General features: G+C 34.2%; 57 protein-coding genes (1 of these 57 running past the window's edge). 28 read left to right on the forward strand and 29 right to left on the reverse strand.

Translation table 11 applies throughout. The annotated features are described in order from the left end of the window. Positions 1-130 precede the first annotated feature (130 nt). The 4 genes from AC3Y25_RS21475 to AC3Y25_RS21490 all read right to left on the reverse strand — a co-directional run bounded on the left by AC3Y25_RS21475 (position 131) and on the right by AC3Y25_RS21490 (position 3,370). Positions 131-256, reverse strand: coding sequence for a FeoB-associated Cys-rich membrane protein (locus tag AC3Y25_RS21475; protein WP_379795125.1), 126 nt, complete (start codon positions 254-256; stop codon positions 131-133). Positions 257-262: 6 nt separating this feature from the next. After that, the gene (gene feoB, locus AC3Y25_RS21480; RefSeq protein ID WP_489904158.1) at positions 263-2,362 is read right to left on the reverse strand and encodes a ferrous iron transport protein B; all 2,100 of its coding nucleotides are present in this window, start codon (positions 2,360-2,362) and stop codon (positions 263-265) included. Next, positions 2,362-2,601 carry a FeoA family protein gene (locus AC3Y25_RS21485; protein ID WP_008465698.1) on the reverse strand — a complete coding sequence of 80 codons (240 nt, stop codon included), beginning with the start codon at positions 2,599-2,601 and terminating at the stop codon, positions 2,362-2,364. Before AC3Y25_RS21485 ends, feoB begins: the two co-directional genes overlap by 1 nt. A gap of 103 nt (positions 2,602-2,704) precedes the next feature. After that, positions 2,705-3,370: an SCO family protein gene (locus tag AC3Y25_RS21490; RefSeq protein WP_489904159.1), complete on the reverse strand. Its 666-nt coding sequence runs from the start codon at positions 3,368-3,370 to the stop codon at positions 2,705-2,707. A gap of 226 nt (positions 3,371-3,596) precedes the next feature. On the opposite strand from AC3Y25_RS21490, the gene AC3Y25_RS21495 reads away from it, so the two are divergent. Further along, positions 3,597-5,654 carry a M13 family metallopeptidase gene (locus AC3Y25_RS21495; RefSeq protein ID WP_489904160.1) on the forward strand — a complete coding sequence of 686 codons (2,058 nt, stop codon included), beginning with the start codon at positions 3,597-3,599 and terminating at the stop codon, positions 5,652-5,654. 275 nt (positions 5,655-5,929) lie between these two features. Here AC3Y25_RS21495 and AC3Y25_RS21500 read toward each other — a convergent pair whose 3' ends face one another. Together AC3Y25_RS21500 and hemB are read right to left on the reverse strand one after the other, a co-directional pair. Further along, on the reverse strand, positions 5,930-6,328 hold the full coding sequence (locus AC3Y25_RS21500; protein WP_489904161.1) for a c-type cytochrome: 399 nt from the start codon (positions 6,326-6,328) through the stop codon (positions 5,930-5,932). A gap of 1 nt (position 6,329) precedes the next feature. Then, positions 6,330-7,325 carry a porphobilinogen synthase gene (hemB, locus tag AC3Y25_RS21505; RefSeq protein ID WP_489904162.1) on the reverse strand — a complete coding sequence of 332 codons (996 nt, stop codon included), beginning with the start codon at positions 7,323-7,325 and terminating at the stop codon, positions 6,330-6,332. Between the two features lie 296 nt (positions 7,326-7,621). Between hemB and AC3Y25_RS21510 the strand changes: the two genes are divergently transcribed. The 6 genes from AC3Y25_RS21510 to AC3Y25_RS21535 all read left to right on the forward strand — a co-directional run bounded on the left by AC3Y25_RS21510 (position 7,622) and on the right by AC3Y25_RS21535 (position 12,639). Next, complete coding sequence (locus tag AC3Y25_RS21510) at positions 7,622-8,209, forward strand: hypothetical protein (RefSeq protein WP_489904163.1); 588 nt, start codon at positions 7,622-7,624, stop codon at positions 8,207-8,209. Between the two features lie 131 nt (positions 8,210-8,340). Then, entirely contained in the window at positions 8,341-9,003 is a 663-nt protein-coding gene (locus AC3Y25_RS21515; RefSeq protein WP_489904164.1) for a hypothetical protein, read from the forward strand. Between the two features lie 106 nt (positions 9,004-9,109). Then, positions 9,110-9,412, forward strand: a complete 303-nt coding sequence (locus AC3Y25_RS21520; protein WP_489904165.1) for a hypothetical protein — start codon at positions 9,110-9,112, stop codon at positions 9,410-9,412. Positions 9,413-9,552: 140 nt separating this feature from the next. Beyond that, positions 9,553-10,080 carry a hypothetical protein gene (locus tag AC3Y25_RS21525; protein WP_489904166.1) on the forward strand — a complete coding sequence of 176 codons (528 nt, stop codon included), beginning with the start codon at positions 9,553-9,555 and terminating at the stop codon, positions 10,078-10,080. Between the two features lie 89 nt (positions 10,081-10,169). Then, complete coding sequence (locus AC3Y25_RS21530) at positions 10,170-10,802, forward strand: hypothetical protein (protein ID WP_489904167.1); 633 nt, start codon at positions 10,170-10,172, stop codon at positions 10,800-10,802. A gap of 4 nt (positions 10,803-10,806) precedes the next feature. Then, positions 10,807-12,639: a hypothetical protein gene (locus AC3Y25_RS21535; RefSeq protein ID WP_489904168.1), complete on the forward strand. Its 1,833-nt coding sequence runs from the start codon at positions 10,807-10,809 to the stop codon at positions 12,637-12,639. 47 nt (positions 12,640-12,686) lie between these two features. On the opposite strand, the gene AC3Y25_RS21540 is transcribed toward AC3Y25_RS21535, so the two are convergent. The 11 genes from AC3Y25_RS21540 to hemA all read right to left on the reverse strand — a co-directional run bounded on the left by AC3Y25_RS21540 (position 12,687) and on the right by hemA (position 21,986). Further along, positions 12,687-13,574, reverse strand: a complete 888-nt coding sequence (locus AC3Y25_RS21540; RefSeq protein ID WP_489904214.1) for a fructose bisphosphate aldolase — start codon at positions 13,572-13,574, stop codon at positions 12,687-12,689. Positions 13,575-13,664: 90 nt separating this feature from the next. Further along, positions 13,665-14,600 carry a DUF4421 family protein gene (locus tag AC3Y25_RS21545; RefSeq protein ID WP_489904169.1) on the reverse strand — a complete coding sequence of 312 codons (936 nt, stop codon included), beginning with the start codon at positions 14,598-14,600 and terminating at the stop codon, positions 13,665-13,667. A gap of 88 nt (positions 14,601-14,688) precedes the next feature. Next, entirely contained in the window at positions 14,689-15,147 is a 459-nt protein-coding gene (gene tnpA, locus AC3Y25_RS21550) for an IS200/IS605 family transposase (RefSeq protein WP_489904170.1), read from the reverse strand. 421 nt (positions 15,148-15,568) lie between these two features. After that, positions 15,569-16,471 carry an oxygen-dependent coproporphyrinogen oxidase gene (gene hemF / locus AC3Y25_RS21555; RefSeq protein WP_489904171.1) on the reverse strand — a complete coding sequence of 301 codons (903 nt, stop codon included), beginning with the start codon at positions 16,469-16,471 and terminating at the stop codon, positions 15,569-15,571. 3 nt (positions 16,472-16,474) lie between these two features. Next, positions 16,475-16,900, reverse strand: coding sequence for a hypothetical protein (locus AC3Y25_RS21560; RefSeq protein WP_250834706.1), 426 nt, complete (start codon positions 16,898-16,900; stop codon positions 16,475-16,477). Then, the gene (locus tag AC3Y25_RS21565) at positions 16,897-17,274 is read right to left on the reverse strand and encodes a hypothetical protein (RefSeq protein ID WP_489904172.1); all 378 of its coding nucleotides are present in this window, start codon (positions 17,272-17,274) and stop codon (positions 16,897-16,899) included. The genes AC3Y25_RS21560 and AC3Y25_RS21565 overlap by 4 nt, the downstream gene beginning before the upstream one ends. A gap of 68 nt (positions 17,275-17,342) precedes the next feature. Next, positions 17,343-18,368, reverse strand: a complete 1,026-nt coding sequence (gene hemE / locus AC3Y25_RS21570; RefSeq protein ID WP_111377708.1) for a uroporphyrinogen decarboxylase — start codon at positions 18,366-18,368, stop codon at positions 17,343-17,345. 97 nt (positions 18,369-18,465) lie between these two features. Beyond that, positions 18,466-19,131 carry a uroporphyrinogen-III synthase gene (locus AC3Y25_RS21575; protein ID WP_489904173.1) on the reverse strand — a complete coding sequence of 222 codons (666 nt, stop codon included), beginning with the start codon at positions 19,129-19,131 and terminating at the stop codon, positions 18,466-18,468. Beyond that, positions 19,131-20,054: a hydroxymethylbilane synthase gene (gene hemC / locus AC3Y25_RS21580; RefSeq protein ID WP_427875629.1), complete on the reverse strand. Its 924-nt coding sequence runs from the start codon at positions 20,052-20,054 to the stop codon at positions 19,131-19,133. Before hemC ends, AC3Y25_RS21575 begins: the two co-directional genes overlap by 1 nt. Before the next feature lie 94 nt (positions 20,055-20,148). After that, the gene (locus AC3Y25_RS21585) at positions 20,149-20,553 is read right to left on the reverse strand and encodes a GxxExxY protein (protein WP_489904174.1); all 405 of its coding nucleotides are present in this window, start codon (positions 20,551-20,553) and stop codon (positions 20,149-20,151) included. Between the two features lie 182 nt (positions 20,554-20,735). Beyond that, positions 20,736-21,986 (reverse strand): glutamyl-tRNA reductase, encoded by a 1,251-nt coding sequence (gene hemA, locus AC3Y25_RS21590; protein ID WP_489904175.1) that lies wholly within the window; start codon positions 21,984-21,986, stop codon positions 20,736-20,738. A 227-nt stretch (positions 21,987-22,213) separates the two neighbouring features. On the opposite strand from hemA, the gene AC3Y25_RS21595 reads away from it, so the two are divergent. The 6 genes from AC3Y25_RS21595 (at position 22,214) to AC3Y25_RS21620 (ending at position 27,943) form a co-directional block, all read left to right on the forward strand. Beyond that, positions 22,214-23,089 carry a helix-turn-helix domain-containing protein gene (locus AC3Y25_RS21595; RefSeq protein ID WP_095930219.1) on the forward strand — a complete coding sequence of 292 codons (876 nt, stop codon included), beginning with the start codon at positions 22,214-22,216 and terminating at the stop codon, positions 23,087-23,089. 216 nt (positions 23,090-23,305) lie between these two features. Further along, positions 23,306-24,319 (forward strand): ferrochelatase, encoded by a 1,014-nt coding sequence (hemH, locus tag AC3Y25_RS21600; RefSeq protein ID WP_489904176.1) that lies wholly within the window; start codon positions 23,306-23,308, stop codon positions 24,317-24,319. Between the two features lie 84 nt (positions 24,320-24,403). Further along, positions 24,404-24,952: a CopD family protein gene (locus tag AC3Y25_RS21605; RefSeq protein WP_095930221.1), complete on the forward strand. Its 549-nt coding sequence runs from the start codon at positions 24,404-24,406 to the stop codon at positions 24,950-24,952. 215 nt (positions 24,953-25,167) lie between these two features. Then, positions 25,168-26,583 carry a sensor histidine kinase gene (locus AC3Y25_RS21610; RefSeq protein ID WP_095930222.1) on the forward strand — a complete coding sequence of 472 codons (1,416 nt, stop codon included), beginning with the start codon at positions 25,168-25,170 and terminating at the stop codon, positions 26,581-26,583. Between the two features lie 11 nt (positions 26,584-26,594). Further along, positions 26,595-27,377, forward strand: coding sequence for an enoyl-CoA hydratase/isomerase family protein (locus AC3Y25_RS21615; protein ID WP_427875627.1), 783 nt, complete (start codon positions 26,595-26,597; stop codon positions 27,375-27,377). 167 nt (positions 27,378-27,544) lie between these two features. Next, positions 27,545-27,943, forward strand: a complete 399-nt coding sequence (locus AC3Y25_RS21620) for a hypothetical protein (RefSeq protein ID WP_489904177.1) — start codon at positions 27,545-27,547, stop codon at positions 27,941-27,943. A 156-nt stretch (positions 27,944-28,099) separates the two neighbouring features. Here the strand turns inward: AC3Y25_RS21620 and AC3Y25_RS21625 are convergent, their stop codons facing one another. From AC3Y25_RS21625 to AC3Y25_RS21635, 3 genes are all read right to left on the reverse strand, one after another. Next, positions 28,100-28,753 (reverse strand): metal-dependent transcriptional regulator, encoded by a 654-nt coding sequence (locus tag AC3Y25_RS21625; protein ID WP_489904178.1) that lies wholly within the window; start codon positions 28,751-28,753, stop codon positions 28,100-28,102. A 103-nt stretch (positions 28,754-28,856) separates the two neighbouring features. Further along, positions 28,857-30,725, reverse strand: a complete 1,869-nt coding sequence (locus AC3Y25_RS21630; RefSeq protein WP_489904179.1) for an Nramp family divalent metal transporter — start codon at positions 30,723-30,725, stop codon at positions 28,857-28,859. Positions 30,726-30,799: 74 nt separating this feature from the next. Further along, positions 30,800-31,192, reverse strand: a complete 393-nt coding sequence (locus AC3Y25_RS21635; RefSeq protein ID WP_489904180.1) for a Fur family transcriptional regulator — start codon at positions 31,190-31,192, stop codon at positions 30,800-30,802. A 93-nt stretch (positions 31,193-31,285) separates the two neighbouring features. Between AC3Y25_RS21635 and AC3Y25_RS21640 the strand changes: the two genes are divergently transcribed. From AC3Y25_RS21640 to AC3Y25_RS21680, 9 genes are all read left to right on the forward strand, one after another. Continuing rightward, on the forward strand, positions 31,286-31,639 hold the full coding sequence (locus tag AC3Y25_RS21640; protein ID WP_095930228.1) for a MerC domain-containing protein: 354 nt from the start codon (positions 31,286-31,288) through the stop codon (positions 31,637-31,639). Between the two features lie 10 nt (positions 31,640-31,649). Further along, positions 31,650-32,555 carry an NAD(P)/FAD-dependent oxidoreductase gene (locus AC3Y25_RS21645; RefSeq protein WP_489904181.1) on the forward strand — a complete coding sequence of 302 codons (906 nt, stop codon included), beginning with the start codon at positions 31,650-31,652 and terminating at the stop codon, positions 32,553-32,555. Positions 32,556-32,769: 214 nt separating this feature from the next. Then, positions 32,770-35,022 carry a TonB-dependent receptor gene (locus AC3Y25_RS21650; protein WP_489904182.1) on the forward strand — a complete coding sequence of 751 codons (2,253 nt, stop codon included), beginning with the start codon at positions 32,770-32,772 and terminating at the stop codon, positions 35,020-35,022. Positions 35,023-35,352: 330 nt separating this feature from the next. After that, positions 35,353-35,817 (forward strand): thioredoxin family protein, encoded by a 465-nt coding sequence (locus AC3Y25_RS21655; RefSeq protein WP_489904183.1) that lies wholly within the window; start codon positions 35,353-35,355, stop codon positions 35,815-35,817. A gap of 18 nt (positions 35,818-35,835) precedes the next feature. After that, a complete protein-coding gene (locus AC3Y25_RS21660; RefSeq protein ID WP_489904184.1) occupies positions 35,836-37,011 on the forward strand; it encodes a lycopene cyclase family protein in 1,176 nt (391 codons plus the stop codon). Positions 37,012-37,023: 12 nt separating this feature from the next. Beyond that, positions 37,024-37,821, forward strand: coding sequence for a tetratricopeptide repeat protein (locus AC3Y25_RS21665; protein WP_489904185.1), 798 nt, complete (start codon positions 37,024-37,026; stop codon positions 37,819-37,821). A gap of 220 nt (positions 37,822-38,041) precedes the next feature. Beyond that, positions 38,042-38,464 carry an ArsR/SmtB family transcription factor gene (locus AC3Y25_RS21670; RefSeq protein WP_489904186.1) on the forward strand — a complete coding sequence of 141 codons (423 nt, stop codon included), beginning with the start codon at positions 38,042-38,044 and terminating at the stop codon, positions 38,462-38,464. Positions 38,465-38,485: 21 nt separating this feature from the next. Next, the gene (locus tag AC3Y25_RS21675) at positions 38,486-39,202 is read left to right on the forward strand and encodes a PoNi-like cognate immunity protein (protein ID WP_489904187.1); all 717 of its coding nucleotides are present in this window, start codon (positions 38,486-38,488) and stop codon (positions 39,200-39,202) included. Positions 39,203-39,320: 118 nt separating this feature from the next. After that, a complete protein-coding gene (locus AC3Y25_RS21680) occupies positions 39,321-39,731 on the forward strand; it encodes a BrxA/BrxB family bacilliredoxin (protein ID WP_111284876.1) in 411 nt (136 codons plus the stop codon). 143 nt (positions 39,732-39,874) lie between these two features. Here the strand turns inward: AC3Y25_RS21680 and AC3Y25_RS21685 are convergent, their stop codons facing one another. From AC3Y25_RS21685 to AC3Y25_RS21695, 3 genes are read right to left on the reverse strand one after another with little or no spacing between them, the layout of a single operon-like run. Continuing rightward, a complete protein-coding gene (locus tag AC3Y25_RS21685; RefSeq protein WP_489904188.1) occupies positions 39,875-41,242 on the reverse strand; it encodes an efflux transporter outer membrane subunit in 1,368 nt (455 codons plus the stop codon). Further along, positions 41,235-44,408 (reverse strand): efflux RND transporter permease subunit, encoded by a 3,174-nt coding sequence (locus tag AC3Y25_RS21690; protein ID WP_489904189.1) that lies wholly within the window; start codon positions 44,406-44,408, stop codon positions 41,235-41,237. The genes AC3Y25_RS21685 and AC3Y25_RS21690 overlap by 8 nt, the downstream gene beginning before the upstream one ends. 18 nt (positions 44,409-44,426) lie before the next feature. Then, positions 44,427-45,572 carry an efflux RND transporter periplasmic adaptor subunit gene (locus AC3Y25_RS21695; protein WP_489904190.1) on the reverse strand — a complete coding sequence of 382 codons (1,146 nt, stop codon included), beginning with the start codon at positions 45,570-45,572 and terminating at the stop codon, positions 44,427-44,429. Between the two features lie 259 nt (positions 45,573-45,831). Here AC3Y25_RS21695 and AC3Y25_RS21700 point away from each other — a divergent pair, with 259 nt between their 5' ends. The 5 genes from AC3Y25_RS21700 (at position 45,832) to AC3Y25_RS21720 (ending at position 50,738) form a co-directional block, all read left to right on the forward strand. Then, positions 45,832-46,782 carry a polyphosphate kinase 2 family protein gene (locus AC3Y25_RS21700; protein ID WP_489904191.1) on the forward strand — a complete coding sequence of 317 codons (951 nt, stop codon included), beginning with the start codon at positions 45,832-45,834 and terminating at the stop codon, positions 46,780-46,782. Between the two features lie 176 nt (positions 46,783-46,958). Next, on the forward strand, positions 46,959-48,317 hold the full coding sequence (gene trhO / locus AC3Y25_RS21705) for an oxygen-dependent tRNA uridine(34) hydroxylase TrhO (RefSeq protein ID WP_489904192.1): 1,359 nt from the start codon (positions 46,959-46,961) through the stop codon (positions 48,315-48,317). A gap of 54 nt (positions 48,318-48,371) precedes the next feature. Beyond that, positions 48,372-48,779, forward strand: a complete 408-nt coding sequence (tnpA, locus tag AC3Y25_RS21710) for an IS200/IS605 family transposase (RefSeq protein ID WP_489904215.1) — start codon at positions 48,372-48,374, stop codon at positions 48,777-48,779. Positions 48,780-49,266: 487 nt separating this feature from the next. Further along, the gene (locus tag AC3Y25_RS21715) at positions 49,267-50,508 is read left to right on the forward strand and encodes a peptidase U32 family protein (protein WP_489904193.1); all 1,242 of its coding nucleotides are present in this window, start codon (positions 49,267-49,269) and stop codon (positions 50,506-50,508) included. Then, complete coding sequence (locus tag AC3Y25_RS21720; protein ID WP_264552959.1) at positions 50,508-50,738, forward strand: ferredoxin; 231 nt, start codon at positions 50,508-50,510, stop codon at positions 50,736-50,738. Before AC3Y25_RS21715 ends, AC3Y25_RS21720 begins: the two co-directional genes overlap by 1 nt. 54 nt (positions 50,739-50,792) lie before the next feature. Here the strand turns inward: AC3Y25_RS21720 and AC3Y25_RS21725 are convergent, their stop codons facing one another. From AC3Y25_RS21725 to AC3Y25_RS21750, 6 genes are read right to left on the reverse strand one after another with little or no spacing between them, the layout of a single operon-like run. Next, entirely contained in the window at positions 50,793-51,836 is a 1,044-nt protein-coding gene (locus AC3Y25_RS21725) for an XAC2610-related protein (protein ID WP_489904194.1), read from the reverse strand. A 27-nt stretch (positions 51,837-51,863) separates the two neighbouring features. Further along, the gene (locus tag AC3Y25_RS21730; protein ID WP_489904195.1) at positions 51,864-52,616 is read right to left on the reverse strand and encodes a hypothetical protein; all 753 of its coding nucleotides are present in this window, start codon (positions 52,614-52,616) and stop codon (positions 51,864-51,866) included. Between the two features lie 60 nt (positions 52,617-52,676). Further along, complete coding sequence (locus AC3Y25_RS21735; RefSeq protein WP_489904196.1) at positions 52,677-53,741, reverse strand: ankyrin repeat domain-containing protein; 1,065 nt, start codon at positions 53,739-53,741, stop codon at positions 52,677-52,679. 43 nt (positions 53,742-53,784) lie between these two features. Then, a complete protein-coding gene (locus AC3Y25_RS21740) occupies positions 53,785-54,327 on the reverse strand; it encodes a hypothetical protein (RefSeq protein ID WP_489904197.1) in 543 nt (180 codons plus the stop codon). Between the two features lie 19 nt (positions 54,328-54,346). Further along, positions 54,347-55,693: an ankyrin repeat domain-containing protein gene (locus tag AC3Y25_RS21745; protein WP_489904198.1), complete on the reverse strand. Its 1,347-nt coding sequence runs from the start codon at positions 55,691-55,693 to the stop codon at positions 54,347-54,349. Between the two features lie 24 nt (positions 55,694-55,717). Beyond that, positions 55,718-56,899, reverse strand: coding sequence for an ankyrin repeat domain-containing protein (locus AC3Y25_RS21750; RefSeq protein WP_489904199.1), 1,182 nt, complete (start codon positions 56,897-56,899; stop codon positions 55,718-55,720). 431 nt (positions 56,900-57,330) lie between these two features. Here AC3Y25_RS21750 and AC3Y25_RS21755 point away from each other — a divergent pair, with 431 nt between their 5' ends. Next, on the forward strand, positions 57,331-57,671 hold the 5' end (the start) of the coding sequence (locus AC3Y25_RS21755) for a PSP1 domain-containing protein (RefSeq protein WP_489904200.1). The gene runs 1,066 nt beyond the window's last position; only the first 341 of its 1,407 coding nucleotides appear in the window; its start codon is at positions 57,331-57,333; its stop codon lies off the right edge, out of view.

Consider the following 57,671-nt stretch of genomic DNA (forward strand, 5'->3'; position numbering starts at 1 on the left):
ATGCATAGTCATACTTTGTTTTTCTTTCCATAAAAAATGCCCCAAATAGTGTCTAACTTTTTGGGGCATGTTCAAAATGAACAGCTTTTTTTTACTTTTTATCTATTAACCTTTGCTCTTTTGTCCCTTTTTAAGAACATCCACAATCGGTTCCATTACCGCAGTCTTTTTTCTTTTTGGATTTAAAGAAGAACTTTTTAATCAAAAAAGCAACGGCAATTCCTAATATGGCAAAGGCTATTATTTCCTGAAACATGACTTTTTATTTTAAAAGTTGATACGCAATTAATGCGGTAAAATAAGCGAGACCACTCATTAAAAACAGTTGCATTGCAGGCCATTTCCATGAATTGGTTTCTTTTTTGGTAATCGCCAATGTACTGGCGCATTGCATAGCAAAAGCATAAAATAGCAATAAAGAAATTCCGGTAGCAAAATCAAATATTTTTTTTCCGGTATCTGGCCAAACTTCTGCCTGCATTTTGCTTTTTATAGTCGATTCGTTATCGGTATCTCCAACACTGTAAATGGTTGCCAGTGTTCCAACGAAAACTTCGCGGGCAGCAAAAGAACTGATTAAAGCAATTCCGATTTTCCAATCGTAACCCAAAGGCTGAATTACTGGTTCGATCGCGCGTCCCATTAATCCAATATAGGAATTCTCTAATTTTTGAGAATTAACTTCATTTTCAAACTGAGTTTCGTCTAAAGTCGTATTGGCAAATCTTTCTTTTACGATAGTTTCGGCTTCGTTGAATTCTTTTCCAGGTCCGTAAGAAGCCAAAAACCAAAGAATAACAGAGATCGCCAAGATAATTTTACCTGCACCAACAACAAAAGCTTTTGTTTTTTCTACTACATTGATTCCAACATTTTTTGGAAGTGGCATTTTGTAACTTGGCATTTCAACAACAAAATATGTTTTTGAGTCTAATTTTAAAACCTTATTCAAAATGTAAGCCGATAAAATGGCCATAAAGAATCCTAAAACATAAAGTGACATAAGTGTTAATCCTTGAAGATTTAGCACTCCAAAAACTCTTTTACTCGGAATAACCAATGAGATAATAATCGCATAAACAGGTAATCTTGCTGAACAAGTCGTGAATGGCGTTACTAAGATTGTAATAAGGCGTTCTTTCCAGTTTTCGATATTTCGAGTTGCCATAATCGCGGGAATTGCACAGGCAGTTCCAGAAATTAAAGGCACGACACTTTTTCCTGAAAGTCCAAATCGGCGCATGATTTTGTCCATTAAGAATACGACACGACTCATATAACCGCTTTCTTCTAAAATCGAAATGAATAAAAACAAGAAAGCAATCTGCGGAATAAAAATAATGACTCCGCCAATTCCAGGAATAATTCCTTGCGAAAGTAAATCGGTCAAAATACCACTTGGCAGTTCTGCTGCAACCCAGCTGCTTAAAGAAGCAAAGGTGCTGTCAATGAAATCCATTGGAATAGTTGACCAGCTAAAAATCGATTGGAAAATCAAGAATAAAATGGCAAAGAAAATAAAGTAACCCCAAACTTTGTGCGTTAAAACGCGATCCAATTTTGCTCGAATATCTTTTGCCATCGAAGCATCAATCTTTAAACCTTCTTTTAAAACATCATTGATAAATTGATATCTTTTGATAGTTTCTTTCTGTTGTAGACGCTTTAATTCTGAATGTGATTTCGTAAAAGTGCTTCGGATTTCATTACGGTCTAAATTTAAGAAATTGACATCTTGCGTAATGACCAGCCACAATTTATACATCAATTGGTTTGGAAATGCTTTTTGTAATTTTTCAAAATATTCAGGATCAATTACAGAAGCATTCAAACAAGGTTCGTGTGGAAGTGTTTTATAAGAAACAATCAGTTCTTTTAATTCTTCAATTCCTAAACCTTTGCGGGAACTTACTAAAGCAATTTTTGTTTTTAGTTTTTTTTCTAAATACGGAATATCTAAAGAAATTCCTTTACGCTCCATACGATCTGACATATTGATAACCAAAATCGTCGGAATTTCAAGATCTTTTATCTGGGTGTAGATTAGTAAATTTCTTTTTAGATTTTCGACATCTGTTACAACTACTGCAACGTCTGGATATAATTTATCATTTTTGTTTAGCAAAAGCTCGATTACGACACTTTCATCCATCGAACTCGCATTCAAACTATACGTTCCAGGTAAATCTAGAATATTAGCTTTTACGTTGTTAGGTAATTTGCAAAATCCTATTTTCTTCTCAACCGTGATTCCAGGATAATTTCCAACTTGTTGGTTCAGACCTGTTAATTGATTGAAGACAGAGGTTTTTCCGGTATTGGGATTTCCGATAAGGGCAACATTTATATTCTGAACACTCATTACAAATTGGTTTTGATAAGTTCAACTTCAATTTCACGAGCTGTTTCAATTCGAATGGCAACATGAGAACCATTAATATCTAAATATAATGGATCGCCAAAAGGAGCAACCTGAAGCAATTCAACTAAACTGCCAGGCAGACAACCCATTTCTAATAATTTAAGTGGAATAAGATCGATATCAAAATCTTTGATAATGGCTTTTTCGCCTTTTTTCAGAGTGTGTATTGTATTTTGCAAGCTTATTTAGATTGAATTTAGATTGCAAAAGTAGGCAATTATTCTTTATTTCAAGGCATTTAACACTTCGACAAATGCTAAATGTTTCTAAAAATAAGGGATTTTACTCTTGAGAAAGAAATTCGATGTCTTCCAAAAGACGTTTTACATCTTCTTTGTTTGTTCCGTCATAAAAACCTCTAACTCGTCTTTTTTTATCGACCAAAACAAAATTCTCTGTATGTACCATATCATAAAGCTGATCTGGTCTTCCTAATTTAACAGCCAAGTACGATTTTCTGGCCATAGTGTAAATTTCTTTTTTATCTCCAGTAACCAAATTCCATTTGCTGTCGACAACTCCATATTTAATGGCATAAGCTTTTAAAACAGAAACACTGTCAACTTCTGGAAAAACGGTGTGAGAAAGCAACATTACTTTCGGATTGTTTAAAACTGCTTTTTGAACCTCAACAAGATTGGTTGACATTTTTGGGCAGATCGATCCGCAAGTGGTAAAGAAGAAATCGGCAACATAAATTTTCCCTTCGTAATTTTTTTGGGTAATGGTATCACCATTTTGATTGATAAAAGAAAAATCGGCAATAGTGTGATATTTGCTTTTATATTGAACTGTACTATCTACCAATTCAGGATTTACATCGGCTGGATTGTAAATCGGAAGCGTTTTTTTAGGTTTTAAAGCCGAGTAAAACAAGGATATCGTAACAACCGAAAATACTATTAAAACAATGAAGAATTTGCGGTATTTATATAAAAGCGATTTCATAAAAATAATTTGGCGCAAAAATACAAAAAGCAGATTCTAAAAACTTTACTGGATTATTTTTTTAACAGCCTTTTGTAACTTTTACCAGTATCTGTAGACATATACCTCAATGTTTAAGTTCTATTTGTGAAATTTATCCGTCTTTTTGACTGTACAGTTAGAATTTTAACATAATTTTTGAAATAATAACAATATGTTTGTATTTTCCCTTAAACTATAATTTTTTATGAAAAAACAATTTGCTAAATCTGTGTTTGGTGTGATATCTGCAATGTTTGCAATTACCGCAGCCCAAGCTCAAAATGCTCCAAAGGAACCAGGTATTAATGTTTCGTACATGAATACGAATATTAGCCCAAGTCAGGATTTTTTCAAATATGTAAACGGTACTTGGCTAGAAAAAACAGAAATCCCGAGTGATCGTACGACATGGGGAAGTTTTAATGAACTGATTAAGAAAACTGACAAAGATGTTATGGCAGTTTTGCAGGAGGCTTCAAAGAATCCAAAGTACAAATCAAATACAGATCAAGGAAAAGCGGTGAATCTGTATAATACTTACTTAGATTCTATTGGAAGAAATAAAAAAGGAATCGAGCCATTAAAACCCTATCTGAAAAAAATTGATGCAATTAAAAACATTGCCGATGTTCAGAAATATTTGGTTGAAATGGAAAAAGAAGGAAATGCTGGATTTTTCGGAATTTACATTGGAGCTGATGATAAAGACAGTTCTAAAAATTCGGTAAATCTAAGCCCAAGCCAATTAGGACTTTCGGATAAAGATTATTACACTTCTGATGACAAAGATTCAAAAGAAAAACGTGTAAAATATGAATTGCATGTTGCGAGAATGCTTCAGTTTATTGGAGAATCTCCAGAAAAAGCAAAACAAAGTGCTGCTGAGGTTTTAGCTCTTGAAACAGAATTGTCAAAGCCAAGATTAAACAGAGTTGAAAGAAGAGATAGCCGTTTGCAATACAACCCAATGACAATTGCTGAACTTCAAAAATTAACTCCAGCTATCAAATGGAACGAATATTTTGCTGGTTTAGGAATTACTAATTTACAGTCTGTAATTGTTTCTGAGCCTAAATATATGACTGCTTTAGAAACCGTTTTCAAAGAAAATAAAGTAGCACAATGGAAAGAATATCTAAAATGGGATTTGATTAACAGTGCTGCAGGTAAACTGACAACAGCAATTGATCAAGCTAATTTTGATTTTTACAGCAAAACATTAAGAGGTGCAATTAAACAGCTTCCGGCTGAAGAAAGAGCATTGAATGTTGTTAACGGAAATGTTGGTGAAGCTCTTGGAAAACTTTATGTAGAGAAGGTTTTTCCAGCTGAGGCTAAAACAAAAGCTCTTGATATGATTCACAATGTTATTACGGCTTACCAAAACCGTATTAACAATTTAACTTGGATGTCTAAAGACACTAAGGCAAAAGCAATCGAAAAGCTGAACAAAATAACGATTAAAGTTGGATACCCTGATAAATGGAAAGATTATTCGGCTTTGGAAATTAAAAGTATTGCAGAAGGAGGAAGCTATTTTGAGAATTCTAAAAATCTGGCGTTATGGAGATTTAAGAAAAGCATCGATAAATTGTCTAAACCAGTTGATAAAACAGAATGGCACATGTCGCCTCAAACGGTAAATGCTTACTACAATCCATCTTATAACGAAATTGTATTCCCAGCTGCAATCCTACAGCCGCCTTTCTACAATTATCAAGCTGACGAAGCAGTTAATTATGGTGGAATTGGTGCTGTAATTGGTCACGAGATTTCTCACGGATTTGATGATTCTGGTGCACGTTACAATGCAGAAGGAAATTTGGTTGACTGGTGGACAGAAGATGATTTGAAACAATTTACTGCTCTTGGAACAGATTTAGCGAATCAGTACAGCGCTCTTGAGCCGTTGCCAGGAATTCATGTAGATGGTCATTTTACTTTAGGTGAAAACATTGGTGACTTAGGCGGAATCAACGCGGCTTATGATGGTTTGCAATTGTATTTGAAAGCTCATGGAAATCCAGGTTTAATCGACGGATTTACTCCAGAACAGCGTTTCTTTATTTCTTGGGCTACGGTTTGGAGAACAAAAACTAGAGACGAAGCAATCAAAAATCAAGTGAAAACAGATCCGCACTCTCCAGGAATGTACAGAGCTTACGTTCCAATTCAGAATGTTGATGCTTTCTACAAAGCTTTCGATATCAAGAAAGGTGATAAAATGTATGTTGAACCAGAAAAACGAGTTAAAATCTGGTAATATATTTTAATGATAAAAAAAGGAGGTTCCGATATTCGGAACCTCCTTTTTTTGCTTTACTATTTTTAGATAATCAAACGATGTTCCGTAGGAACATTTCATCGGTAGAAAAAAAATATTGGCGCACCATTTTTTACGTTCCGTAGGAACGTTTGATTTTGATATAAATTTTAATCATCTAGCACATTAAACGTTCCTACGGAACGTAAATGGCTAATAACATAATTTTTCTACTACCGATGAAATGTTCCTACGGAACATAATCTGATCTGTGATTATTTTAAATGACTGTAGATATATGCTTCAATTGCTTTTAATTCTTCGTCAGACATGGCTTGAGTAATAGCAAAATTAGTTTTCATAACCTCAAACTGACTTGGGTCAACAATTGGTTCTGCATTTCCTTTTAAGAAAGTAACGATATTGCCGTTTTTGTCTTTATAGATTTTGGCAATTTCTTTAATGCTTGGGCCAATTACTTTTTGATCTGGCTGATGACAGGCAAAGCAATTTCCAGTGCTTTCAAAAAGTTGTTTTCCTAATTCCTCTGGTGTTTTGGCTTTCGCCGATTCACCTTCAGAAACCGATTCTGTTACTGTATTTGTTGATTCAGCATTTTCTTTTTTACAAGAAGCAAAGGCTAAAACAGCAGCTAAGAATAAAACCTTTTTCATCTTATTTATTTAAAAGTATTGCTGCTTCTTTAGCAAAATAAGTCGAAATAAGATTAGCACCCGAACGTTTAATGCACATTAATTGTTCCATCATAATCTTGTCATGATCTAGCCAACCTCTTTCAGATGCCGCTTTAACCATTGCATATTCTCCAGAAACTTGATAAACGGTTACAGGAACATGCACCGTGTTTTTAATTTCGCGAACAATATCCAAATACGCAATTCCTGGTTTTACCATAACCATATCGGCACCTTCTTCAACGTCAGACAACGCTTCTTTAATCGCTTCTATACGGTTTGCATAATCCATTTGGTATGTTTTTTTGTCTTTAGGAACCACAACATCAGCTTCTTTTGGAGCCGAATCTAAAGCGTCTCTGAAAGGCCCGTAAAAAGCCGAAGCATATTTAGCAGAATAACTCATGATTCCAACATTCTGAAATCCGGCCGCATCCAAACCTTCGCGAAGGCGTAAAACACGTCCGTCCATCATGTCGCTTGGCGCTACAAAATCGGCACCAGCTTCTGCGTGAGAAACGGCCATTTTTACTAAAGCATCAACTGTGCTGTCGTTTTCTACATCGCCATTTTTTATAATTCCGTCATGTCCGTAGATAGAATATGGGTCTAATGCCACATCTGGCATAACGATCATTTCTGGACAAGCTGCTTTTATAGCTCGAATAGCTTGCTGCATTAATCCGTTAGAATTCCAAGCTTCTTTTCCAGTATTGTCTTTAAGATTTTCGCTAACTTTTACATAAATATTTACGGCGCGAATTCCTAAATCATAAAGTTCTTTTACTTCTTCAACTGTTAAATCTATAGATCTTCTGAAAATTCCGGGCATTGAAGGAATTTCGACCTTTACATTTTCGCCTTCAGCAATAAACATTGGAAACATAAAATCCGATGGACTTAAACTGGTTTCACGAACTAAAGAACGAATGGATTCATTTACTCTTAATCTTCTGCCTCTTTGTAATGGGAACATATAATTTTAGATTTTAGATTTTAGATTTTAGATTTTAGATTTTTAGTTGATTTCTCTGAAACTCAGACTGAGAATCTATTTCTAAAACTGCAGTTGTTTTTATTTTTTTTGAAGTTTATCTCAATTTTTAATGAGTGGCGCAAAGTTAAAGAAAAAGGAACAAAATAAGGCGTTTAGCTTGCTGTAGAATGAGTTAATATTATCTAAAAATTTGGTTTGATGTTTTTATTTGAAGTAGATTTGTAAAATTAGGAAAAATCTTATTTTAATTGATTTTAGATGAAAACTAAAAGAATATGATACAAAAAACAGAAATATCTTTAAATCTAGGAGGAATAGTACTTTTTGATCCTATTGTGGTAAATGAATTTGTAGTTGAAAATGAAATTCATGAAAAAAATTTATTTGAACATTTTATCAAGTTTCCAGAAATTGGCAATAAGGCTATAAAGTATGGTGTTATATTGCCTATTTATACAATTACAGAATGGGACTATAAAATTATTTTGAATACTGAAATTGTATCAAGTGTTGATGAAAACTGGAAATTATATTTAACTGAAATAGAATTTCCATTACAAGTTAAAGGAAATTCTATTATTGTTAGTGATATTTATTCTATAATGGATTGGGATGCCGAATATTATTTAAATTTTCCTTCTAAAGAAATTAGATTGGGAGTTGATGATGATTTTAAGATAGACCCAGGTTTGTATTCAATAAAAATTTTAGGTTTTAGAGATAAAACAAATCCAGATAGAGGAAATCGAGATTGCGGCTTTGAATTTTTAACTAAGAAAGTTGAAATTTTGCCTGATATTTCTAATATCAATATTGATGAATTAAATTTCAAAGTTGATGGATTTGTTGATGATTCTAATTAATAATTAGCAGATAGCGCAGATTTGAAATCCGTGACTACAAATATTATTTTTTTGTTTTGGGCATTAGGTTGAATCTCACTGTTGCGGGCACGGATTGCAAATCGGGGCTAGCGAAAAAAATAGTTTAAATCATGAAGAAAAAAGATTTTACAAAAGAGCTGAATAAATGGTTAAAATTGAATCAACCACATTGGAGTACAATTGTAAGTCAAAAAAGCGGAATAAGTGACTATAAAGTTAAAGATGGTCTAGAATTTAGATTAATGCCAGACGTTCCAAGTCATGGATTCAAAGATATGTATAGTTTGCATTTGTCTTTAGTTGTAAATAATAACGAAATATTCAATATAAAAAATAAGGCTCAAATAGTTTCTTCTGTAAAATTCCCTGTAATTTTTTTAGGAAGCTCCATTTTATATCCTGATGAATGTGTAGAGAAGCTGTGGTTTAATGAAACAGATGATGCCGTTGAACAAATCAATATTGTTTCAGAAATAATAAGCAATTACTATTTTCCAATTGCCAAGGGGTTGACAATTGACTATGATTTCATACTAGATAATTTCGATAATTCAAGTTTACTATTAGGATTTCATGAACCATTTATTACAGGTGTAATTATGGCTTTTTTATGTAAGAGAGAACAATGGATTTATGATGTACTATTTCCTCTTACTGAAAAATATAGGACTTTGAATGAAGATGATTCAAAGGAAAGATTTTCAAAGGACTTTAGAAAAGTTACAGATGCTGAAATAGAAATAATTGAACCGATTAGAAAAATATTTATTTAGGGATAAATTAAAAAGTTTTGTTGTTTAATTTCTCAAATCCGCGCTATCGAACTAAGAATTTAGACATATCATGGGTTTTTCAGAATATTCCATCTAAATTTGTCTAATGAAGAAAATTCTCGCTTTATTTTGCTGTTTGCTCTTAACGAGTTGTTTTGAGATTACAGAAAGAATTAAACATCACGACGATCAAAGTGGTGAATATACTCTTATCATCGACTTTTCGCGATCATGGTTTAAAACCAAATCGGCTATTTGGTTGGAAGAAGTCGATGGCGTAAAAATTCCGAATGAACAGGAAATTATCGCGAAACTCAGTGATTTTAAAGAAAAAGCTTTAAAGATTAACGGAATTTCCAACGTAAGCACCAAAACAGATTTTGACAATTATGTCTTTATTACCCGATAGCGCGGATTTGCAATCCGTGCCCTCAAAGATTGATTTTTTGCTTTGAGAATTAGTATTGTGTCCAACTGTTACGGGCACGGATTGCAAATCCGCGCTAACGACCGTTTTTGTTGAAGAATGATTAAGAACAAACTAAATTAATGGAAGTAATTATGGCAAATTATATAGCAGTATTTAATAATTTAAAAAACTTCTGCAGAGATTTTTTGGATTTGATAAAGTTTCATCAAATTTTTATTTACTCTATTGAATATATTAATCTTAATGAAGAATTAAAACTAATAGAAAATATAGATGATATTAAAACGGACTGTATTCAAAATTATTTTTTAATATTCTCAAGTAAAGAATTTAATTTACAACAAGATAGTTTTTATTCGGACGAAAATTGCATTCATATTATTGAGACAACAGGAGGAAGATGTTTTGATGTGGATGTTGAACAAATTAAAATGAGAATTGTAGCAAGAAAACCAGATGTTAATATAAAAAAGTTCTTCAATCAACTTCAAAAATTATTAAAAGAAGATAATACTTATGGATTAGGAGTAGAACCTGGAAATAATAGAATTTATTCAAAACAGACATATTATAAAAAGGAATTTGTAAAAGGCAAAAAAATGTGGTTTAATTATTCTCTCCAAATTGGTCCTACACAAATTCTTTAAATTAATTGCAAATCTGTGCTAGCGAAACTAGCGAACTAAGAATTTAGACATATCATGGTTTTTCAGAATATTCCATCTAAATTTGTCTAATGAAGAAAATTCTCGCTTTATTTTGCTGTTTGCTCTTAACGAGTTGTTTTGAGATTACAGAAAGAATCAAACATCACGACGATCAAAGTGGTGAATACACTCTTATCATCGACTTTTCGCGATCATGGTTTAAAACCAAATCTGCTATTTGGTTGGAAGAAGTCGATGGCGTAAAAATTCCGAGTGAACAGGAAATTACCGCAAAACTCAGTGATTTTAAAGAAAAAGCTTTAAAGATTAATGGAATTTCCAACGTAAGCACCAAAACAGATTTTGATAATTATGTCTTTATCATCAAACTGAACTACGCCAATCTAAAAGCATTAAACGCCGTTGTAAATACAATAAACAATCAGCGCGATCAGATTCACTTTAGCGGAAGCGGCAAAAATTTCGAAAGAATTGCTTCTTATCCAGTTCCAGAGAAAGTCGTAAATGATCCCAAGAAAAAGAAAGATCTTGAAGACGCTAGCATTATCGCTATTTATAGTTTTGATAAAGATATTATGTCAACAAACAATCCGAACAGTAAAATTTCGGCAAACAAAAAGACGGTTTTTTTAAAACAAAGTATGTACAGCGTTTTAAAAAAATCTACATTAATGAATAATACCATCCAATTAACGCCTTGATTTCATGAAGCATTTTTACACACTCATTTTTCTATTCGCCACGTATTTCTCTTTTGGACAGACCGTTCCCGAAAAATACGATTATTTTGTACAGTTTAACGGAAGTCAGCTTTCTAAAAAAGTCAGCGTCGATCAGGTTTTAAATCATCCAATTTTAACCAAATACATCAGTAAAAAACCTGATTTTGATCTTCGTAAATATGCTGATATTATTAAATTGAATGAAAAAATTACCATTCACGGGAACTTCTTAGATTCTGTTCCGTTTTACCAAGTTACGATTCCGGTAAAAAGCAAAGAAGCGGTTAGAAAATATTTAATCGAAAAGCAGGGAGCAAACGGAACGAACAATTCAATTGAAGATTTTGGAAAATACGAAGTTTATACACCAAGTGGAGTAAAAAGATCGTTTGTTTGGAACGACAATTATTTGGTTGTTATTGAATTGACAAAACGACTTCCTTCTAAATTTTATGATGTTGCAGAAACTGCTGTAGCAACAGATTCTGTAGCAATATCTGAACCTTATGAAGAGACTGCTGTGATTGAAGAACCAGTTTATCCACCAACAATTCCTGTACCTCCAGCAAAAAGTACCGATCCAATAGTATTTGAAGAACCGGTAGAGAATGATTCTTTGTACGATGGAAATCCGTATGAAGAATACACTGTTGAACAAGCAGAATTTGATAAAAAATTAGCTGAAAAACAGCGAGAAATCATAAAAGCGTTATTCGAAAACGGATTTACGGCTCCGATTTCTCCAAAAATAAATGTTGCTGCTGATATTTCTTCTTGGGTAAATTATGGCGGAATGATGTCTAGTTTGTATTCCATGTATAATTATCCGCTTTCGTTATTTGGCGGTTACGATAAATATTTGCCAATGCAGAATAATTTTGGGAATTTTATAAAAGGTATCAATTTGGATTTTTATTTTGATAATGATAATGCACGAATCGAAGAAGAGGTAGAATATTCTCCAGAGATTGCGAATGTTGTGAGTAAAATAAGCAATAGAAAAATCAATAAAAATATCTTTAATTATTTCCCTGCTCAGAAACCTTTGGGTTATATTTCGTATCATGCCAATACAAAAGCGGCGTTAGAAAACTTTCCTTCATTAATGACCGAATTATTTCAAAATCCGAAATTCGCCAAAGAAGATATTACACTTATTACAGATTTAATTTCGACCATTGTAGATGAAGAAGCTACAGCAAAGCTTTTTGATGGCGATTTAAGCGCGTTTTTATATGATGTGAAAGAAGTTGAGGTAATGACCAAAAAGTATGGCTATGATGAGAATTATGAAGAAAAAATAACGGAGGAGAAAGTGAAAAAAGAGATTCCGTTGTTTTCTGTAATTTTTACTTCTACGCATCCAACATTTGGAGATAAATTATTGCAATTGGGTGTTCGCAAAAAAGTATTGGTTCAAAATGGAAATATCTACACGATTGCTGGAACTCAGGAATATGATAATATATTTATTCTGAAGGATAAAGACGTGGTGATTGTTGCCAATACAAAAGAGTATTTTGGCGCAGGAAACGGATCTTTTACAAAAGATACCAAGAAAGATTTGAGCAAGAACTATATTTCTGGAAAACTGAATATTGCGCAAACAGTTAAAACATTTGGTAAAAACGCAAAAGACTCTGAATTGGATCGAATGACTAAAATTTCTTCTCAGTTTTCGGATATTGCTATAGAATCGCCTAAAAAGTTAATTGATAATAAATTGAAATTTGTTTTTAAACTGAACTCTTTCAAGTCTGATAAAAATATCATTTTACAGACTTTAGACATGGCCGCAGAAATGACTTCTAAATAATTGAAAAACAAAATCCCTGAAATTCTTCAGGGATTTTTTTTATGATTTTATTGAATGGAAGCTTCGTAAATCTCTTTAATTGAATTTCCTAGTTGCGAATTAAATTCAGCGTCAGATTGCCCAGCGCTAAGCCCTTCTGATAAAGCTCTTGAAAAACTCGCAATCAATCCATGATTTTCTGCTAGTTTCTGATTGGCATCTTCTCGAGAATATCCGCCAGAAAGCGCTACAACACGAACCACATGAGGATCAGTCATTAAATCGCCGTAAAAATTATTTATAGTGGGGATAGAAAGTTTCAGCATAACTTTCACGTCTTGGTCTAAAGAATTCAGGTGTTTTTGAATTTCATCTTTCAAAATCTGTTCTGATTTTTCTTTGTCAGTACTGTAAATATCAACTTCAGGTTCAATTATCGGGACAAGTCCTTTCTTAAATATCTGCAGACCAACTTCAAATTGCTGTTTCACCGCTTCCTGAATTCCTTTTGGATTTGCTTCTTTTATAACAGAGCGCATCTTGGTTCCAAAAATCTTTCGCTCTACAGCGCGATCAAGCAATTCGTTTAAATTAGAAATCGTTTTCATTAACTGAACGCCATTGGAAAGATCGGCAAGACCTTTGTCTACTTTTAGAAACGGAATAATATGTTTTTTCTCCCAAAGGTAATCTGCTGTCCATTGTCCGTCAATCTTTCGATCCATCGTGTTTTCAAACAAAATGGCACCCAAAATATATTGGCTGTCAAAAACGGGACTTTTAATAATTCTAGTTCTCATTTCATGTACAAGAGTGTACATTTCTTCATCATTTGTGTATTGACTCTCTTCAACGCCATATTGCGATAATGCCTTAGGTGTACTGCCGCCACTTTGATCTAATGCTGCAATAAAACCTTTTCCAGAATGCATGAGATTTAACTGTTCGCTGTTTATACCTTTCATAACAATGAATTTTAGTTTTTATAAATCTCTGTAATTTAAGCATTTTAATTGGGCTGTATGCTTATTTCGGGTTAAGATTTCTTACAAACCTATTTTTTTATTGACATTGTCGTAGACTTCTTTTACTTTTTTTGGAGGATCAAATCGGTAACCAACAGAAAGTTTTACCGTAGCAATATTGTCATTCAATCTTGGATCAACTTTATCATCTTGCGCAAAACTTACGGTATTGAGACTGGCAAAACCAAAGAAACGGTCTTTGTTGTAGGCCAGTTTTAAATTGAAATCGGCTTGGTATAAAGCTGAGGTTTCTTTATCAATAACATTTAACCCACCACCCAAAGCAAGTCCTGCGCCAATTAAAACGCGATCACTGATTACGAAATTATAAAAATAGGCGGGAGCCAAAGTGAATACATAAAGATCCCCAGGTGACGAATCCGGAGTATTTAAATCGAGATTGGTATAATAAAAAGAAAATGAAGGGATAAAACTTCCAGAGCTTTTGGTTTGCCATTCGTTTTGGCTAACCAATGTTTTAAAAGAGAATTTATCATTAAAAATGTAAGCTGTCGATCCGCCAATTTTTGTTGTTCGCATGTTTGGCAACTGTGCAATGATATTGTCATCACTAATGTAAAATCCCTTTTGGTTTATAAAAGTAAAAGACTGCATCCATTTTTTATAGTAAAAACGGGTGTTGAAATTAAAGTTTTTGGAATGAGAATCACCCTTGTTCTGACTTAAGAATTTGGGAGCAAAACCAATTGTAATATCAACGATTTTATAATTTAAAGTAAAACCAATCTGTTCTCTTCGATTCGGAATTAGATTCACATACGTTTGCGAATCCTGACCTGAAGCAATTTGAAAACTATTGGAAGTGTCTAAATAATAAACGCTGGCAGTGATTTTATCGTTATAAGATTTAAAATACGAATTGTGCAGGGAATCGTTTTGGGCAAAACATCCAAAAAAGCTGATAAAAAATGTGATGTAAATCAGTTTCAAGATCATGTGGTATTTAAGAAATGCTTCGGAGAAGCAAAATATTTATAGTAATAATAATCAAACAGATTTTAAGCTCCAGAGGAGCGACATAAAATTAAACGTCCTCAAAAATATATTCATTTTTAAAATCAATATTGAATAATTTTAGAAACGTGATATATTCTTCTTTAAACGTTTTAGTTTTATGATGTTCTTCTTGATTTTTAATGTACTTTATAACAGGTATCAATTGTGAATGTCCGTATGAAAAAGCACCAAAACCTGTTTGCCATTCAAATTTTCCGTTTATCCATTTTTGCTCATTTATGAATTTGGATGAACTTGTTTTAATATCTCTTACCAAATCTGATATCGAAACATTTGGTTTTATTCCAACTAAGATATGAATATGATCTGGCATTCCGTTTATTGCAATTAGTTTTTGTTTCTGATTGGTAATAATTCCCGTAATGTATTTATAAATTTCATCTTTCCATTTTTTGGAAATTAAGTTTTGTCTTCCTTTAACAGCAAAAACAATTTGAACGTACAATTGAGAATAGGTGTTTGCCATTTTAATTAAAATTATTAAACGTAAAACTAATTAATAAATTTAATTTGTAAGATAAGTATTTCTTTTTTTGTATTAGGCAAATATGTCGCCCCTCTGGGGCTTTATGCAGAGTTAGGTCAATTGTTCTATAAATATTTGGCTTCTCCGAAGCCATTTTAGATTAAAAAAAACAGCTTCGGAGAAGCTGAATATTTATAGCAAAAAAATTATAGATAAGTTTCAAAAGCTCCAGCGGAGCGACAAAGATATTTTTAGATGGTTTATTTGTTGTATATGGTTTCCTTTATGTCGCCCCTCTGGAGCTTTATTTAGAGTTAGGTCAATTGTTCTATAAATATTTGGCTTCTCCGAAGCCATTTTAGATTAAAAAAACAGCTTCAGAGAAGCTGAATATTTATAGCAAATAATTTTAAAAAAAAATTTAAACCCACTCAATAGGATTCTGTAATATATTGATCAATTTCTCCTCTACGCTTCCCGCTTCTGGATGATGATCGTAAACCCATTGAACATGCGGAGGCAAACTCATTAAAATACTTTCAATTCTTCCGTTGGTTTTTAATCCGAATAAAGTTCCTTTATCGTGTACTAGATTAAACTCCACATAGCGACCGCGACGGATTTCCTGCCAGTTTCTGTTTTCTGGAGTATATTCTAAATTCTTTCTTCTTTCTACAATTGGTACATAAGCTTCCAGGAAACTATTTCCAACTTCGGTTACAAAATCGTACCAGTTTTCCATTGACATTGCTTCATTTGCTTTGCAATAATCAAAGAACAAACCGCCAAGTCCGCGGGCTTCATTACGGTGTGCATTCCAGAAATACGAATCGCACTGTTTTTTATATTTCGGATAAAACTCTGGATTATGTTTATCGCAAGCGGTTTTACACGTTTGATGAAAATGTTTTGCATCTTCTTCAAACAAATAATAAGGCGTTAAATCCTGTCCGCCACCAAACCATTGTTCGATTACATTTCCGTTTTCGTCATACATTTCGAAATATCGCCAATTGGCGTGCACGGTAGGAACCATTGGGTTTTTCGGGTGAATAACTAAGCTTAATCCGCAGGCAAAGAAATCGGCTTCGCCAACGCCAAACATTTTTTGCATGGTTTCAGGAAGTTTTCCATGAACAGCAGAAATGTTGACACCGCCTTTTTCAAAAACAGCACCGTTTTCTATAACGCGCGTTCTTCCTCCGCCGCCTTCAGGACGTTTCCATAAGTCTTCACGGAATTTTGTCGTTCCGTCAACAGCTTCTAATCCTGCACAGATTTGGTCTTGTAATTGTTGTATGTAGTTGTAAAATTGGTCTTTCATGTCTTAATTTTCATTTTCTGGTATAGTATCGTGATACTTGAATGCAACATTCATATCAATTACTATTGTAGTGTCTTTTTTAAAGATTTTTACAAATCTTGAATTTACTTTTTTAAATAGCGAATCTCCTATTTCAGCTTTTTCCCAAAGAACAGGATAAACATATATTGGAGTCGAATCTTTTAGAATAAATTTTTGAGACATATGGTTATGTTTATCTAAAAATTTTTTCACAATTATCCCAGAAAAATTTTTATGAAACATTTCTTTATATGCGTCTTTACTAATTTTGGCTTCATTTGAAAAATAAGAACAAGTACTAGCAAATACCGCAAAAAATACCATTACAAAAAAACCTTGATATAATGGATTCAATTTTTCAAAATTAAAATCAGCAATATCGTTTAAAATTTTTTCTAAATAACTCATTTAAATTTTAACAAAGCGATTTTATTGTTTATCCCAAAAGAAAAAACCTTGCTTTCCTGCTGAATATATTGATAAACTGCCAAAGCTTTAGCTGTAAAATTATGGTTTTCTTCTTTTGAGAATTCTATTAAAATATCAGCAAATTGTTCTAATTGATCCCAATCAAAATGAAGACGGGCTAATAAGGTAATTAATTCTTCGTTGGAGTAATCGATTAATGTTTGGATATTTAGTCCAAACTCTTTTAAATGATTTTCGATATCTGATTTTTGTAAATGACTCAAAGGATAAGGCACAAAAATGAGTGTTCGCAATGTCTTTAGAACATTGTCAATTCTGATTTTTTCTTCGTCTCTTAAACCTTTGTTTAGCATTTTTCTAGTTTTCAGTCGCAGTTTTCAGTCGCAGTAAAATCTGAAAACTGCGACTGAAAACTGAACACTTAATTCCCGTATTCCTTAACCGCGTCAATAAACGCTTTGGCATGATCTACAGGTATATTTGGTAAAATTCCGTGACCTAAATTTACGATATATTTATCTTTTCCGAACTCATCGATCATTTCATGAACCATTTTCTTGATAGTCGGAATTGGAGAAAGTAATCTTGACGGATCAAAATTCCCTTGTAAAGTAATATTTCCGCCAGACAAATAACGAGCATTTCTAGCCGAACAAGTCCAGTCAACTCCTAATGCAGAAGCTTTACTTTTACCCATTTCACCAAGAGCAAACCAGCATCCTTTTCCGAAAACAATAACTGGTGTAATATCTGCTAAAGCGTCAACAATCTGGTTAATGTATTTCCAAGAAAATTCCTGATAGTCAACCGGAGAAAGCATTCCTCCCCAAGAATCAAAAATCTGAACAGCATTTACTCCCGATTTTACTTTTTCTTTTAAGTATAAAATAGTGGTATCGGTAATTTTTTGCAATAAAGTGTGTGCTGCAGCTGGGTTGGAGAAACAGAATCCTTTTGCAGTATCGAAACTTTTAGAACCTTTTCCTTCAACAGCATAACAGAAAATTGTCCAAGGAGAACCAGCAAAACCAATTAACGGAACTTCATCATTCAACATTTCCTTAGTCAATTTCACAGCGTCAAAAACGTAGCCTAAAGTCTCATTTACATCTGGAACGTAAACTTTATGCACATCTGCCAAAGAACGAATCGGATTTGGAATTATTGGTCCCAAATTGTCTTTTAATTCTACATGAATTCCCATAGCACGTGGAACCACTAAAATATCCGAAAATAAAATAGCTGCATCTGGAGCGATTCTTCGGATAGGTTGAACTGTAATTTCAGCAGCTAATTCTGGAGTTTCACAACGCGTAAAAAAATCATATTTATCACGAAGTTCTCTAAATTCAGGTAAATATCTTCCTGCCTGACGCATCATCCATACTGGCGGACGTTGCACAGTTTCTCCTTTTAATGCTCTTAAAAATAGGTCGTTTTTTAACATTTTTTCTTGCTTTAGGCTTTAAGCTTTAGGCTTTAAGCTTGTTTTTAACTATGATTTTTTTGCTTACGGCTTACTGCCTAAAGCTTATTGCTTTAATTTATTTGTATTCGTGAATTACATCTTCAATCACATCTTCAATTGTGGGCTGATCTGCAATGATGATGTTTTTTGTGATTTTTGATAAAGCTTCTGCGGTAGTATCACCAATGCAAAAGCAGATTTGTTTATTGATGGTATTATGTTTCAGATAACTTTTGACTCCAGACGGACTAAAAAACAAAATCGCTTCAGGATTTGCTTTTATTTTCTGTGGCTGAAGTGTGGTTTCGTAAACCTGAATTTCATTGAATTTAATTCCGTTTTCTTTGAAAGCTTCAGGCAAAGTGTCTCTTCTAAGATTTCCGCTAAAAAAAGTGTAGCTCTCATTCGCATAAATCAGAGTAATAATTTCGGCTAAATCTGATGCATAACCGGTATAAGCCACTACATTAAAACCATTATCGCTTAAAAGCGTTTTGGTCTTAAGACCCACGCAGTACACGTTTTTCTTTTTTAGTTCTTCGGATTTTGGGTCTGATAAAACACTATGAACAGCATTCTGACTTGTAAAAATCAGGCTTTCGTTGAGGTCTTTTAATTCGAAGGGTTTGTTTTCGGTTTTAATGAAATCGGCTTCTATTAATTCTACGCCATATTTCATCAGCTCTTGTTTATGAAGAGGGGATAATATTTTAGTGGATAGTATCTGAATTGGATTTGCCATTATTTTTTCAGAGATTCTTTAATCTGTTTCATTAATTCCGTTCCGCCATTATTCAAAATTTCCTGAGCAGAATTAAAACCTAATTTTTTCCATTCTGAAATATCAACCGTTTTGTTGATTTCTAGTTTTTGTTTTCCGTCAATAGAAAGTAAAACACCTTGAAAATGCAAAGTATCTTCATCTTCATTATAAGTTACTAGAGCACCAATTGGGGCAGTACATCCGCCCTCAAGCGTTCTCAAAAACTGGCGTTCGATATAGGTGCAAATTTCAGTTTCGATATCATTTAACTGCGAAAGGGCATCTAATGTATAATTGTCATTTTCCATTCCCACGACAAGCATTGCGCCTTGTGCTGGAGCAGGAATCATCCAATCTAAGTTGATGTAATTTTCAGGTTTTAAGTTAATGCGCTCTAAACCTGCAGCTGCAAAAACAGCTCCGTCCCAATCATTGTCTTGCAATTTCTGCATACGGGTATTCACATTTCCTCGTAAATCAACAACCGTATGATTTGGGTATTTATTGAACCATTGGGCTTGGCGACGCAAACTTCCTGTTGCAATGGTGCTTGGATTTGTAAAATCAGGATTTCCTTTATGAACTAAAATGTCCAGAACATTCGCTCTTGGCAAAACAGCACCTTGAACGATACCTTTTGGTAAAGCCGTTGGAACATCTTTCATAGAGTGTACAGCAATGTCAACATCGCCATTGATCATAGCAATGTCAAGCGTTTTGGTAAAAATTCCTGTAATCCCTAATTCGTAAAGAGGTTTATCCAGAATAATGTCGCCTTGAGATTTAACCGCAACAATCGAGGTTTTATAACCTAAGTCGTTTAGTTTTTTCTCGACAGTATGTGCTTGCCAAAGTGCTAATTCGCTGTCACGCGTTCCAATTCTGATTGTTTTTTCAGCCATGTTTTTTTATTTTACCATTAAGGCATTAAGAGAATTAAGTCAATCTTTGTCAAGAAAATTAAGCTTAACTTTCTTAATATCTTAATGGTTAAATTTAATCTATTAATCTTGCAAAATGATCATTTACAAGAGGTTTCATTGATTTTGTTATGTTTGTCGTGTTGAAATTTATCAGTAACCCTTGAGGTCTTTCTAATAATTTCATATAAGTTAATAATTGGGCTTCGTGAATGGGCAATAAATTTTCTATAGCTTTTAATTCCACAACTACACAATCATTTACAAGTAAATCAATTCTTAAATCTGATTCAAATTCAAGATCATAATAATCAATTTTAACAACTAATTGTTGTTTTACATCGTATCCGTTTCGTTCTAATTCATATTTAAGGCACTTTTCATATATACTTTCTAAAAGTCCAGGTCCTAAAGCTTTGTGCACTTTTATAGCAAAACCTGTAATTTCATAAGCCAATTGCGTTACCTCTTTTTTTGTCATAGAACTTATTATTTACCATTAAGATATTAAGTTAATTAAGCTTTGTGTTCAAGAATAGTTTGGCTTAATTCTCTTGACAAAGCTTGGACTTAATTTCCTTAATATCTTAATGGTTTAATATTTATTAAGTATTACTGCTCAAATCTTAACTTTCTTAATATCTTAATGGTTTAAATTAAAAACTAAGATGCTTTTATTTTGAAGACTTTTTCGATCCATTCGATGCTTTCATCAACCATGGTATCGTCGTCTTTTAAATGATTTGCGAAATGTGTAGTGATTTTTTGAATGATTCTGTTACTGATGATTTCAGCTTGCGCCTCATTAAAATCGGCAATTTTTTTGCTTTGAAAATCTAGTTCCGAAGCTTTGATAGCGTTTAATTTCTCTTTTAAAGCATTGATTGTTGGAGCAAATTTTCTGCCTTTCATCCAAGTAACAAATTCTTCTTTGATTTCTTCGATGATGGCTTCAGCTGCTGGAATGTGTAATTTTCTGTTTTCTAGAGTTTCATCTGTCAATTGAGACAGATAATCCATGTGGATTAAAGTTACACATTCTAATTCTTCTACGTTTTCATTCACGTTTTTCGGAATCGACAAATCCAGAATCAACAAAGGTTTTTTAAGATTCAAAATCGCTTTGTCAACTGTTGGGTTTTGCGCGCCTGTTGCCACAACGACAACATCGGCTTTTTGAAGTTCTAAGTGTAATTCAGAGTAATCTTTAACAATTAGATTTAATTTTCCTGCTAATTTTTCTGCTTTATCTTTAGTACGGTTGATTAAAGTAATGTGTTCGTTTTTAGTATGTTTTACTAAATTCTCACACGTATTTCTCCCGATTTTTCCAGTTCCAAAAAGTAAAATGTTTTTGTTGCTGATATCTTCAACATTCTTCAAAATATATTGTACAGATGCAAAAGAAACCGAAGTAGCACCAGAACTAATTTCTGTTTCCGTTTTAATTCTTTTGCTTGCCTGAATTACCGCATTGACCAATCTTTCCATAAAAGCATTGGCTAATCCCATTGATTTTGAATGTGTAAAACTGGTTTTTATTTGAGATATAATTTCAAAATCGCCTAAGATCTGACTGTCTAAACCAGTTCCTACGCGAAACATATGATTAATTGCTTCCTGATTTTTGTAAACGAAACCAACTTTTTGAAAAGCATCAACAGAACCGTTGCTGTTGTCGCAGATAAGTTTTATTAATTGAAATGGGTGTTCGGCAAAACCGTAGATTTCGGTTCTGTTGCAAGTTGAAGTAACCAGTAAACTTTCTATTCCATCGTTTTTAGCCTGTTCCAGCAATCGCGTTTTCGCAACGGCATCCAAACTAAATTGACCTCTAACCTCAGCATCAGCTTTTTTATAACTCAGACCAACTGAGTAAAAATAAAGGTGTTTCGGTACGTTATTGTTTTCCATAAATTCACTTTCATAAAAGTGCAACAAAATTATTACTATACCATCGATAAAAATAACGCTAAAAGTACTTTTTATGTCGCTGTATGTTTTTTTGAACCTAAATAGGTGTTTTTGAGTAAAAAGGACTACTTTTGTAGCAAAATCAACTCCTTTGAAGTGATTAGTTTAGAGTCGTTCTAAATAACATTTTGAGTTTGTTTCGATTTTTGTTTCAAAAAAATATCGCTATGGGTTCTCAAGAAATTATAAAAATTGAAGACGACTTTACGCTGATCCGTTTTCAAAATGACGGTCTGGAGCCATTTTATGCACAGCATGAAATAATAGGTACTGGCCTGATACAGTTTCACTTCGGGATAAAAGGAAATGCAAAATTCTTGTTCAATCAAGGCAATTATGCTTTAGAATTGAAAGAAGAAAAATCATTGCTTTTATACAATCCGCAGAAAGAATTACCGCTAAATTTAGAATTGGCTCCAAACTCTTGGGCGATTTCGGTAATTGTATCGATTAAAAAATTTCACGCGTTATTTTCTGCTGAAGCCGATTATATTACTTTTCTAAGTCCAGACAATAAGGATAAAAAGTATTATAACGAAGGAAATATCAGTCCGTCAATGGCGATTGTTTTGAGTCAGTTGTTTCATTATAATCTACATCCGTCTATAAAAAACCTTTATTATAAAGGAAAAGGATATGAATTATTGAGTTTGTATTTTAATAGAACTGAAGATCCAAATGCAGAACAATGTCCGTTTTTAATTGATGAAGACAACGTTCTGAAAATCAGAAAAGCTAAAGAAATTATTATCGCTAATATGGCCGAACCGCCGGGATTACAAGAATTGGCCGATGAAATTGGTTTGAATTTGAAGAAACTTAAAATGGGTTTCAAACAAATTTACGGTGACACGGTATACGGTTTCCTTTTTGATTACAAAATGGATTTCGCCCGAAAACTTTTAGACAGCGGATCTTATAATGTAAACGAAGTAGGTTTGAAAATAGGTTACAGTACAGGAAGTCACTTTATTGCGGCATTTAAGAAAAAGTTTGCCACGACTCCAAAGAAGTATTTAATGTCGATTAATGCGAATGTTTAATTTTTTTTTCGCCACGAATTCACGAATTGGTACAAAAAAAATAGCTGCTAAATTTCCCGAATTTGCGAGTGAAATCAATTTTATAAATAAAGACATAATTAAAAAGTAATAATTATCATATTTCCAAAAAGTAGCAAGTTCTACTTTTGACGAAATTTTTAAAAACAAATAAAAGCTTAAAGCCTAATGCTTAAAGCCTAATGCAAAAAAATAATAATGAAAGGCGTATTATTAGTAAATCTTGGATCTCCAGAAAGTCCAACTCCAAAAGATGTAAAACCATATTTAGATGAATTTTTAATGGATAAATACGTGATTGACGTTCCGTATTTATTGAGAGCATTATTAGTTCGAGGTATTATTTTAAGAAAAAGACCAGAAGAATCTGCGCACGCTTACGCAAAAATCTGGTGGGAAGAAGGTTCACCGTTAGTTGTTCTTTCAGAAAGAATGCAGAAAAAAGTACAGCCTTTAGTAAATGTTCCAGTTTCTTTAGCAATGCGATATGGAAGCATGACTATTGAAAAAGGACTTCAAGAATTGAGCGATAAAGGAGTTACAGATGTAATGCTTTTTCCATTATATCCGCAATATGCGATGGCTTCTACTTTGACTATTTTAGTGAAAGCAGAAGAAATTCGTAAGAAGAAATTCCCACACATGAAGTTTACAGATGTTCCGGCATTTTACAACAAACCGGATTATATCAAGAATTTAGCCGATTCAATCCAGAAACATTTAGTTGGTTTTGATTACGATCATTTATTGTTTTCTTACCACGGAATTCCAGAGCGTCATATTCGCAAAACGGATGTAACTAAATCGCATTGTAAAATTGACGGTTCTTGTTGCAACACGCCATCTCCAGCGCACGAGTTTTGTTATCGTCACCAATGTTACGAAACAACGAAACAAGTTGTAAAATTATTAGGGCTTCCTGAAGATAAATACAGTCTGACATTTCAATCACGTTTAGCGGGAGATAAATGGTTGGAACCTTATACCGATGTTGAAATTGATAACATGCCAGCAAAAGGAATCAAGAAATTGGCAGTTGTTACACCAGCTTTCGTTTCAGATTGTTTAGAGACTTTAGAAGAAATCGCCATGCGCGCCAAAGAAGATTTTGAAGCAAATGGAGGAGAAGAGTTCTTAGCAATTCCTTGTTTGAATGACGACGACGAATGGTGTAAGACGGTTTCTAACTGGATTAATGATTGGGCGAAATAATATTTAGTTTCAAGTTTCAGGTTTCAAGTTTTTCTCAAAGTTGATAACTTGAAACTTTAAACCTGAAACTTTAAACCGAAAATAATGGAATACTATAATTACTTAAAATCACTGCACCTCATTTTTGTGATCACTTGGTTTGCGGGTTTGTTTTATATTGTGCGTTTGTTTGTTTATCAAATTGAAGCCAATGAAAAACCTTCGCCAGAAAAAGAGATTTTACAGGCGCAATACAAAATAATGGCCTACCGTTTGTGGTATATTATTACATGGCCATCGGCGGTTTTGGCGAGTATTTTTGCTTTTTGGATGTTGTTTTTTACAGATGCAGGAAGCGTTTGGATCAAAATGCCATGGATGCACGTAAAATTATGTTTCGTTTTTCTTTTATATTTATATCACGGAAAATGTCATCAGATTTTTAAACAGCTGCAAAACGATGAGGTAAAATATACCAATAATTTTATGCGTTTATGGAATGAAGGTGCAACCATTATTCTATTTGCGGTTGTCTTTTTAGTAGTTTTAAAAAGTGCCATCAACTGGATTTTCGGCGTAATCGGAATCATTTTATTCTCGGTTTTAATTATGCTGGGATTTCGATTTTACAAACGTATACGAGAAAAAAAATAAAAAGAGTTTGTCGCAAATTTCACTAATTCTTTTTTTGCCACAGATTAAAAGGATTTAAATGATTTTTTTTAATCCTCATAATCCTTTTAATCTGTGGCAAAAAACATAAAAATTAATTCGTGTAAATTCGTGAAATTGGTGGCGAAAAAACTAAACAAATGCTGAACAACTTCAAAATGACAATGCTATCCCTTCGTACCAGGATTTTCCTGTCGATGATTGTATTGATTGTTGTGGCATCTTTTTTACTGGCTTCAATTTCAATTATTCAATTTAAAACTGAGGCCAAAGAATACCATCAGGAACGTTTAGAACGAAAAGAAAATGCGGTAAAAGAGCACATTAATTATGTTCTGGCAACTACAACTTATCCGCTAAAAACTCAGAATTTAGATTTAATTTTTAAAGATAAAATCCACGAGTTAGCGCAGATTCATAAAATTGAAATCAACATTTACAGTTTGGATGGAAAACTTTTAAAGTCATCTAAAGAATCTTTTGCTGTAGATAAAATTGCACCTCCAATTCCAGAATACATTCTTAAACTGGTTCGTTCTTCCATCGAAAAACGTTTTGTGGATATTAAAACTATCGATGGAGTCAAAAACCGCTCTTCATACAGTTTAATTAAAGACGAAAAATTCAAACCGCTCGGAATCCTGAATCTTCCTTATTTAGAAGACGATGGTTATTATGATAACGAATTGAATACTTTCCTAATTCGTCTGAGCCAGGTGTATTCTTTTATGCTGATTGTTGCTTTTGCACTGGCGTATTTCCTTTCAACGTATATCACGAAATCACTAAAAACGATTTCTGAGAGACTAGAAGAGACTAATCTGGATCAGAAGAACGAAAAAATTGTTCTAGAAGCCAACAGTAAAGAAGTTAATTTCTTGATTAGAGCTTACAACGGAATGGTGGACAAATTGGAAACCAGTGCTATCAAACTAGCACAAAGCGAACGTGAAGAAGCTTGGCGTGAAATGGCGAAACAGGTCGCGCACGAAATTAAAAATCCGCTTACGCCGATGCGTTTGACGGTTCAAAGTTTCCAAAGAAAATTTGATCCTGCTGCTCCAGATGTGAAGCAGAAAATGAATGATTACTCCGAAACTTTAATTCAGCAGATAGATACCATGACGGCGGTGGCTTCGGCATTTTCGAACTTTGCTTCGATGCCAGCACAGCAAAATGAAACGCTGAATGTAGTTGAGGTTGTCGAATTGGCTTTGGATATCTTCAACGAAGATTATATTTCTTTTGAAAAAGAAGAAGAAGAAATCATTTCCAAAATGGATCGTACGCAATTGATTCGTGTAATTACCAACTTAGTTAAAAATGCTACTCAGGCTATTCCAGAAAGTCAATTCCAGAAATCGATAGTAGTTTCCGTAAAAAGGCGAAATAACGATGTTGAAATTGCTGTAAAAGACAACGGAATCGGTATTCAGAAACAAGATATCGGAAGAATTTTCGAACCAAAATTTACTACCAAAACCAGCGGTATGGGACTTGGACTCGGAATTATCAAAAACATTATCGAAAATTACAAAGGAACAATTACCTTTGAGTCAACTTACGGAAAAGGAACAACATTTACGGTTTCTCTCCCTATCACCAACTCATAAAATATAGCGTCATGGATTACGAAAATATCTTAATTTCAATTGTAGAAAAAGTTGCTACCATCACTATTAACAGACCAACTAAATTAAATGCTTTAAACAAAGCAACCATTAGTGATTTGAGTAATGCTATTCAATCATTATCTAAAAATGATGATGTTCGTATTATTATTTTAACCGGAAGCGGAGAGAAAGCCTTTGTTGCTGGAGCAGATATTTCGGAATTTGCAAATTATACCACTGTTGAAGGCGCACAACTAGCTGCTGAAGGACAGGAGTCTTTGTTTGATTTCATCGAAAACCTTAAAAAGCCAGTTATTGCAGCCGTTAATGGTTTTGCTCTTGGTGGCGGATTAGAATTGGCAATGGCCTGTCATTTTAGAGTTGCTTCGGACAATTCAAAAATGGGACTTCCAGAAGTAACTTTAGGATTAATTCCTGGTTATGGTGGAACACAGCGTTTACCGCAATTAGTTGGAAAAGGCCGTGCAATGGAAATGATTATGACCGCAGCTATGATTACTGCTGAACAAGCAAAAGATTACGGTTTAGTAAATCATGTTGTGCCTCAAGAAGAACTTCTGTCATTTACAAATGTAATCGCTCAGAAAATTATCAAAAATGCACCATTCGCAATTGGAAAAGCAATCAAAGCAATTAATGCCAACTTTAAAGACGGTAAAAATGGTTTTGATACTGAAATAAAATCATTCGGAGAATGTTTTGGAACCGAGGATTTTAAAGAAGGAACCACAGCATTCTTAGAAAAACGTAAAGCTGAATTTACAGGAAAATAAGTTATTTCACAAAGTTACACAAAGACTTCACAGAGATTCACAAAGAAAAAAATTATATAAATCTTTGCGTAACTTTGCGAAGTCTTTGTGCAACTTTGCGGTAAAACACTAGACAAAGTTTGAAAACTTAGAATCTTAGCATCTCAGAACCTTAGCAACTTAAAAAAATGTACGAACCAATATTTGCCCTTTTTTGTGAACGAGTTAAAGAAAGCATCCAAAGCGGAACTTTCGCCAAACTGACCTTGGCCAAAACGATGGGCGATACAGAACTCAAAAATGTTTATTTCAGATTGGTTTTGAATGAAGATAATACATTTTCAATTTCTCTGACTTTTAGATATAAAACAGAAGAAATTGAAAGCATTCATACTTTAGACGAAGCCTTATTGATTTTAGGCACACACATCAAAAATCCTTTTTTAACGGCGCTTTTATTTACAACAGAAGACGATGTTACGTTTAAAGTAAATAAGAAGAACGCAGGAAGCATTATAGAACAGCCACCAACGTTTAAAAATGCTTCGCCAGTAATGTTGGAAATGATTGAGAAGGGGATTGTTTAATAATAACTAATTTGTCAGGCTGAGCGAAGTCGAAGCCTACGTTTGCAGAATCACTTTGCGGGGGCTTCGACTTCGCTCAGCCTGACAGAAAAAACCTTGTTCAAACTCTTAGCGTATCTCTGTGAAACTTCTTTGTGAATCTCTGCGAAATAAGAACTAAACCAGCTTCACAAACAAATTAGAAGCAATTTTATTAGAAATAGATAATTCTCTATCATTCACTTTGATTTTAACCGATAAATCAAAAGATTCTTTAGATAAAAATTCAATTTTAGAACCCAAAGCAATTCCTTGCTTATCCAGATATTTTAAGAACTCTGACGATGTATCTTTTACACCAACACAAACTCCGGTTTGATTCTCTTCAAGCTCTGATAAAAGGTGTTTTTCGATTTTAATGATTCTTCCATTCGCATCAGGAATTGGATCACCATGTGGATCTTCAGTTGGATTTCCTAAAAAATCATCTAAGCGATTAATCAATTGTTCCGATTTGATGTGTTCCAATTGTTCTGCAATATCATGAACTTCATCCCAGCTGAAATTAAGTTTCTCTACCAGAAAAACTTCCCAAAGACGATGTTTTCTCACAATCATTTTGGCAGCCAGTTTTCCGTTTTCAGTTAAAGAAACCCCTTGGTATTTTTTATAATTTACTAAATCTTTCTCTGCTAACTTTTTAAGCATATCGGTTACAGAGGAAGCTTTCGTTTCCATAATTTCGGCAATAGCATTTGTGCTCACTTCAGTTTCTAAAGCTGCTGTCAAGTGATAGATCGATTTAAGGTAATTTTCTTCTGAAAATGTCATTTTTTTAAGCTTCTAAGTTTCTAAGATGCTGAGGTTCTAAGTTTTCTTTTCAGGCTTTTTAATAAAAACCTTAGAATCTTAGTAGCTTAGCATCTTAGAAACTTTATTTAACAATCAACAAAGGTATTGAAATTTTATGTCTCAATTTATCTACTGTTGTGCCAAAAAGAATATCTTTCAATCCAGTGTGGCCGTGGGTTCCCATGACAAGAATGTCAAAATTTCCTTCGTTTATAATTTTCGGAATTACTTTGTTTGGTTTTCCAAAACCAAGTTCTGTTTTGATCTTGAATCCTTTGTCTGAAAGCATGTCCTTGTATTTCAGCAATAATTTCTCATCGATTGTGGTTTCATGATCGTGAACATGAACGCCATACATTAAGGCTCCGACCGTTTCTACAATGTGAATGAGGGTATATTCTGTGTCAATGCCACCCAATTCGAAGGCTTTGTTCAAAGCAGCTTCATCGGCATGTGAGAAATCTACAGAGACTGCAATGTTTTTGATGCTTTGGCTTTCTCTTGGCGAAAACTTCAATTTAAGGTTATGCGGCGAATGATTTATAGTTTTTGATTTGAATTTGGCAATAAATGGTTTGAATATGATATACAGCAATAGAGCGGAGAATGCTATAGCTAATGGAACAACCGTAAACCAAAGAACCATTGGATGATTGGAGCTTGCTAACCATGAAGTAATTTCGTCATAAACCAATTTCGCGTTTAGAGAAACAATGATCGTGGCAATAATCCAAGAAACAACTTGAGTCGTTCTAGAAATATGAAAACCATTCATTTTCGATTTATCACTCACAAAATGGATAAGCGGAATAATAGCAAAACCCAATTGCAAACTCAAAATAACCTGACTAAGAATTAAAAGTTTTCCTGTTACGCTTTCGCCATAAATCAAAATCACGATTACGGCAGGAATAATGGCAATTAAACGTGTAATGATTCTTCGTACCCAAGGCTGAATTCTAAAATGCAAATACCCTTCCATTACAATTTGTCCAGCAAGTGTTCCTGTTACGGTCGAACTTTGTCCGGCAGCAATTAGCGCAATAGCAAATAAAGCTGGTGCCCATTTTGTTCCCAGTAGTGGTTCTAAAAATTTGTGCGCGTCTTGAATTTCGGCCACTTCATACATTCCGTTTTTATGGAAAGTGGCTGCTGCCAGAATTAAAATAGCCGCATTTACAAAGAAAGCAAGATTTAAAGCGATAGTAGAATCTATAAAGTTATATTTTAAAGCTTGCTTGATTCCAGCAGGAGTTCGATCAAATTTTCTAGTTTGCACTAAAGACGAATGCAAGTACAGGTTGTGAGGCATTACAGTTGCACCGATAATTCCGATTGCAATATATAAAGCAGCTGAATTTGGAATGGAGGGAATAAGTCCTTGTAAAACTTTGCCCATTTCTGGTTCTGCAAAAATCATTTCGAAAATAAAAGAGAAGCCAATTATGGCAACCAAAGCGATAATGAAGGCTTCCATCTTGCGAATTCCTTTATTGATCAGGAAAAGCAGTAAAAAGGTATCTAAAACGGTAATTAGAACGGCTTCAAGCAACGGAATTCCGAAAAGCAGATTAATTCCTATTGCCATTCCGAGAACTTCTGCAAGGTCGCAGGCAGCAATTGCAATCTCAGCTAAGAAATATAAAATGTAGTTGATGTATTTGGAATAGGTTTCTCGAGAGGCTTGCGCGAGGTCGCGCTGTGTTACAATTCCGAGGCGCGCACTTAAACTCTGTAAAAGCAACGCCATTAAATTGCTCATTAATAAAACCCAAACCAAAGTGTATCCAAATTGGCTTCCGCCGGCAATGTCAGTCGCCCAGTTTCCTGGATCCATGTAGCCAACGCTTACTAAATATGCAGGGCCTAAGAAGGCTAAAATTTTTCTAAAACCTTTTTTTTTGTTTTCTGTAGAAACCGATTCGTGGACTTCTTCTAAAGATTTGGTCATTGTAAAAGTATTGTTTTCACAAATATAGAGAAAAATTATATTCGCGAAACAATATTTTTAGACGAGTCTAAAAGTTAAATGTTAGAATTTAAACAATTCGGACATAATCCGGATAACGTAAAATTGATTTCGTTCACTTTATAATTGTGTGGCATAATGTAACTCGGCTTTACAGTCTCAAGGCAAGTAATCTCATGACAATTCTCGCAACTAAAGTGAGCATGGTTGTGAATGTGTACACGCTGATGCGAATGATTGCATTTGGCATACTTTACCGTTCCATCCAAATTCGAAATTTTATGAATTAAATCTTCATTAATCAAACGGTCCAAAATTCTGTAAATGGTAACGCGATCGCACAAATCATTCAATTGTTTCTGAATTTCGGTATGCGAAAGAGCCGTTTTAGATTTCTCAAACACCTCTAAAACAGCTGTCTTTGCTGCGGTATTACGTGTAGTCTTCATTTTTTACGGAATTAAAATTTAAACGCAACAATGTTGCAATTGATAAAATTGTATATATTTGCAACAAAATTGCATTAAGCAAAAGTACACATAATGAAGAAAATAAGCACATCCTTTTACGATATTTTAGGAATTTCGAGCGCTACCATTTGTCTGGTGCATTGTTTGATTTTTCCTCTTTTAACGATTCTCCCTTTAGGCTTGAGTCACAACCCAATTATAGATTTACTATTTGCTTCGATAGGTTTATTTGCAATTCTCAAAATTATAAAAAAATCAGCTCTCTTGGTCTCGTCAATTTTGGTTGTTTCAATGGCGCTGATTTGGATTAGTATTTTGACTGAACTCTTTTTCGAAATTCATCTTGATCTGATCTATTTTGGAGGAATCGGAATGATCATCGGACATTTAATCAATTACAAATTACATAGAAAACAAAATCATTAAAAATAGAAATATGGAACAGAAGCATTTTGAAGTGATTATCGTTGGTGGCAGTTATAGCGGATTATCTGCTGCAATGAGTTTAGGACGTTCCTTGCGTCAGGTTTTGGTTATTGACAGCGGTTTGCCTTGCAACAGACAGACACCGCATTCTCATAATTTTATTACTCAAGATGGCGAGAAGCCAACAGTTATTTCGGCGAAAGCCAAATTACAAGTCGAGATTTATAAAACCGTTCAATTTTACAATGGACTTGCGATAAAAGCACTTAAAACAGAAGGCGGTTTCGAGATCATAACCGAATCAGGAGAAATCTTTACAGCGAGAAAAGTATTGTTTGCAACGGGAGTCAAAGATTTGCTTCCTAAAATTGAAGGCTTTGCAGCTTGTTGGGGAATTTCGGTTTTGCATTGTCCGTATTGTCATGGCTATGAAGTAAAAAATGAAAAAACTGCTATTATTGTCAATGGTGAAATGGGATTTGAATATGCTAAACTAATCTCCAATTGGACAAAAGACATGAGATTATGCACCAACGGAAAGTCGGAATTGAGTTTAGAACAAACACAAATTATTAAAAATCATGGCGTTCAGATTTTCGAAGAAGAAATAGATTCTTTTGATCATAAGGAAGGTTATATTAAAAAGATCATTTTTAAGAACGGAGAAAAGGTTGAGGTTAAAGCGATTTATGCCAGACCGTCTTTTGAGCAACATTGTCCAATTCCTGCAACTTTGGGATGCGATAGTAGCGAACAAGGTTTGTTAAAAGTAGATGGCATGCAGAAAACAAATATTGCTGGAGTTTTTGCTAGCGGAGATTGCACAACACAAATGCGATCTGTAGCAATTGCGGTTTCTACGGGTTCTTTTGCTGGAGCGATCATTAATAAAGAGCTTATTGACGAAGATTTTTAATGTATGCGCAAAATTCTCTCGCAAAGTCGCAGAGTCGCCAAGTTTATAAAAAAGCTTTGTGACTTAGCGTCTTTGCGAGATTAAAAAAAATGCTTGCGATTCTTAAAATGGAAAATGTAACATATTGAACTCAATCAGTTTGAAAATTTTTGTTTTAAGGATGAATGTTTGTCAAATATAATTTTTAGTTTTGTCTAAATTTAATTTTACAACAATGAAATATTTATTTTTGACAATATTAATAATTTCAACTCAAAGCATTTTCTCTCAAAATATTACTGGAAAAGTAGAAAGTATACTTCCTATTGGTCAGGAAATTACCATTCGTTTATTAAATACAAACTTTAGAACACAAACCGATTCTTTAGGACTTTATAAATTAGAAAATATTCCTAGCGGGACATATAAAATAAATGTAATCTCAACAGGGTTCAAACCCATAACGCAAAGAATTTCAGTTTTAGAAAATGAAAATCTGAATTTGGATTTTGAATTAGAAGAAGATCAAAATGAATTGAACGAAGTGGTAGTTTCGGGAACTTTAAAACCTGTAAAACGATTAGAAAGTGCCGTTCCCGTTGAGGTATATTCGCCAACTTTCTTTAAGAAAAACCCAACCCCAAGTATTTACGATGCGCTTCAGAATATAAATGGTGTTCGCCCACAGCTCAATTGTGGAGTTTGTAATACGGGAGATATTCATATAAACGGATTGGAAGGTCCCTATACTTTGGTTATGATAGATGGAATGCCAATTGTAAGCAGTCTTTCGACAGTTTATGGTTTGTCTGGAATTCCGAATTCTTTGGTGGAACGAATCGAGATCGTAAAAGGTCCAGCTTCGTCTCTTTATGGGAGTGAAGCCGTTGGTGGCTTGATTAATATTATCACTAAAAATCCAACGAATGCACCGACTTTTTCTGCTGATTATTTTACAACTTCTTATTTTGAAAGCAATCTCGATTTAGGAACGAAATTTAATGTTGGAAAAAAAGCGATTTCGCTTATCGGAATTAATTACTTCAACTACGATCAGGTTATAGATAAAGACAAAGATAATTTTACCGATGTTACGCTTTCTGAACGTATTTCGGTTTTTAATAAATGGAGTTTTAAACGAAATAATAATCGATTATTTACCATTGCAGCACGAGGAATGTATGAAGATCGTTGGGGAGGAGACATTCGTTGGGAGAAAAAATACCGTGGCGGAGATGAAATTTACGGCGAAAGCATTTACACCAAAAGAGCCGAATTAATTGGAAGTTACCAATTGCCGTTTGAAGAAAAATTGATGCTTTCCTTCTCTGGAAATGTTCATTATCAGGACAGCCGTTACGGGACAACATCTTATATTGCCAATCAGAAAATTGGATTTTTACAGCTGACTTGGGATAAAAAAATCGGACGAAACGATTTATTAGCAGGAATCGCAAGCCGATATACCTACTATGACGATAACACGACTGCAACCAAAGAGGCTGAAAATACTTGGCTTCCAGGAATTTTTGTTCAAGACGAAATTACTTTTTCTCCAAAAAGTCAGGTTTTGTTAGGAATGCGTTACGATTATAACTCTATTCATGGCTCTATTTTTACGCCAAGATTTGCGTACAGATTTAAGGCAAGCGAAAACACCATTTTTAGATTAAATGCTGGAACGGGTTTTAGAGTTGTGAATTTGTTTACCGAAGATCATGCGGCGTTGACGGGTTCAAGAGATGTTATTATCAAAAATGATTTGAAACCAGAACAATCTGTAAATGTCAATTTGAATTATATTCAGAAAATCAATTTCGGAAATGGAACGTTTATGGGAATTGAAACGACAGCTTTTTATACTAGATTCAGCAATAAGATCATTTCAGATTACGAAACCAATCCAAACGAAATTATCTACGACAATATTGATGGTTATGCAATAAGCCAAGGAATCAGTACAAATGTCGATCTTAATTTTCCTTCTGGATTAAAATTTATTGTTGGAGCAACGGTTTTAGACAACAAAAATGTCGAAAACGGAATTTCGGAAAGACCTTTTTTGACTGAGAATTTCACCGGAACTTGGAGTGTTTCATACAAAATTCAACCTTGGAATTTATCCATGGATTATACCGGAAATGTTTACAGTCCGATGAAATTGCCTTTGTTGAGCGAAACCGATCCAAGAAGTCCAAATTCGCCTTGGTATAGCATTCAGAACATTCAGTTTACGTATTCAGGATGGAAAGATTTTGAAGTTTATGGAGGAATTAAAAACCTGTTGAACTTTACACCAAAACAAAATAATCCGTTTTTGATTTCAAGAACAAACGACCCATTTGATAAAAATGTTCAATATGATTCGGCAGGAAAAGTATTAGTAACACCAGATAATCCATACGGATTGACATTCGATACCACTTATGTTTATGGACAGAACCAAACTATTCGCGGATTTTTGGGATTACGATATACTTTTAGGTAAATTTATAGGCACAGATTACACGGATTAAAAAGATTTTTAGTCTGTCAGGCTGAGCGAAGTCGAAGCCCCGTTCCAATTGGAGCGCACTTCGACTTCACTCAGGGTGACAAACGAAGTAAAAAATCTTTTCTAATCATTTTAATCTGTGGTTAAAAAGCAAAAAATCTATGTCTTGATGTGTTTAAATTTTTTTAGAAAGATTATTTTTCTTTGTCAGGCTGAGCGAAGTCGAAGCCCCGTTTCAATTGGAGCGCCCTTCGACTTCGCTCAGGGAGACAAACGAAGTGAAACAATCTTTTCAAATCCTTTTAATCTGTGGCAAACAAAACAATGAAAAAGCTAGCTCTACTTATTTTCATCTTCTCGATAACTTCAACAGGATTTTGCCAATTAAAAAGCAGAACTTTTGGAGAAATAGATAGCTTGCAACAAATTCAGAAACGAAAAATTATTGTTTTTATCCATACGGATTGGTGTCAGTTTTGCCAAAGAATGAAAGCGACAACTTTCAAGAATCAAGAGATAATAGAAAAACTAAACTCCAATTTCTATTTTATTGATTTTAATGCAGAAGAAAAACGAGATATTAGATTTAATAATCACACGTTTAAATTTCAACCTTCGGGGAATAATGTTGGTGTTCATGAATTGGCATTACAGCTTGGAACGATAAACAACCAAATAGCATATCCTATTTTATGTGTTTTGAACGATAAGAATGAAATTATCTTTCAGTACAACAATTATATGGCACTAAAAGATTTTAAAGCACTATTAGAAAATCTGGAAAAGTAAATTTTCTTATTTTTGAGAATGAATTCTTCACAAATCCCACATTTCGACTACATATTTACAGGAACAGGACTAGCATCTCTGATGACGGTTTACAAAATGGTTTCGTCTGGAAAATTCTCCGATAAGTCGATTTTACTGCTCGATAAGAATTCGAAGAAAAGCAATGACAGAACTTGGTGTTTTTGGGAGAAAGAAGAAAGTGTTTGGAATTCGGTTATTTCAAAAAAATGGGATTCGGCCTTATTTGCCAATGAGAATTTCAAACGTGATTTGGATCTTAGACCTTATTCATATAATAAAATCAAGGGTTTAGATTTTTATGATTTTGTTTTCAAAACCATCTCAAAACAACCGAATATTACTTTTTTAAACGAAAAAGTGACCGACATCAATGAATTGGAAACTCACGTTTTTGTTGGAACAGAAGAGAATCGATATACTTGCGATTATCTTTTCAATAGCATTTATACTAAGGCTTTCGCCGAAAGGCAAAACAAATATCCCGTTTTGCAACAGCATTTTGTGGGCTGGTTTGTGAAAACGAAAGAGGAAGTTTTCAATCCAGAAGAAGTCACTTTCATGGATTTTTCTGTTGAACAAAAAGGAAATACGCGATTTATGTATGTTTTGCCAACTTCAAAAACAGAGGCTTTGGTTGAATATACTTTATTTTCCGAAAAACTCCTTCCGCAAGAAGAATACGAAAAAGCAATTGAACTGTATCTGAAAAAACTAGGGACAGAAAACTACGAAATTCTCGAGAAAGAGAAGGGAAGTATCCCGATGACTTGCTATCCTTTTTGGAAAAAAAACACCAAGCGGGTTTTGAATATTGGTACGGCTGGTGGCTGGACAAAAGCCAGTACAGGTTATACTTTTAAAAACGCAGATAAAAAATCTTCGGACTTGGTGGAGTTTATTCAAGAGAAAGATTTCGAAATGAAAAGCTTTCATAAAAAGTCTAAGTTTTGGTTTTACGATTTATTGCTTTTGGATATTCTCTATCGTCATAACGAACGGGGAAGTTCTATTTTCTCTTCCTTATTTCGAAAAGGAAATCCGAAATTGATTTTTAAATTTTTAGATGAAGAAACGAGTTTTTTTCAAGATGTTAAAGTTATTTTAAAGTGTCCAAAAATACCATTTATTAAAGCGTTATTTAGAGTGATTTTTCTTTCAAATAAATCTAACTAAAAAGCGTAACCATTGAAAAACATTATTCTAGGATTCAGTTTATTTTTTACCCTTTTATCGTTTGGACAAGTGTCTAAAAACAAAGCACAAGATGAGATTGTTACTCAATATCTCGACAGTTGTGCTTATAAGCATAATTATGTTTTTGAAATGTCTGAGTGGCAAAATTGTATTGACGAGGGTTTGAAAAAAGACAGTACAATTGCCTATTTATGGCAACAGAAAGCAATGCCGTATTTTAAATGTAAAAAGTATGAAGTTGGAATGCCTTATTTGGATAAAGCGGTATTGTATGATAAAGAACGCTGGCTTTCTTATCGTGCCTTTATGAAATGCATTTTTTCACATAGTTACAAAGCGGCTATTGTTGATTTTGATGAAGCTATAAAATTATACGGAAACAGCTATGTTATGGACCATTCTTTTAATTTTTATAAAGCGCTATGTTATCTTCAGTTAAATGAATACGAAAAGGCAGAAAAGCTTTTGGATGATTATGTGAATGATATTTACAAAAACAGACAGCAGTTGGAGCATCCTACGGCTTATTTTTATCAGGGAATTGCAAAGTATGAACTTAAAAAATGGGATGAAGCAATTGCTACTTTTGATAAAGCATTAAAAATATATCCTGAATTCTCTGATGCTAAATATTATAAAGCGATTTGCTGGCTCAAGCAAGGTAAATCTCGCGAGGAAGTTATCGCATTGGTTGGCATAGCAAGAGAAGATGCCGCAAAGGGATTTTCAATTAATGAGGACAATACTATTTATGAGACTTATCCATATCAAAAGAAATTTGGCAAGTAGCCTTTTATGATCGTAAAAAATAGTTGAAAGCCCAAAGTACTTGGTTTTTATTATGACTAAATAGAAACTTACGAGAATAATATGTCTTATTGTTTTACTTTAACGACTTTCAAGGGTAGTTATAGATTTGCATTGTACTTAGATTTGTTTACTGTCTAAAGACATAATATGTCGCTTATGATAGACAATTAACGATGAAAGAACTTGTAAATTAATAAGAATGGCCAAACCTCTAAAATTTGATGAAGAAACAGAAGTAATAGCTGAAATTTGTAAAGCTCTCGGGCATCCGACTAGAGTTCAGATTATGACTCTTCTTTGGAAAAGAGATCAAAGAACATGTGGTGAAATAGTGGAATTAATTCCATTGGCGCAATCAACAATATCCAAGCATTTGCTAGAGCTAAAAAAGGCAAATCTGGTTCATATACAATATGAAGGCAAGAAGACCATTTATTCTGTTGGGGTAGATAATATTAATGCTCTAAAAAAATATTGCAGCAGTTATCTTTCGACAATTGAAATTTCTGAAAAAGATAAGGCAACCGTTTTAACGACAAAACTTAAGCCAAGAGGCAGAAACAGTCATTTAAAACAATACAATTATCAATTTCCCGATAAAAAAATAAAACAGAAAGCTTAATATATAACATAAAATATATTTATGATAAGAGATAAAATAAGAGATGATAAATATTTTGATGAGTTTTTAAATTATGAAAATAATAGGATAATTAAATTTACTCAAATAGTGAAAAAAGTTATTGATGAAAGGGGCGAAGAAGATAAAGGGGCTAGGTCTGGATATGTATTTCTTTTTTCTTTTCATTTCAACAAATTGATTGCAATGTTTTCTGCAGGGAAAAGTATCTTTGAAATACGAAAATTCTTGCCAGATGTTATAGGAATTATGCAAAAAATTTGGAATCCAGAAAATGGATATGTGCAAATGTTATGGATTATTTCGTTAGCAATAACAGTTGAAATTGAAGATACCGAGTTCGAAAAATTAAAAGATTTGGTACAGCAAAATTTACTACAAGATTCTCTTGTCGATTTTTTAATTAGCTATCGTTGTAAAGATTGCAGTCAGTCTCCAAAATTTAAGTTTATACATCCATATAAAAAATTAGAAGAAATAATTTTAAATGATAACAAAGAAGAATCTGTTGTTAAACTGCAGATATATCTTACAAAATACTGGTATCAGGGACATAGAGATTGCGGGTGGCATAATAGTCATAATAGTCAGCATAATGTGTATTCAGGTTATTGGAGTTTTGAAAGTGCGGCGTTAGTGAAGGTCTTAGGATTGGATGATGAAATATTAAAAGAATGCCAGTATTATCCTTATGATTTATTGCATTTTAAAGATTTATAATTTCGAATATTCAGATTTATTAATTAAACTATAACAAAACTTTATACTTCAAATTAACTAGTTGCGAGTAAACTTTGTAACTTTGCAGTTCAAAAAGTACAATTTAAAACAAAAGAATATGTATCCACTAGATATGGTAAAACCAATGGAAGCTGAATTAACAGCAGCTGGTTTTCAAGATTTACATAGTGCTGAAGCTGTTGAGAATGCTATCAAAGCTGAAGGTACCACTTTAGTTGTTGTAAACTCTGTTTGCGGGTGTGCTGCAAGAAATGCACGTCCGGGAGCAAAAATGAGTTTGGATAATGCTAAAAAACCAGATCATTTAATTACTGTTTTTGCAGGTGTAGACAAAGAAGCTGTTGATGCTGCAAGACAACATATGTTTCCATTTCCTCCATCTTCGCCATCTATGGCTTTGTTTAAAAACGGAGAATTGGTTCACATGTTAGAGCGTCACCACATCGAAGGACGCCCAGCGGAATTAATCGCTGAGAATTTGCAAGATGCGTTTAACGAGTTTTGTTAATTTTAAGATACTAAGTTGCTAAGATTCTGAGATACTAAGTTTAGGATTAAAGCGACAATGATTTAAAACTAAAAAGCACTATTAAAATAGTGCTTTTTGTTTTTTTATACGTCTCGCTTCAAAAAACTTAGAATCTTAGCAACTTAGAGATTCCACCCTCCGCCAAGTGCTTTGTACAATTCAACCATGGAGCTTAATTGTCTTTCAGATAATTGTGCTAGACTTAATTGTGCATTAAAAAGATTCGTTTCTACGTCTAAAACTTCTAAGTAAGAAACGTAACCGCTATCATATCTTTCATGAGAGAGTTTGAAGTTTATTAAAGCCGCCTGAACTTGTCTATTGCGGGCTTTCCATTCTTCTTGATAAGTTCTAACGTTTTGTATGGATTGTTCTACTTCAGAAACAGCACCGATATAGGTTTGTTGATAAAGAAATTTGAACTGTTCTGCTTGTTGTCTGTTTATTTCAACCCTTCTTTTGTTTTTTCCGAATGCAAATATTGGTCCCGCAATTCCACCAGAAGCATTTTGCATATACGAGCTTCCTAGAAACAGATTACTCAAATCGGCACTGGCAAATCCGGCAATGGCCGCTAGATTAATAGACGGGAAACGCATTGCTTGAGCTACGCCAATTCTTTCGTTTGCTGCCGCATATCTTAATTCGGCCGCTTTGACGTCGGGTCTGTTTTCTAATAGAGCAGACGGAATTGACAATGGAATCTTACTGACGATCTGCAACTCGGTATTGCTTTTTCCTCTCGGAATTTCAGAAGGTAGCTGACCGGTAAGCAACGCAATTGCATTTTCTTGATACGTTATTTGTCTTTCAATGTTAGGAATTGCAGCTTCGGCAATGGCAACCTGCTGTTCAATCTGCACTTTGTCTACTTCAGAGATATATCCTTTTTCGAATCTCTCGGTTATAATCTGATAGTATTTTTCTCTTGTTTCAAGTGTATGTTTGGTTATTTCCAGCTGATCATCAAAATTTCGCATCTGAAAGTACGCTATTGCAATATTGGCAACAATATCAGACAATATTACTTTACGAGCTTCCTCTGTGGCAAGAAGTTCATTTTTAACAGCATTGTTTTCATGACGATATTTTCCCCAGAAATCAAGTTCCCAAGACATGCTAGCACCAGCTGTAGATGGAGTAATATATTTCTTGTTGCTGTTTATAGTAGCTCCATATTGAAAAGACGGAAATAAATCGGCTTTAGTATAACCCAATTCAGCACGAAACTGCTCAATTCTCGAAACCGCAATTTTTAAATCGTAATTATTCTCAAGACCTTTTTGTATAAGACCTTTTAAAACATCATCATTAAAAAGATCAAACCATTTTAAATTGGTTACCGAAGCGAGACTGTCTAAATTTCTTTCGTTTCTATAAGAATCTGATTTTAACTGCTCAGGTTTTTTATATTTTGGCCCGACCATACATCCGACAGGAAATAAGGAAAGAACCAATACAATAACGATTATCTTATATTTCTTACTCATGGTCTGTAGTATTTGATTCTACATTGTTTTCTCCTGTTGTGATTGTTTCTTCTTTCTTATGTCCAATTTTTTCAATCATAACAAATAGACCTGGTACAATTAATACACCTAAAACGGTGGCGATCAACATGCCGCTAAACACGGCCATTCCCATTACAATACGGGCTTGTGAACCCGCACCTGTAGCGGTCAGTAACGGAACTACTCCAAGGATGAAAGCAAAGGCAGTCATCAGGATCGGTCGAAAACGAAGTCTCGCGGCATACATTGCCGATTCGTAAAGCGGTTTACCTTTCTCATATTCTTCTTTCGCAAATTCAACGATAAGAATAGCATTTTTTGCCACTAATCCGATAAGCAAAACAAGTCCGATTTGAGCAAAAACGTTATTGACGTAAGCATCGCTTCCAAATCTTGCCAAAAGCAGTCCTAAAAACGCTCCAAATACGGCGAAAGGCGCTCCAAGGAGTACACTAAAAGGCAGTTTCCAGCTTTCGTATTGTGCGGCTAGGATTAAGAATACAAAAACTAATGCCATAATAAATACTGAAGAACCTCCAGGGGAATGTTTTTCCTGATAAGACAAGTTGATGTAATCGTAACTCATATCTGCTGGCAAGGTCTGTTTGGCCACTTCTTCTAATGCAGTTAAAGCTTGCGCACTACTGTAACCATCATTTGGGCTTCCTCCAATTTCAGCAGATCGGAATAAATTTAAACGATTCGTAAAATCAGGTCCAGATACTTTGGTTGCGGTAACCAATGTGGAGACTGGAAGCATGTCGCCTTTATTGTTCTTCACATAAATCATGTTTAGATCTTCTGGTTTGACACGATTGACAGCTTCTCCTTGCACATAAACTTTATATTGACGTCCAAAACGGTTAAAGTCATTTACATAACTTCCTCCTAAAAATGCCCCAAGTGCTTCGGTGACTTTAGAAACAGGAATTCCTAATTTCATCGCTTTGTCATTGTCGATATCCAGTTTGATCTGTGGAGTACCAGCATTAAAAGTGGTATAGATTCGTTTTATTTCAGGACGTTGCTGTGCCGCGGCAATAAAATTTTGTGTCTGTTCTGCTAAATATTGAGGTGTATTTCCTCCTCGGTCTTGTAGCATTAAACTAAATCCCGCAGAGGCGCCAAGCCCTTGAATTGCGGGAGGACCAAATGAAAAACAAGTCGCAGTTGTAATTTGAGTGGCCAGTTTTTTATTGAATCTGTCTACAAACTGCTTAGCCGTTTCAGCTCTGTCTTCCCAAGGTTTTAGGGAAATAAAAATGAAAGCGTTGTTGGGCTGATAAGAGTTGGTAAGCATACTAAATCCGTTTATCGTGGTATAAGATAAAATAGATTTTTCTTCTTTAAGAAAACTGTCTACTTTTTTCGATATTTCATCGGTACGTTGCAAGGATGATGCAGGTGGTAAAGCAATATTTACTAAAACATAACCTTGATCTTCTTCAGGAATAAACCCTACTGGAATCTTTTTACCTAAAAGCACAATCGAAACAAGAATTACAGCTAGCAAAACAACAATACGCATTGCTTTTTTAGCGAAAAATGTTGCTCCACCAATATATTTTCCTGTAACATTTTCGAAAACCCTATTAAACCAAGAAAAGAATTTAGCTAGCCATCCTTTTTGCTGATCTACAGGTTTTGTTGGTTTTAAAAGCATGGCACAAAGTGCGGGACTTAAAGACAAAGCACTAAATGCCGAAAAGGCGACCGAGACGGCAATGGTTATAGCAAACTGTTGATAAAAACGTCCCGTAATTCCGGGTGTCATAGCAACTGGAATAAAAACGGCGCAGAGGATTAATGCAATTGCAATTACGGGTCCAGAAACGTCTTTCATGGCCTGAATAGTTGCTTCCCGCGGATTTTTCCCATGTTCTATATGATGTATTACGGCTTCTACAACCACAATAGCATCATCGACCACGATACCAATCGCTAATACTAATCCTAAAAGCGAAAGTGTATTGATAGAAAAACCTAACATTGGAAAAACGGCAATAGTACCAATTAAAGAAACAGGAACGGTAATTAACGGAATTAAAGTGGCGCGCCAGTTTTGCAGGAATATAAAAACCACTAAAATAACTAGTATAATGGCTTCAAAAAGAGTGTGTACAATATCATCAACTCCTGCAGTAATAGCCAATGTTGTATCTAAAGATTCTTGATATACAATGTCTTGCGGAAATCTTTCAGACAATTGTTTCATGGTCGTTTTTGCCATTTCTGCCACATCAAGAGCATTACTTCCGGGCATTTGATATAAGGCAATAACCGCACTTGGAGAACTGTTTCTTCTGGCTGTTGAGCTGTAATTTTCGGTTCCTAATTCAATTCGGGCAATATCGGCCAATAAAACCTGAGCTCCATCTTCTTTGCTTCGAACTACGATATTTCCAAATTCTTGTTCGGTTACTAATCGGTCTTGGAGTGTTACACCATATGTAAATTCGGTATTTGGAGGGGCGGGTTCAGCTCCAAATTTTCCTCCTGGGCTAATCATGTTTTGTGCATTCAGTGCATTTTTAACATCTTCAACCGTAACGCCGAGTTTATTCATTATGTCTGCCTTAAGCCAAATACGCATAGAATAATCGCTTCCTCCAAAAAGAGCAACCTCTCCAACTCCTTTTATACGAGCTAGTTGGTCAACAACATTGATACTGGCGTAGTTATTTAAAAACTTGGCATCATATTTTGGATTATTGGATGTAATGGTAAATAACATCATCGGGAATGAAAGAGACTTTTTTACCACAACACCCTGCTGTTTTACGCTTGAAGGCATAAAGGGAGCAGACTGGTTTTGTCTATTTTGCGTTAGCATATTGGCGTTGTCCAAATTTGTACCTACGTCAAAAGTTACCTCAATGGTACAAGCACCATCAGAAGTATTAACTGATTTCATGTACAACATGTTTTCAACACCATTCACTTTTTGCTCGATAGGAGTAGCAACTGCCTGTTCTACATTGAGGGCATTTGCTCCTGTAAAAGAAGTAGTGATTTTTACAACTGGCGGATTGATATCCGGATATTGCGAAATAGGTGTTTTTTGCAGTGCCAGTAATCCAAGTATCACAATAATAATACTAATTACAATGGCAACAATCGGTCTTCGGACGAAAAATTCTCCCATAATAGTATGTGATTTAGATTACTTTGTAGCTACAGTTTCTGGATCGCCCAATTGCCATTGAACAATTTTAGGAGTAATAACACTTCCGTTTTTCAACAAAGAAGTACCTCCCATGGCTATCTTATCACCTGGTTTTAATCCTTCTTCAATAATATAACCGTTTTTAACAGAAGGACCTGGTTTTACAATCTGCATTTGAACTTTATTATCATTGCCCACTACATAAACCTGATAGATTCCTTGAACTTCGATAACAGCTCGTTGCGGAATTACAATGGCTTCTTTGCGAATATCGGTAAGCAAAGCGACTTTTACATATTGACCCGGACGAAGTAATTTATCAGGATTAGGAAATGCTGCTTCAAATGTGATAGCTCCCGTAGAAGGATCGATTTGTCTGTCGGCAAAACTTACTTTTCCTTTTTCTGGATAGACAGAACCGTCAGATAATTTTATAGTGACAATCGCACCAGAGCCTTTTAAGGCAGAATTTGGTTTGTTAAACTCTCTAAAGAGGCGTAGAAATTCCTGTTCGCTAATAGTAAACCGAACTCTCACATCGCCAAGATCAGAAATAGTGTTTAAAATAGACATGGCACCTGGTCTTACGTAATCACCAACACGAACTTTAGAAATACCGATTAATCCTGAAATTGGGGCTAAAATTTGGCAATAACCCAATTCGATTTTAGCATTTTGTACAGAAGCATCAGAAGCTTTTATTTGAGCTAATGAAGCAGAATATGCTGATTTTGCCGAAACTAATTCGCGCTGGCTCACCGCATTCATTTTGGCTAGCGGAGTAATCATGTCCAAATCTGATTTGGTTTTAGATAATCTTGCTTGCGACTCTGCCGCAATTCCTTGCGCTTCGTTAAGTTTTGCTTTATATGGCAAAGGATCAATTGTATAAAGGACTTGTCCTTTCTTAACAAAACTTCCTTCTTTGAAATTCATACTTTCAATAATACCATCAACTCGTGGGTTAATTTGTATATCCGATTGACCAAAAGTCTGCCCCGTATATTCAGATTCTAAATTTACATCTTGCTGTAAAACTGTTGTAACTGAAATTTCTAATGGTTTGGGGCTTGGTGGTGTTTCTTTTTTGCAAGAAAACATCAAAAGACTTAGTAAGATTGCTGAGGAGTAGATTTTGTTCATTGTTAAATTCTTTTAGATAAAATTCATTAAATACAACTAATTAAAAACCAATAAAGTGCATTAGCTAAGTTAGCGTTTTTTTGGTTAGGTGGTTAAATATTGTGCGAATTTTGTTAATTTTAGTTAAAATTCCATCTATCTGTTTATCAGTTGATAATGTAAAGTAGGATGAAACGCCATTTATTGCCGATAAACTGCATTTTTGTAAGAATAGATTATTCAATGAAGAAGAAATAATAATTCAAAAACTTTTGTAATCATGTCAAAAAATAACAAGAAAAAACATCAAAAAGAAGAAGATGATGATTTAAAAAAATTAAATAAAAAGGAATTATTACATCGGGCAAAAAAATTTTCTGAGCAATATTGTGTTGGAGACGATAAGAACTTCACATTAAAGGACAAACCAACTTCTTACTCTATAGAAGGAGATAAAACACAGGTTAGAAAAATATTAAAAATGGGAGTCAAAGCACTTGCTGCCATGCAGGATATTTTGTACGCACAAGATAAATGGTCGGTTCTTATTATTTTTCAAGCCATGGATGCAGCCGGAAAAGATGGCGCGATCAAACATGTCATGTCGGGTATAAATCCGCAAGGCTGTCAGGTTTCTTCTTTTAAAGGACCAAGCTCAGAAGAATTAGACCATGATTATTTATGGCGCTGCCAGAAACATCTTCCAGAAAGAGGCCGAATAGGAATTTTTAATCGCTCTTATTATGAAGAAGTATTAGTAGTTCGTGTTCATGAACAGATATTGAGAGGTCAAAAGATTCCTGAAAAATTGATTACTAAAGACATCTGGGAAGATCGTTTTGAAGATATTCGAAACTTTGAAAAATACCTTAATAGAAACGGAACGGTTGTTATTAAATTTTTTCTAAACCTTTCTAAAGAAGAACAAAAGAAAAGATTTATTGAAAGGGTTGACAATCCTGATAAAAACTGGAAATTTAGTGCAGCCGATGCCAAAGAAAGAGGCTATTGGAATGATTATATGCATGCGTACGAAGAATTAATCAAAAATACATCGACCAAAAAATCACCATGGTACGTAATTCCAGCGGACGATAAATCGTATGCTCGAATTGCAATTGCTTCTGCAATAATTCATGCGTTAGACGAAATGGATTTGGAATATCCTAAAGTAAGTGCAGAAAAAATTGCTGAACTTAATGAGGTTAAGAAAGCATTGTTAGAAGAATAGGCAATAATTAATTATTCAGATCTGTTGAAATAGAGTGTTTTTGATTTCGTAAGATGTTAAAAAAATCAGATAATTAGGGCAAGACCATTTTTAATCTCAAAATAAACCCTAAATTTGCCGCTGATTTTAAAGAAAATCTAAAAAACATATATTCTTAACTTAAAACTGTTTATAGCATGCAACTGTATAACACTTTGAGCGCAGAAGAAAGAGCCATCATGATCGATGATGCAGGTAAACAACGACTAACGTTGTCTTTCTATGCGTATGCCAAAATTCAAGATCCACAAAAATTTCGTAATGACTTATTCGTAGCCTGGAATGCCCTAGATGCATTAGGTCGAATTTATGTTGCCAGTGAAGGAATAAATGCTCAAATGAGTATTCCTGCCGAAAATTTGGAGGCTTTTAGAACCACTCTTGAAGTTTATGATTTCATGAAAGGCATTCGTTTGAATGAAGCTGTAGAACACGATGACCATTCGTTTTTAAAATTGACAATCAAAGTGCGTCACAAAATTGTTGCAGACGGTTTAAACGATGACACTTTTGATGTTACCAATATAGGCGTTCACTTGAAAGCCAAAGAATTCAATGAGATTTTAGATGATCCGAACACGATTGTGGTTGATTTTAGAAATCATTACGAAAGTGAAGTAGGGCATTTTAAAAACGCTATCACACCAGATGTTGAAACTTTTAGAGAGAGTTTGCCAATTATCAACGATCAGCTTAAAGATCACAAAGATGATAAAAATCTAGTAATGTATTGTACTGGAGGTATTCGTTGCGAAAAAGCAAGTGCTTACTTTAAACACAAAGGTTTCAAAAACGTTTATCAATTAGAAGGCGGAATTATTAATTACGCTAAACAATTGAAAGAAGAAGGTCTAGAAAGTAAGTTCATTGGTAAAAACTTCGTATTTGATAATCGTCTAGGCGAAAGAATTACAGATGATATTATTTCACAATGCCATCAATGCGGAAAACCTTGTGATAACCACACAAATTGTGAAAACGATGGTTGTCATTTATTGTTTATTCAATGTGATGAATGTAAAGCGGCAATGGAAAACTGCTGTTCTACAGAATGTTTAGAAATTATTCATATGCCTTTGGTTGACCAAGTTCGTTTAAGAACTGGAAAACAAGTTGGAAACAAAGTATTCCGAAAAGGTAAATCTGAAAACTTGAAATTCAAACATTCAGGAGAATTGCCAGAAACTGCTTTGGCAACGGCACAAAAACCAGCCGACATTCGTCAGAAAGTAAAAGTAAAAAAAGTACTTCTTGGAAAAGCAGAGCATTACTATGTAAAAGCACAAGTTGGACAATTTACAGTGGAAAATCACGAATTAAATAGCGGAGATAAAATCTTAATTTCTGGCCCAACTACAGGAGATCAAGAATTGGTTTTAGATAAAATCATTGTTAACGGCGCAGAAACTCAATCTGCAAAAGTTGGTGATAAGGTTACTTTTGAGGTTCCATTTCGTATTCGTTTGTCAGATAAATTGTATAAAATTTTAAATTAGCGATTTTTAAAATCCTAATTTAAAATGTCGGAGCCGTATTTTACCAAATTATAGATTCGTGCCATTTGGGCAACCAAAAACCGTAAAGATCTGATTGATTTTTCAATTGAAAAAACTCTTTACGATTGCATTTGGCAAGAATTAACAGAACTTGGCTGTCCAGTTAGAATCATTAACGGAATGCCAGATCATGTACATGTTTTATTTTTACAAAATCCACAAAAAACTATCACAGATATTGTAAAGCAAATAAAAGGAAGTTCTTCTCATTTTATGAATAGAGGAGAATTTATCCTTGAAAAATTTGCATGGCAAACTGGATTTGGTGCTTTCTCTGTCAGCGAATCTCAGTTAAATGCTGTTTACAATTATATTAAAAATCAAAAACAACATCATCTTAAAAAAAATGGAGAAGATGAATTTGATGAATTTGTAAAATTGCATGGGTTGGGGGATAAATGATCGCTTGACGCAACGATACGTTTCCCGTGGTTGAAACCACGGGTTATATTTGAAAAACATTTGCAGAAAAACATAGCCTGCGGTTTCAACCGCAGGAACGCATAGTATATCCGCAACGGGATTATAAATCTTGAAATTGCAATGTCTAACGATACGTTTCCCGTGGTTTTAACCACGGGCTATATTGAAAAACGCTGCGTAAATAAAACATAGCCTGCGGTTTCAACCGCAGGAACGCAGCGTATATCCGCAATGGGATTATAAGTCTTGAAATTGCAGTGTTTAACGATACGTTTCCCATGGTTGAAACCACGGGCTATATTTGAAAAACATTTGCAGAAAAACATAGCCTGCGGTTTCAACCGCAGGATCGCAAAGAATGTCCGCAACGATTTACAAATAATTTTTAAAACATAGACTATGATATAAATCATAGGAATCTAATCGATACCCATATTATTTTTGTCATTTGAATAATAAATCAAAAATGACGATTAACAATACAATTGAACTCATGGCTCCCGCTGGGAACTTTGAGTCGCTCCAGGCTGCTTTAGATAATGGCTGTGATTCTGTATATTTTGGTGTTGAACAACTCAACATGCGTGCAAGATCTACCGTTAATTTTACTATTGAAGATTTAAAAGAAATAGCTAATCGATGTGAAGAAAAAAATGTTAGAAGCTATCTTACTTTAAACACCATTATTTACGATCACGATCTATCTGTTGTAAAAACATTATTGACAAAAGCTAAAGATGCTAATATTACTGCTGTAATTGCATCAGACCAAGCTGTAATTGCAATGGCAAGATCGATCGGAATGGAAGTTCATATTTCGACCCAATTGAATGTAACGAACATCGAAACCATTAGATTCTATAGTTTATTTGCCGATACGATGGTTTTAAGCCGTGAATTGAGTTTGCGTCAAGTAAAGAAAATCACAGAACAAATAGAAAAAGATCAGATCAAAGGGCCGAACGGAAATTTAGTAGAAATCGAAATTTTTGGTCACGGAGCTTTGTGTATGGCAGTTTCAGGAAAATGTTATTTGAGTTTACATTCACAAAATTCCTCTGCGAATCGTGGTGCCTGCAAACAAAATTGCCGAAAAAAATATACAGTTATCGATCAAGAAACGGGTTTCGAAATCGAATTGGATAACGAATACATGATGTCGCCAAAAGATTTATGTACTTTGGATTTCTTAGATCAAGTAATTGATTCTGGAATTCAAGTTTTAAAAATCGAAGGTCGAGGTCGTGCGCCAGAATATGTGGCAACGGTCATTAAAACCTATCGTGAAGCGATCGATGCGTATTACGAAGGCACTTTCTCAAAAGAGAAAACAGCAGTTTGGATGGAAGCTTTGAATACGGTTTACAATCGTGGTTTTTGGTCAGGCTATTATTTAGGACAAGAATTAGGAGAATGGAGCGATATTCCGGGATCTGCGGCAACTCAAAAGAAAGTTTATGTTGGAAAAGGAATGCATTATTTCCCAAAAGCCGAAGTGGGACAATTCAAAATTGAAGCTTACAATATTAAAGTCGGAGATAAAATTTTGGTAACAGGACCAAGTACAGGAGCTCAGGAAATGATAATTGATGAAATGTTTGTAAATGATATTGCTGGTGAAAAAGCTACAAAAGGGGATGATTGCAGTTTTAAATTGCCGTTCCGAATCAGAATGTCTGACAAACTATATAAAATTGTTGAGGCGTAATGGTTATTGTAACATTACAACGAGATAAATGTATTGGATGCAATTACTGTGTCGAAATGGATCCAGTTCACTTTCAGATGTCAAAAAAAGACGGAAAATCGGTATTGCTTCATTCGCAGAATGCAAAAGGATTTTTTACTTTGAAATCTCCGAATCATGCCATTGTAGAAAGTTGTGAACTCGCTGCAAAAGCTTGTCCAGTGAAGATTATTACGGTTAAAGAAACATAGAATATATAAAAACGGAAGAGCTGCATTTTGCAGCTCTTTTTTATTAAAGTAAATTTATTCTTTAACCATATTTTTGAAAGTAGTGTTTGATAATAAAGATAAACTTCCTTTTTTAGAAGTTCCCTGCCAATCAGATAGTTTTCCGTTTACATAAATTTTGATTCCAATGTCTGTGGAACTTTCATAAATTATATATTTTATGTTGCCACTATTGAATTCCAATTCATAAGCTGTATTTTGTTTTCGAAATTTAAATCCTGCTTTATTTGCTTTTTCAGGACTTGATGGGTGGGCAAACGAAACAAATTTATATTCATCATTTTGCCGAAATGCGTAATACAAAATACCGTTATGTTTAAATAAAATTATGCACCCCTTACCATTTTTAGTATCAAAAGTAACTACTTTGTCTAAGTTTGGTTCGTAAACAGATAAAGTCGAAAAAGGTATGAAATCATTACCTTTTCGTTTTTTGCCTGTTATTTTTAAAAACGGAAAAGAATATCCGTCTTCCTCAAAAGTGCATTCTTCTTTAGCTTCCAAACCAGAAACACTATAATAGGAACAAACATGAAGGGCTGCACCGCCGCTGCTCGAGGTTATAAGACGTTTGTTTTTAGCATCAATTTCAAATCCTCCACCTCTTACACAAAAGGAATTGTAATACAAGTTGCTAATACTATTGCTTAGCAAAAAAGAATCTGACCTATTAATAAATATATATGCTGTTGCTTGCGGTGTATAACAACCTTCATCGTCATTTTTCTCGTTGTTAAAAATGATAACGTCGGTACGTCCGTCAAAGTTGACATCTCCTAAAACGCGAATATTAGATTCAGGAATACTTTTGAATGTCGTGATTTTGGCTGTTTTGTTTAGTTCCGATTTAGAAAGTTGCTTAGAACCATATTCGAGTACCGTTTTCTTTGTTTGATTCTCTGTAAGCCTATAATATTCGTCTGTTTTCGAATTCTTAGTTTGTTTGGCAAAATACAAAGTATGGCCTTTCAAGAAATCATTAACGACATAAGCTTTTTGAGCATTTAAAATATAGGTTTGTGAAAGTAGAAAAATGACGAAGTAAAACTTTATTTTCATATTGTATTCAGAATAAGGTTCGTGAAATTATTCATCAAAAAGATGAAGTTCATCAAAATCTTTAATTTCAGATAATTTAAGAAGTTTTGTTCTTTTAATTTTACTTTCGCTTTTTTCAAAAATTTCATCATCATCATAGGTGTTTTCATTGATGTTGTGATTTACAATCTTTTTTCGAGTAAGGAAATTGATGCTGGTTTGTGTAAGCACAATAGGTCCTCGATTACTGCTGGCATCATAACCAATTAGTTCAAAATCTGAATTTTGATATCTAAAAGTATACTGCCAATAACCATATCTTCCATGAGCATAGTTTATGTATAATTTTCCGTCTTTTATTTCAAAGTCAAGTTCGGGAGCATAATAAACACCTCCTTCTTCATTTTCAGAAGAAAAGCAGTCATAGTTTTTAGCAGCCAGTACGTAGCCATTATTTTTGTTTAATAGAGCAATAATTCCTCTGCGGTTTCGGTCTAGCTCTCCACGATATTCGTGCTGAATGACTTTACTTTTATCAGTTCCTTTAATGATTAGAATATAATCTTCCAGTCCGTCTTTATTAAAATCTCCCTTAATGGTATCAAAAGGGACATATCCTTTCGGAATAAAATCTTCAGGTTTTTTCTTTATTTCGATTGAAGCTGTATCTGTTTCAAAAACTTCTGGAATAGTTGGAATTTCTGTAACTTGAGAAGATTCGGTTTTTTCTTTGCTTTTGTTACAACTTGAAAGTCCAGTGAATAGTAAAATAAGGACTGTAATAAGTAAGTTTCTAATCATAATAGTTTTTTAGATTTCATAAGAAAAACACTCTTGTATCGTTCAAAATGTTTTATAATCTTATCTTTTGTAATTGGGTTCGCTTAGCAAAATGGGTGTCGTATTGGCAAGAACCCATTTAGTAGCAAGTTCGCATAAAAAATTAAGCTCATCGATTTCTGCGTCTCCATTTTTGCGAACATCTTTTATAATTAAATCTGCTTTTGCCAATTCGTGATCAGACAGTGAATGATTTGAGGACAAATGGATAAAAAAGGCATCTAACATTTTTTTAAAATCGATATTCCAATTTCCACCGCCATTTCTATATATTTCATCGCGTACTTTTCCTGAAATGCGCACGACTTCGCCTTGTATGGTTTTTGAACTGCCCTTTGACGGTATTAAAAGTTCCCATAGTTCTTCGAATTGCTTTTCCCAGGTTGTACCAGTTACAGAAATAGGAGACACACCGTCGTGTAGAATGCGTCTTTTTACAGGCGGAACATTATACATTTCATAAAGTTGCTTTAATGCATGGTCTGTCTCTTCCAAATAATCTTTGTTGAAATTTTCCCTATGAAACTCAAAATCTTCTCCTCTTCGAACAACAGCATCTTTCATGGTTTGAGTTATTTCGACATCTGATTTTAAAAGTATTTTTGATATTTCGGCCAAATTTTTAAGATCAATGTTATTTGCCCTAACCAAAGCACGCTCCAAAGGAGTTTGTTTGTAGGTATTCAATGCATTAGTATCTGCTCCAGATGCTATCAGTTTTTGGACAGCATCAACATTAAAGCCACTTCCACTTGCAAAATGCAAAGGCGTATCTTCATAATTATCTCTTGCATGTATATTGGCACCGAGTGCTAATAAAGTTGAAACCTTACCAGTTCGTATCATCGCGTTTTGATGCAATGCAGTACGGTTATAAGTATCAACTGCTTCCAAATCTGCGCCATTTTCTACTAGCCAGACTATAAGCTCATCGGGAATACCCCAAAAGCTTAACGCGGTTGTTTTTCCGTAACCGCCTCTTGCGTCCAATTCGCAGGTGTCAAATACAGCTTTTAAAGCTTCAATGTCTTTCTTCTCAATTAATTCGCTAAAATTTTTCGGAAGCGTTTTCTTTTTCTTTGCCATTCTTTTTGTTCCTTTTTAAAATCATTTGTCAAGAGATTTGATTTCAGACCCCAATTTTAGCATTAATATTATGCTTTTCAACATAAGCTTTTGCTGCATTCATCAGTTTTGCAAATTTTGCATCGATTTCACTTTGGGTTGAGGCGTCAAAATCTGAGATTGCTTTTTGTATTTGCTCTGGTGAAGCTTTTTCGTCTTTTAGTTTAGCAATCGGCAAATAGCCTTCTTTTTGTTTGGCGATTGCATAAGAAAATAAATCTTTTGAAGCCTGAAGAAGTTCTTTGTTATCATCGTCTTCAGCAATATCTTTAATAGTTTGAAAACGTGTCTCTAGATTGGTAATATCATATTTAAAAGCATCGTAGTAAGAAGAAGGAACCATCTTTTTTTGACTCTCATCATAAACTTGTGCTTCCGATTGCAGTTTTTCATTGATTTCTTTGCTTCCAAAACGAGACAATAAATTCGAATTTAAAGCAGCAATTTCAAAGGTTTTTTCTGGCGAAAGGTTGGTACAAGATGTAGAAACTATGCTCGAGGCAATTAATACTAAAAATAGAGTCGTGGCATTTAAGATTTTTTTCATTTGTGAGTTTATTTATTATTTATCCTTTTAAAATTTTACTTTTCTCAATATCAAATTCTTCCGAAGTTAAAATGCCAGCATCTAAAAGCTCTTTTAAGTCTAGTAATGCTTTCTTCTTGGCTTCCATCGAATTTGAAGTGTCTGCTTTTTGAGCTTCGGTCTGCGGTACAGTGTTTATTGGATTTACGGTAGTTCCAGAAGGAGCATATTTCAAAATCAATTCTGTAATTTCATTGAAACCTTTTACATTCGAATAGTCAATTGCTTTTTGCTCTTTTACGTTGACGATTGAAGCATCAGCTTTATTGTCCAATAGATATTTTACAACATCTTTCTTTCCGTTTGCAGCGCTGTAGTGAAGGGGCGTATTTCCAGATTCGTCTTGAATATTAATATTTGCGCCAGCTTCGATGAGCAGTTTTACCATACTCAGATTGCCTTTTTTAGTTGCAACGTGCAAAAGACTTTCTCCTCCGTAAGTATAAGAATTATTAAAGGTGAAACTAGATTCGTTAGAAATATTGGTTGCACTGACAATCCAATCCAAATAATCATTCATTGAAGAAGTATCATTGGCAACTGGTTTGCTGTAATTCACATCGACGCCATTTTCTAAAAACAATGCCACAATCTCCTTTTGATTATTTGCGCAAGCGTACCAAATAGGAGAGTATCCATTATTACTTGAAGTGAATACATCTGAACCTCTTTCAATCAATAATTTAGCTAACATTCTATTAGTTTCGTAGCATGCAATTAAAAGCGCATTTTCCCCAGAATGATTCGTATGATTGATACCCGCGCCGTTGTCCAAGAGTAACGTTACCATTGGCAATGACTTTGTATAACATGCGTAAAGTAACGGCGTATTACCTTGTTTATCGGTCGCATTAATGTCGGCACCTTTATCTAAAAGCAATTGGATTATTTCACGGTTTAGTTTTGCAGAAGCCAACAACAACGGAGTTTCTCCATTGTTATTCTGTAAATTAACATCAATTCCTGATTCAAGCAACTTTGTTGCAATTTCTACTTGAGCCGTCTGTACAGTCAAGTGTAACAGGCTGTTACCGTTTTTATCGTTGATTTCGATTTTGGCGCCATTCTCCAGTAAAAACAAAGCGGTCTGTTTTTGCTTTTGCAGACAAGCAAAGAACAAAGGCGTTTCTCCTGCATGATCTTCATAATCGATATCCGCTCCATCTTCAACTAATAGTTTTACAATATCCAGATATCCTCTGTGTGCGGCATAATGTAAGGCCGTTCTTCCTTTTTCGTCGGTATATTTTACCTCTACTTCTTTATTTTGAAGCAGTAATTCAGCTATTTTTCGGTTGCCGTTTTCACAGGCAATTATAAATGACATTGACATAGAATTGTGATTTTAAATTTAGGCTTTCATTAAAAGCTCAACTGTTTTAACTTTCAAATTGTCTGCAGAAGCAAGCGCAAGAGCCGTTTCGTCTTTATCGTTTGTAATCTCTTTATCTGCACCATTTTCAAGAAGCAATTTTACTTTCCTGTAAATTTCTTTCGCCGCTTCGGCATCATAATTCACATTATAGGCGCAGACTTTGTGCAAAATGGTATTGCCTTGATTGTCTTGTTCGTTAACATCAATTGCCCCGCTATCTAATGCCGATTTTAAAATACCCGATTTTTTCTCAGCAATATAATCGATGCCTGATTTCGGATTTCCGTAATATTGGGCACAGTGATTTAAGTCGGCACCATCTGACAATAGTCTTTGTAAAGAATTGAGATCATTCTCCGAATCAGACATCATTCGGATAAATTCAGTCAATAAAGTTCTTCCGTCTTTATTGATGTTGCTGAAATCTGCTGAAGAGGATTCGGCTAAAAGTTCGTACATCGGAATAGAAAACTGCTCGCCAACAGCGTAATAAAAAGAACTGTTTTCCTGATTGTCTTTTTCGTTAGGATCTGCTCCGTTTTCTGATAAGGTCGGAATGTACTCTTTTTTATTTCTTTTTACAGCGTACATCAGCGGTGTTGTACCCACTACATTTTTCTCGTTGATGTCGACCCCGTTTTCGAGAAGTATTTTAATATATTCTTTGCCTTTTTCAGCATTTAAAGAATAATTGTTCACGATTTTGTGAATTAGATTTTCCTGAGCGTTGTTTTGGTATTGCGCATTGCATCCAAAATCTTCTATTAAGCTTTTAATGACTTCTGGAACCGCTTCTTTTTCTATAAAATATCCCACTAAAGTCTGATCGTTGATTTCGTCATTAATATTGTCGACTTTTGACATAATCTCTTTGAAGAAAGAAAGCGATTCTTCGTCATTTTTTATATTTCGAGAAAGCGGGTTGAATATCGATTTGTCAAAACTGTCCAATTCGTAAATATCGGTTTCAATAAAGTTGGCTTTTATTAGCCGTTCGATGAAATCAATTTCTTTGGCTTCGATAATTTTGGCAACTATTTGAGAGAAATTGTTTTTAAGATACTGATCGTTAAAGTTTTCTCCGTTATTTAGGCATTCTCTGGCCTCGTCAAATTTTCCCTGGAAAAGGAAATTTTCAATCTGGTTTTGTGTTTGCATTCGAAATATATTTAAAAATGATTATAAGTTTTATTCGCAATTTTGGCTTGTAATTAGTGGCTTCACAAACATTGCTGTAAGATAAAACATAAAAATGAGAAATATATTTCAGGATAAAAATTAAAAACGGCTTTTTATGTTAAGAAATAGACCAAATAGAGATTTTTGGTTTTTTTTTGTCTGATTTTTTGAAAAAAGTGAAAACGAGCTTAATAAATCATAAAACAAACAGAGTAAGATTTTTATTTAGAGAAGAAATAAAATATTTTTAGCAGAGAATTTTAAAACTATTATTTTAAAAAATAGGGTCATTTTTTATTTAACAACCCTTTAGAACTAATCTATAAATAGCCAAATAAAAAAAATACTATCTTTACCGATCAAACGTTTATGAACTTAAGCTGCATTCTGGCAGCACTACATATATAATTATGGCATGTACAAGTTGTTCAACCTCAGACGGTGGCGCACCAAAAGGTTGTAAAAATAATGGGACTTGCGGCACCGATAGCTGCAATAAATTGACGGTTTTTGACTGGCTTTCGAACATGAGTCCGTCTAATGGAGAGGCGATTTTTGATTGTGTTGAGGTTCGTTTTAAAAACGGACGCAAGGAATTTTTTAGAAATTCAGAGAAATTAACTTTAAGTATTGGCGATATTGTAGCAACTGTTGCTTCGCCAGGACATGATATTGGAATTGTGACTCTTACAGGAGAATTGGTAAAGATTCAAATGAAGAAAAAAGGAGTGAATTACGAAAGTAATGAGGT

The organism is Flavobacterium sp. LK-23 (genome assembly GCF_058135255.1).

Bases quoted from the DNA above. Each gene is read 5' to 3' on its own strand.
- AC3Y25_RS21475 (WP_379795125.1), bottom strand. From the start codon at position 256: ATGTTTCAGGAAATAATAGCCTTTGCCATATTAGGAATTGCCGTTGCT.
- feoB (WP_489904158.1), bottom strand. From the start codon at position 2,362: ATGAGTGTTCAGAATATAAATGTTGCCCTTATCGGAAATCCCAATACC.
- AC3Y25_RS21490 (WP_489904159.1), bottom strand. From the start codon at position 3,370: ATGAAATCGCTTTTATATAAATACCGCAAATTCTTCATTGTTTTAATA.
- AC3Y25_RS21495 (WP_489904160.1), top strand. From the start codon at position 3,597: ATGAAAAAACAATTTGCTAAATCTGTGTTTGGTGTGATATCTGCAATG.
- AC3Y25_RS21500 (WP_489904161.1), bottom strand. From the start codon at position 6,328: ATGAAAAAGGTTTTATTCTTAGCTGCTGTTTTAGCCTTTGCTTCTTGT.
- hemB (WP_489904162.1), bottom strand. From the start codon at position 7,325: ATGTTCCCATTACAAAGAGGCAGAAGATTAAGAGTAAATGAATCCATT.
- AC3Y25_RS21510 (WP_489904163.1), top strand. From the start codon at position 7,622: ATGATACAAAAAACAGAAATATCTTTAAATCTAGGAGGAATAGTACTT.
- AC3Y25_RS21515 (WP_489904164.1), top strand. From the start codon at position 8,341: ATGAAGAAAAAAGATTTTACAAAAGAGCTGAATAAATGGTTAAAATTG.
- AC3Y25_RS21520 (WP_489904165.1), top strand. From the start codon at position 9,110: ATGAAGAAAATTCTCGCTTTATTTTGCTGTTTGCTCTTAACGAGTTGT.
- AC3Y25_RS21525 (WP_489904166.1), top strand. From the start codon at position 9,553: ATGGAAGTAATTATGGCAAATTATATAGCAGTATTTAATAATTTAAAA.
- AC3Y25_RS21530 (WP_489904167.1), top strand. From the start codon at position 10,170: ATGAAGAAAATTCTCGCTTTATTTTGCTGTTTGCTCTTAACGAGTTGT.
- AC3Y25_RS21535 (WP_489904168.1), top strand. From the start codon at position 10,807: ATGAAGCATTTTTACACACTCATTTTTCTATTCGCCACGTATTTCTCT.
- AC3Y25_RS21545 (WP_489904169.1), bottom strand. From the start codon at position 14,600: ATGATCTTGAAACTGATTTACATCACATTTTTTATCAGCTTTTTTGGA.
- tnpA (WP_489904170.1), bottom strand. From the start codon at position 15,147: ATGGCAAACACCTATTCTCAATTGTACGTTCAAATTGTTTTTGCTGTT.
- hemF (WP_489904171.1), bottom strand. From the start codon at position 16,471: ATGAAAGACCAATTTTACAACTACATACAACAATTACAAGACCAAATC.
- AC3Y25_RS21560 (WP_250834706.1), bottom strand. From the start codon at position 16,900: ATGAGTTATTTAGAAAAAATTTTAAACGATATTGCTGATTTTAATTTT.
- AC3Y25_RS21565 (WP_489904172.1), bottom strand. From the start codon at position 17,274: ATGCTAAACAAAGGTTTAAGAGACGAAGAAAAAATCAGAATTGACAAT.
- hemE (WP_111377708.1), bottom strand. From the start codon at position 18,368: ATGTTAAAAAACGACCTATTTTTAAGAGCATTAAAAGGAGAAACTGTG.
- AC3Y25_RS21575 (WP_489904173.1), bottom strand. From the start codon at position 19,131: ATGGCAAATCCAATTCAGATACTATCCACTAAAATATTATCCCCTCTT.
- hemC (WP_427875629.1), bottom strand. From the start codon at position 20,054: ATGGCTGAAAAAACAATCAGAATTGGAACGCGTGACAGCGAATTAGCA.
- AC3Y25_RS21585 (WP_489904174.1), bottom strand. From the start codon at position 20,553: ATGACAAAAAAAGAGGTAACGCAATTGGCTTATGAAATTACAGGTTTT.
- hemA (WP_489904175.1), bottom strand. From the start codon at position 21,986: ATGGAAAACAATAACGTACCGAAACACCTTTATTTTTACTCAGTTGGT.
- AC3Y25_RS21595 (WP_095930219.1), top strand. From the start codon at position 22,214: ATGGGTTCTCAAGAAATTATAAAAATTGAAGACGACTTTACGCTGATC.
- hemH (WP_489904176.1), top strand. From the start codon at position 23,306: ATGAAAGGCGTATTATTAGTAAATCTTGGATCTCCAGAAAGTCCAACT.
- AC3Y25_RS21605 (WP_095930221.1), top strand. From the start codon at position 24,404: ATGGAATACTATAATTACTTAAAATCACTGCACCTCATTTTTGTGATC.
- AC3Y25_RS21610 (WP_095930222.1), top strand. From the start codon at position 25,168: ATGATTGTATTGATTGTTGTGGCATCTTTTTTACTGGCTTCAATTTCA.
- AC3Y25_RS21615 (WP_427875627.1), top strand. From the start codon at position 26,595: ATGGATTACGAAAATATCTTAATTTCAATTGTAGAAAAAGTTGCTACC.
- AC3Y25_RS21620 (WP_489904177.1), top strand. From the start codon at position 27,545: ATGTACGAACCAATATTTGCCCTTTTTTGTGAACGAGTTAAAGAAAGC.
- AC3Y25_RS21625 (WP_489904178.1), bottom strand. From the start codon at position 28,753: ATGACATTTTCAGAAGAAAATTACCTTAAATCGATCTATCACTTGACA.
- AC3Y25_RS21630 (WP_489904179.1), bottom strand. From the start codon at position 30,725: ATGACCAAATCTTTAGAAGAAGTCCACGAATCGGTTTCTACAGAAAAC.
- AC3Y25_RS21635 (WP_489904180.1), bottom strand. From the start codon at position 31,192: ATGAAGACTACACGTAATACCGCAGCAAAGACAGCTGTTTTAGAGGTG.
- AC3Y25_RS21640 (WP_095930228.1), top strand. From the start codon at position 31,286: ATGAAGAAAATAAGCACATCCTTTTACGATATTTTAGGAATTTCGAGC.
- AC3Y25_RS21645 (WP_489904181.1), top strand. From the start codon at position 31,650: ATGGAACAGAAGCATTTTGAAGTGATTATCGTTGGTGGCAGTTATAGC.
- AC3Y25_RS21650 (WP_489904182.1), top strand. From the start codon at position 32,770: ATGAAATATTTATTTTTGACAATATTAATAATTTCAACTCAAAGCATT.
- AC3Y25_RS21655 (WP_489904183.1), top strand. From the start codon at position 35,353: ATGAAAAAGCTAGCTCTACTTATTTTCATCTTCTCGATAACTTCAACA.
- AC3Y25_RS21660 (WP_489904184.1), top strand. From the start codon at position 35,836: ATGAATTCTTCACAAATCCCACATTTCGACTACATATTTACAGGAACA.
- AC3Y25_RS21670 (WP_489904186.1), top strand. From the start codon at position 38,042: ATGGCCAAACCTCTAAAATTTGATGAAGAAACAGAAGTAATAGCTGAA.
- AC3Y25_RS21675 (WP_489904187.1), top strand. From the start codon at position 38,486: ATGATAAGAGATAAAATAAGAGATGATAAATATTTTGATGAGTTTTTA.
- AC3Y25_RS21680 (WP_111284876.1), top strand. From the start codon at position 39,321: ATGTATCCACTAGATATGGTAAAACCAATGGAAGCTGAATTAACAGCA.
- AC3Y25_RS21685 (WP_489904188.1), bottom strand. From the start codon at position 41,242: ATGAGTAAGAAATATAAGATAATCGTTATTGTATTGGTTCTTTCCTTA.
- AC3Y25_RS21690 (WP_489904189.1), bottom strand. From the start codon at position 44,408: ATGGGAGAATTTTTCGTCCGAAGACCGATTGTTGCCATTGTAATTAGT.
- AC3Y25_RS21695 (WP_489904190.1), bottom strand. From the start codon at position 45,572: ATGAACAAAATCTACTCCTCAGCAATCTTACTAAGTCTTTTGATGTTT.
- AC3Y25_RS21700 (WP_489904191.1), top strand. From the start codon at position 45,832: ATGTCAAAAAATAACAAGAAAAAACATCAAAAAGAAGAAGATGATGAT.
- trhO (WP_489904192.1), top strand. From the start codon at position 46,959: ATGCAACTGTATAACACTTTGAGCGCAGAAGAAAGAGCCATCATGATC.
- AC3Y25_RS21715 (WP_489904193.1), top strand. From the start codon at position 49,267: ATGACGATTAACAATACAATTGAACTCATGGCTCCCGCTGGGAACTTT.
- AC3Y25_RS21720 (WP_264552959.1), top strand. From the start codon at position 50,508: ATGGTTATTGTAACATTACAACGAGATAAATGTATTGGATGCAATTAC.
- AC3Y25_RS21725 (WP_489904194.1), bottom strand. From the start codon at position 51,836: ATGAAAATAAAGTTTTACTTCGTCATTTTTCTACTTTCACAAACCTAT.
- AC3Y25_RS21730 (WP_489904195.1), bottom strand. From the start codon at position 52,616: ATGATTAGAAACTTACTTATTACAGTCCTTATTTTACTATTCACTGGA.
- AC3Y25_RS21735 (WP_489904196.1), bottom strand. From the start codon at position 53,741: ATGGCAAAGAAAAAGAAAACGCTTCCGAAAAATTTTAGCGAATTAATT.
- AC3Y25_RS21740 (WP_489904197.1), bottom strand. From the start codon at position 54,327: ATGAAAAAAATCTTAAATGCCACGACTCTATTTTTAGTATTAATTGCC.
- AC3Y25_RS21745 (WP_489904198.1), bottom strand. From the start codon at position 55,693: ATGTCATTTATAATTGCCTGTGAAAACGGCAACCGAAAAATAGCTGAA.
- AC3Y25_RS21750 (WP_489904199.1), bottom strand. From the start codon at position 56,899: ATGCAAACACAAAACCAGATTGAAAATTTCCTTTTCCAGGGAAAATTT.